The sequence below is a fragment of the Jeotgalibacillus aurantiacus genome (assembly GCF_020595125.1).
Lineage (GTDB): Bacteria > Bacillota > Bacilli > Bacillales > Jeotgalibacillaceae > Jeotgalibacillus > Jeotgalibacillus aurantiacus.
In genome coordinates this window covers 864,464-922,134 of the sequence record NZ_JACNMS010000002.1, presented here as the reverse complement: position 1 = coordinate 922,134, position 57,671 = coordinate 864,464, and the positions used below count along the sequence as shown (strand labels likewise).

57 protein-coding genes (2 of these 57 running past the window's edge) are annotated in these 57,671 nt (G+C 43.3%); 25 read left to right on the top strand and 32 right to left on the bottom strand.

The window, feature by feature from the left end:
* Nucleotides 1-269, top strand: partial view of a sporulation protein YhbH gene (gene yhbH / locus H7968_RS09305; protein ID WP_227395863.1) — the final stretch only. It extends 874 nt beyond the left edge of the window; only the last 269 of its 1,143 coding nucleotides appear in the window; its start codon lies beyond the left edge, outside the window; its stop codon occupies nt 267-269.
* A gap of 108 nt (nt 270-377) precedes the next feature.
* On the opposite strand, the gene H7968_RS09300 is transcribed toward yhbH, so the two are convergent.
* Complete coding sequence (locus tag H7968_RS09300; protein WP_227395862.1) at nt 378-1,682, bottom strand: NCS2 family permease; 1,305 nt, start codon at nt 1,680-1,682, stop codon at nt 378-380.
* A 738-nt stretch (nt 1,683-2,420) separates the two neighbouring features.
* On the opposite strand from H7968_RS09300, the gene H7968_RS09295 reads away from it, so the two are divergent.
* Nucleotides 2,421-4,085: a M20/M25/M40 family metallo-hydrolase gene (locus H7968_RS09295; RefSeq protein WP_227395861.1), complete on the top strand. Its 1,665-nt coding sequence runs from the start codon at nt 2,421-2,423 to the stop codon at nt 4,083-4,085.
* Between the two features lie 174 nt (nt 4,086-4,259).
* On the opposite strand, the gene H7968_RS09290 is transcribed toward H7968_RS09295, so the two are convergent.
* Together H7968_RS09290 and H7968_RS09285 are read right to left on the bottom strand one after the other, a co-directional pair.
* Nucleotides 4,260-4,886 carry a nitroreductase family protein gene (locus tag H7968_RS09290; RefSeq protein ID WP_227395860.1) on the bottom strand — a complete coding sequence of 209 codons (627 nt, stop codon included), beginning with the start codon at nt 4,884-4,886 and terminating at the stop codon, nt 4,260-4,262.
* Between the two features lie 498 nt (nt 4,887-5,384).
* The gene (locus tag H7968_RS09285; protein WP_227395859.1) at nt 5,385-5,918 is read right to left on the bottom strand and encodes a flavodoxin family protein; all 534 of its coding nucleotides are present in this window, start codon (nt 5,916-5,918) and stop codon (nt 5,385-5,387) included.
* A gap of 161 nt (nt 5,919-6,079) precedes the next feature.
* Between H7968_RS09285 and wrbA the strand changes: the two genes are divergently transcribed.
* Nucleotides 6,080-6,694 carry an NAD(P)H:quinone oxidoreductase gene (wrbA, locus tag H7968_RS09280; protein WP_227395858.1) on the top strand — a complete coding sequence of 205 codons (615 nt, stop codon included), beginning with the start codon at nt 6,080-6,082 and terminating at the stop codon, nt 6,692-6,694.
* 39 nt (nt 6,695-6,733) lie between these two features.
* Here wrbA and H7968_RS09275 read toward each other — a convergent pair whose 3' ends face one another.
* The 3 genes from H7968_RS09275 to H7968_RS09265 all read right to left on the bottom strand — a co-directional run bounded on the left by H7968_RS09275 (nt 6,734) and on the right by H7968_RS09265 (nt 9,188).
* Nucleotides 6,734-7,603, bottom strand: a complete 870-nt coding sequence (locus H7968_RS09275; protein WP_227395857.1) for an RluA family pseudouridine synthase — start codon at nt 7,601-7,603, stop codon at nt 6,734-6,736.
* Nucleotides 7,604-8,286: 683 nt separating this feature from the next.
* Nucleotides 8,287-8,760 (bottom strand): thioredoxin family protein, encoded by a 474-nt coding sequence (locus H7968_RS09270; RefSeq protein ID WP_227395856.1) that lies wholly within the window; start codon nt 8,758-8,760, stop codon nt 8,287-8,289.
* Nucleotides 8,757-9,188, bottom strand: coding sequence for a disulfide oxidoreductase (locus H7968_RS09265; protein ID WP_227395855.1), 432 nt, complete (start codon nt 9,186-9,188; stop codon nt 8,757-8,759). Before H7968_RS09265 ends, H7968_RS09270 begins: the two co-directional genes overlap by 4 nt.
* 208 nt (nt 9,189-9,396) lie before the next feature.
* Here H7968_RS09265 and H7968_RS09260 point away from each other — a divergent pair, with 208 nt between their 5' ends.
* The 6 genes from H7968_RS09260 to H7968_RS09235 all read left to right on the top strand — a co-directional run bounded on the left by H7968_RS09260 (nt 9,397) and on the right by H7968_RS09235 (nt 17,342).
* Nucleotides 9,397-10,938, top strand: a complete 1,542-nt coding sequence (locus H7968_RS09260) for a bifunctional GNAT family N-acetyltransferase/carbon-nitrogen hydrolase family protein (protein ID WP_227395854.1) — start codon at nt 9,397-9,399, stop codon at nt 10,936-10,938.
* Between the two features lie 307 nt (nt 10,939-11,245).
* Nucleotides 11,246-12,970 carry a phospho-sugar mutase gene (locus H7968_RS09255; protein ID WP_227395853.1) on the top strand — a complete coding sequence of 575 codons (1,725 nt, stop codon included), beginning with the start codon at nt 11,246-11,248 and terminating at the stop codon, nt 12,968-12,970.
* 336 nt (nt 12,971-13,306) lie between these two features.
* Nucleotides 13,307-14,416 (top strand): GAF domain-containing sensor histidine kinase, encoded by a 1,110-nt coding sequence (locus tag H7968_RS09250; RefSeq protein ID WP_227395852.1) that lies wholly within the window; start codon nt 13,307-13,309, stop codon nt 14,414-14,416.
* 12 nt (nt 14,417-14,428) lie between these two features.
* Nucleotides 14,429-15,076, top strand: a complete 648-nt coding sequence (locus H7968_RS09245) for a response regulator (RefSeq protein ID WP_227395851.1) — start codon at nt 14,429-14,431, stop codon at nt 15,074-15,076.
* A gap of 104 nt (nt 15,077-15,180) precedes the next feature.
* Nucleotides 15,181-16,545, top strand: a complete 1,365-nt coding sequence (locus H7968_RS09240; protein ID WP_227395850.1) for a SpoVR family protein — start codon at nt 15,181-15,183, stop codon at nt 16,543-16,545.
* A 158-nt stretch (nt 16,546-16,703) separates the two neighbouring features.
* The gene (locus H7968_RS09235; RefSeq protein WP_264476666.1) at nt 16,704-17,342 is read left to right on the top strand and encodes an FMN-dependent NADH-azoreductase; all 639 of its coding nucleotides are present in this window, start codon (nt 16,704-16,706) and stop codon (nt 17,340-17,342) included.
* A gap of 49 nt (nt 17,343-17,391) precedes the next feature.
* Here the strand turns inward: H7968_RS09235 and H7968_RS09230 are convergent, their stop codons facing one another.
* The 7 genes from H7968_RS09230 to H7968_RS09200 form a co-directional block, all read right to left on the bottom strand.
* The gene (locus H7968_RS09230; RefSeq protein WP_166805854.1) at nt 17,392-17,529 is read right to left on the bottom strand and encodes a hypothetical protein; all 138 of its coding nucleotides are present in this window, start codon (nt 17,527-17,529) and stop codon (nt 17,392-17,394) included.
* A gap of 174 nt (nt 17,530-17,703) precedes the next feature.
* On the bottom strand, nt 17,704-19,179 hold the full coding sequence (locus tag H7968_RS09225; RefSeq protein ID WP_227395849.1) for a SulP family inorganic anion transporter: 1,476 nt from the start codon (nt 19,177-19,179) through the stop codon (nt 17,704-17,706).
* 267 nt (nt 19,180-19,446) lie between these two features.
* On the bottom strand, nt 19,447-20,316 hold the full coding sequence (locus H7968_RS09220; protein ID WP_227395848.1) for a cation diffusion facilitator family transporter: 870 nt from the start codon (nt 20,314-20,316) through the stop codon (nt 19,447-19,449).
* A gap of 201 nt (nt 20,317-20,517) precedes the next feature.
* Nucleotides 20,518-22,197: a glycoside hydrolase family 13 protein gene (locus H7968_RS09215; protein ID WP_227395847.1), complete on the bottom strand. Its 1,680-nt coding sequence runs from the start codon at nt 22,195-22,197 to the stop codon at nt 20,518-20,520.
* Between the two features lie 636 nt (nt 22,198-22,833).
* Entirely contained in the window at nt 22,834-24,198 is a 1,365-nt protein-coding gene (locus tag H7968_RS09210; protein ID WP_227395846.1) for a hemolysin family protein, read from the bottom strand.
* 342 nt (nt 24,199-24,540) lie between these two features.
* A complete protein-coding gene (locus H7968_RS09205; protein ID WP_227395845.1) occupies nt 24,541-25,443 on the bottom strand; it encodes an aldo/keto reductase in 903 nt (300 codons plus the stop codon).
* Between the two features lie 16 nt (nt 25,444-25,459).
* Nucleotides 25,460-25,753 (bottom strand): hypothetical protein, encoded by a 294-nt coding sequence (locus H7968_RS09200; protein ID WP_227395844.1) that lies wholly within the window; start codon nt 25,751-25,753, stop codon nt 25,460-25,462.
* Between the two features lie 138 nt (nt 25,754-25,891).
* On the opposite strand from H7968_RS09200, the gene kynU reads away from it, so the two are divergent.
* Both kynU and kynB read left to right on the top strand, forming a co-directional pair.
* On the top strand, nt 25,892-27,169 hold the full coding sequence (gene kynU, locus H7968_RS09195) for a kynureninase (RefSeq protein WP_227395843.1): 1,278 nt from the start codon (nt 25,892-25,894) through the stop codon (nt 27,167-27,169).
* Between the two features lie 16 nt (nt 27,170-27,185).
* Nucleotides 27,186-27,806 (top strand): arylformamidase, encoded by a 621-nt coding sequence (gene kynB / locus H7968_RS09190; protein WP_227395842.1) that lies wholly within the window; start codon nt 27,186-27,188, stop codon nt 27,804-27,806.
* 45 nt (nt 27,807-27,851) lie between these two features.
* On the opposite strand, the gene H7968_RS09185 is transcribed toward kynB, so the two are convergent.
* The gene (locus H7968_RS09185; RefSeq protein ID WP_227395841.1) at nt 27,852-28,286 is read right to left on the bottom strand and encodes an arsenate reductase/protein-tyrosine-phosphatase family protein; all 435 of its coding nucleotides are present in this window, start codon (nt 28,284-28,286) and stop codon (nt 27,852-27,854) included.
* A gap of 174 nt (nt 28,287-28,460) precedes the next feature.
* Here H7968_RS09185 and H7968_RS09180 point away from each other — a divergent pair, with 174 nt between their 5' ends.
* Both H7968_RS09180 and H7968_RS09175 read left to right on the top strand, forming a co-directional pair.
* Nucleotides 28,461-29,711: a dicarboxylate/amino acid:cation symporter gene (locus H7968_RS09180; protein ID WP_227395840.1), complete on the top strand. Its 1,251-nt coding sequence runs from the start codon at nt 28,461-28,463 to the stop codon at nt 29,709-29,711.
* A 118-nt stretch (nt 29,712-29,829) separates the two neighbouring features.
* Entirely contained in the window at nt 29,830-30,012 is a 183-nt protein-coding gene (locus H7968_RS09175) for a twin-arginine translocase TatA/TatE family subunit (protein WP_134375384.1), read from the top strand.
* Nucleotides 30,013-30,366: 354 nt separating this feature from the next.
* On the opposite strand, the gene H7968_RS09170 is transcribed toward H7968_RS09175, so the two are convergent.
* The 4 genes from H7968_RS09170 to H7968_RS09155 form a co-directional block, all read right to left on the bottom strand.
* Complete coding sequence (locus tag H7968_RS09170) at nt 30,367-31,767, bottom strand: cryptochrome/photolyase family protein (RefSeq protein ID WP_227395839.1); 1,401 nt, start codon at nt 31,765-31,767, stop codon at nt 30,367-30,369.
* An 18-nt stretch (nt 31,768-31,785) separates the two neighbouring features.
* A complete protein-coding gene (locus tag H7968_RS09165) occupies nt 31,786-32,361 on the bottom strand; it encodes a TetR/AcrR family transcriptional regulator (RefSeq protein WP_227395838.1) in 576 nt (191 codons plus the stop codon).
* Between the two features lie 75 nt (nt 32,362-32,436).
* The gene (locus H7968_RS09160; RefSeq protein WP_227395837.1) at nt 32,437-32,910 is read right to left on the bottom strand and encodes a universal stress protein; all 474 of its coding nucleotides are present in this window, start codon (nt 32,908-32,910) and stop codon (nt 32,437-32,439) included.
* A gap of 107 nt (nt 32,911-33,017) precedes the next feature.
* Nucleotides 33,018-33,167 carry a hypothetical protein gene (locus H7968_RS09155; protein ID WP_227395836.1) on the bottom strand — a complete coding sequence of 50 codons (150 nt, stop codon included), beginning with the start codon at nt 33,165-33,167 and terminating at the stop codon, nt 33,018-33,020.
* A 675-nt stretch (nt 33,168-33,842) separates the two neighbouring features.
* Between H7968_RS09155 and H7968_RS09150 the strand changes: the two genes are divergently transcribed.
* Nucleotides 33,843-35,600, top strand: a complete 1,758-nt coding sequence (locus tag H7968_RS09150) for an ABC transporter ATP-binding protein (RefSeq protein WP_227395835.1) — start codon at nt 33,843-33,845, stop codon at nt 35,598-35,600.
* Entirely contained in the window at nt 35,597-37,609 is a 2,013-nt protein-coding gene (locus tag H7968_RS09145; RefSeq protein ID WP_227395834.1) for an ABC transporter ATP-binding protein, read from the top strand. The genes H7968_RS09150 and H7968_RS09145 overlap by 4 nt, the downstream gene beginning before the upstream one ends.
* Nucleotides 37,610-38,124: 515 nt before the next feature.
* Here H7968_RS09145 and H7968_RS09140 read toward each other — a convergent pair.
* Nucleotides 38,125-38,742 (bottom strand): NAD(P)-dependent oxidoreductase, encoded by a 618-nt coding sequence (locus H7968_RS09140; protein ID WP_227395833.1) that lies wholly within the window; start codon nt 38,740-38,742, stop codon nt 38,125-38,127.
* Between the two features lie 146 nt (nt 38,743-38,888).
* On the opposite strand from H7968_RS09140, the gene fumC reads away from it, so the two are divergent.
* Nucleotides 38,889-40,277 carry a class II fumarate hydratase gene (gene fumC, locus H7968_RS09135; RefSeq protein WP_227395832.1) on the top strand — a complete coding sequence of 463 codons (1,389 nt, stop codon included), beginning with the start codon at nt 38,889-38,891 and terminating at the stop codon, nt 40,275-40,277.
* Nucleotides 40,278-40,355: 78 nt separating this feature from the next.
* Here the strand turns inward: fumC and H7968_RS09130 are convergent, their stop codons facing one another.
* The 4 genes from H7968_RS09130 to H7968_RS09115 form a co-directional block, all read right to left on the bottom strand.
* Nucleotides 40,356-41,453: an ABC transporter ATP-binding protein gene (locus H7968_RS09130; protein WP_227395831.1), complete on the bottom strand. Its 1,098-nt coding sequence runs from the start codon at nt 41,451-41,453 to the stop codon at nt 40,356-40,358.
* Between the two features lie 583 nt (nt 41,454-42,036).
* Nucleotides 42,037-42,936 carry a helix-turn-helix domain-containing protein gene (locus tag H7968_RS09125; RefSeq protein ID WP_227395830.1) on the bottom strand — a complete coding sequence of 300 codons (900 nt, stop codon included), beginning with the start codon at nt 42,934-42,936 and terminating at the stop codon, nt 42,037-42,039.
* Between the two features lie 119 nt (nt 42,937-43,055).
* Nucleotides 43,056-43,232 carry a hypothetical protein gene (locus tag H7968_RS09120; protein WP_227395829.1) on the bottom strand — a complete coding sequence of 59 codons (177 nt, stop codon included), beginning with the start codon at nt 43,230-43,232 and terminating at the stop codon, nt 43,056-43,058.
* A 54-nt stretch (nt 43,233-43,286) separates the two neighbouring features.
* On the bottom strand, nt 43,287-43,493 hold the full coding sequence (locus H7968_RS09115) for a DUF5342 family protein (RefSeq protein WP_227395828.1): 207 nt from the start codon (nt 43,491-43,493) through the stop codon (nt 43,287-43,289).
* Nucleotides 43,494-43,692: 199 nt separating this feature from the next.
* Between H7968_RS09115 and H7968_RS09110 the strand changes: the two genes are divergently transcribed.
* A complete protein-coding gene (locus tag H7968_RS09110; RefSeq protein ID WP_227395827.1) occupies nt 43,693-44,832 on the top strand; it encodes a DUF445 domain-containing protein in 1,140 nt (379 codons plus the stop codon).
* A gap of 68 nt (nt 44,833-44,900) precedes the next feature.
* Nucleotides 44,901-45,269, top strand: coding sequence for a YlbF family regulator (locus H7968_RS09105; RefSeq protein ID WP_227395826.1), 369 nt, complete (start codon nt 44,901-44,903; stop codon nt 45,267-45,269).
* Between the two features lie 71 nt (nt 45,270-45,340).
* Here H7968_RS09105 and H7968_RS09100 read toward each other — a convergent pair whose 3' ends face one another.
* Nucleotides 45,341-46,633, bottom strand: coding sequence for a globin-coupled sensor protein (locus H7968_RS09100; protein ID WP_227395825.1), 1,293 nt, complete (start codon nt 46,631-46,633; stop codon nt 45,341-45,343).
* 230 nt (nt 46,634-46,863) lie between these two features.
* On the opposite strand from H7968_RS09100, the gene H7968_RS09095 reads away from it, so the two are divergent.
* Nucleotides 46,864-47,658 carry an enoyl-CoA hydratase gene (locus tag H7968_RS09095; RefSeq protein WP_227395824.1) on the top strand — a complete coding sequence of 265 codons (795 nt, stop codon included), beginning with the start codon at nt 46,864-46,866 and terminating at the stop codon, nt 47,656-47,658.
* A gap of 78 nt (nt 47,659-47,736) precedes the next feature.
* Here H7968_RS09095 and H7968_RS09090 read toward each other — a convergent pair whose 3' ends face one another.
* Entirely contained in the window at nt 47,737-47,922 is a 186-nt protein-coding gene (locus H7968_RS09090; protein ID WP_227395823.1) for a YhzD family protein, read from the bottom strand.
* A gap of 141 nt (nt 47,923-48,063) precedes the next feature.
* Here H7968_RS09090 and H7968_RS09085 point away from each other — a divergent pair, with 141 nt between their 5' ends.
* The 4 genes from H7968_RS09085 to H7968_RS09070 all read left to right on the top strand — a co-directional run bounded on the left by H7968_RS09085 (nt 48,064) and on the right by H7968_RS09070 (nt 51,558).
* A complete protein-coding gene (locus H7968_RS09085) occupies nt 48,064-48,960 on the top strand; it encodes an ABC transporter ATP-binding protein (RefSeq protein WP_227395822.1) in 897 nt (298 codons plus the stop codon).
* Nucleotides 48,953-50,227: an ABC transporter permease gene (locus H7968_RS09080; protein ID WP_227395821.1), complete on the top strand. Its 1,275-nt coding sequence runs from the start codon at nt 48,953-48,955 to the stop codon at nt 50,225-50,227. Before H7968_RS09085 ends, H7968_RS09080 begins: the two co-directional genes overlap by 8 nt.
* A 119-nt stretch (nt 50,228-50,346) precedes the next feature.
* The gene (yhaM, locus tag H7968_RS09075) at nt 50,347-51,306 is read left to right on the top strand and encodes a 3'-5' exoribonuclease YhaM (protein WP_134375350.1); all 960 of its coding nucleotides are present in this window, start codon (nt 50,347-50,349) and stop codon (nt 51,304-51,306) included.
* A gap of 66 nt (nt 51,307-51,372) precedes the next feature.
* Nucleotides 51,373-51,558 carry a sporulation YhaL family protein gene (locus H7968_RS09070; protein ID WP_227395820.1) on the top strand — a complete coding sequence of 62 codons (186 nt, stop codon included), beginning with the start codon at nt 51,373-51,375 and terminating at the stop codon, nt 51,556-51,558.
* A gap of 113 nt (nt 51,559-51,671) precedes the next feature.
* Here the strand turns inward: H7968_RS09070 and H7968_RS09065 are convergent, their stop codons facing one another.
* Complete coding sequence (locus H7968_RS09065; protein WP_227395819.1) at nt 51,672-52,610, bottom strand: peptidylprolyl isomerase; 939 nt, start codon at nt 52,608-52,610, stop codon at nt 51,672-51,674.
* Between the two features lie 217 nt (nt 52,611-52,827).
* On the opposite strand from H7968_RS09065, the gene H7968_RS09060 reads away from it, so the two are divergent.
* Together H7968_RS09060 and H7968_RS09055 are read left to right on the top strand one after the other, a co-directional pair.
* A complete protein-coding gene (locus tag H7968_RS09060; RefSeq protein WP_134375420.1) occupies nt 52,828-52,911 on the top strand; it encodes a YjcZ family sporulation protein in 84 nt (27 codons plus the stop codon).
* Between the two features lie 25 nt (nt 52,912-52,936).
* The gene (locus H7968_RS09055) at nt 52,937-53,029 is read left to right on the top strand and encodes a YjcZ family sporulation protein (protein WP_134375344.1); all 93 of its coding nucleotides are present in this window, start codon (nt 52,937-52,939) and stop codon (nt 53,027-53,029) included.
* 644 nt (nt 53,030-53,673) lie between these two features.
* Here the strand turns inward: H7968_RS09055 and H7968_RS09050 are convergent.
* From H7968_RS09050 to H7968_RS09025, 6 genes are all read right to left on the bottom strand, one after another.
* On the bottom strand, nt 53,674-53,862 hold the full coding sequence (locus H7968_RS09050) for a hypothetical protein (RefSeq protein WP_134375342.1): 189 nt from the start codon (nt 53,860-53,862) through the stop codon (nt 53,674-53,676).
* Nucleotides 53,863-53,946: 84 nt separating this feature from the next.
* Nucleotides 53,947-54,507 carry a DUF3267 domain-containing protein gene (locus H7968_RS09045; RefSeq protein WP_227395818.1) on the bottom strand — a complete coding sequence of 187 codons (561 nt, stop codon included), beginning with the start codon at nt 54,505-54,507 and terminating at the stop codon, nt 53,947-53,949.
* 184 nt (nt 54,508-54,691) lie between these two features.
* A complete protein-coding gene (locus H7968_RS09040; protein WP_134375338.1) occupies nt 54,692-55,279 on the bottom strand; it encodes an HTH-type transcriptional regulator Hpr in 588 nt (195 codons plus the stop codon).
* Nucleotides 55,280-55,942: 663 nt separating this feature from the next.
* Complete coding sequence (locus H7968_RS09035; RefSeq protein WP_227395817.1) at nt 55,943-56,323, bottom strand: YtxH domain-containing protein; 381 nt, start codon at nt 56,321-56,323, stop codon at nt 55,943-55,945.
* A 354-nt stretch (nt 56,324-56,677) separates the two neighbouring features.
* Entirely contained in the window at nt 56,678-57,196 is a 519-nt protein-coding gene (locus H7968_RS09030; RefSeq protein WP_227395816.1) for a tryptophan transporter, read from the bottom strand.
* Between the two features lie 120 nt (nt 57,197-57,316).
* A protein-coding gene (locus H7968_RS09025) for an HIT family protein (RefSeq protein ID WP_227395815.1) crosses the window boundary here: on the bottom strand, nt 57,317-57,671 show its 3' portion. Its footprint extends 68 nt past the window's final position; the window shows 355 of its 423 coding nt (coding positions 69-423); the start codon falls outside the window, past its right edge; the stop codon is at nt 57,317-57,319.

Sequence of the window (57,671 nt, the reverse complement as noted above, 5' to 3'; positions counted from 1 at the left end):
CGATCAACCGGTACAACGTATATGCGTTCCATTTTTCAGACGGTGATAATTTAACATCGGATAATGAGAGATGTCTGCCTGTCATACAGGAACTGGCCGAGCACTGTAACTTATTCGGCTACGGGGAAGTAAGTCAGTACCAGAGACAATCCTCTTTAATGTCTGTCTATAAAAAAACAGAGCACGACAGGATCCGGCATACGATTTTACGGAAAAAAACAGACGTGCTGGATGCACTGAAGTTTTTCTTAAAGCAAAAAGAAAAGTAAGGACTGAAGGTATTCCGGGTGAGGTGGATGATCATTTTTACATTAAAATATGGACCGTACAGAGCTTCTTAAAAAGAAGAATTTGTACGGTCCATTTTCTTATCATGATTAATGTGGTAAGAACACAAGCTGATAGGCAAATAACACAGCAAACAGGTATACAAGGAAGTGGACTTCTCTCCACTTACCTTTTACCACTTTTAATATTGGGTAAGAGATAAACCCTAGTGCAATACCAGTTGCAATACTAGACGTTAACGGCATGCTCAGGATAATGAGGAAAGCCGGAAAAGCTTCATCAATTTCTCCCCATTTAATCTGCGAGATGCTTCCCATCATTAAACTTCCAACAATAATCAATGCAGGAGCTGTAATCGCTGAAACCCCGGAAACAGCACCAACGAGCGGGCCAAAGAAAGCAGCGATGATAAATAGTACAGCAACTGTAACAGTTGTTAATCCGGTACGGCCGCCGGCAGCAACACCTGAAGAAGACTCAATGTAGGCAGAGGTTGGACTCGTTCCAACCATCGCTCCAGCCGTTGCTGCAACAGAATCCGCTAACAGCGCCTGACGCGCACGGGGCAGCGATTTCCCCTTCATCAGTCCCGCCTGCTGGGCAACACCGATCATCGTCCCTGTCGTATCAAAAATAGTAACAAGGAGAAAAGAGAAAACAACTGCATACAGCCCATACTGAATGACATCCCCAAAAGCAGCGATCGGATTAGCCACAATAATTCCCTCAGGAAGCCCCGGGATCGCGACAATCCCATCAAACGTCAGCTGATTCGTAAAATAAGCAATCGTTCCGGTTAACACCATCCCGATAAATAAAGCACCATTTACATTCAGCGCCATCAGAATAAGCGTAATCGCAAGCCCGCTGAAAGCCAGAATCACAGGCATCGAATGCAGGTCGCCAAGCGCAACAAGATTGTCAGGATGAGCCACAATAATCCCTGTCATTCGCATTCCGATAAATGCAATAAACAATCCAATACCAGCCGTAATCCCATGCTTCAGGTTTTCAGGAATCGCTTCAATTAATTTCTTTCTGAATGGTGTCAGCGATAAAATCGTAAAGAGAATCCCTGATACAAAAACAGCGGCAAAAGCGACTTCATAAGTAATCGCCGTATTCGTACCAACTACTGAAAAAGCAAAATACGCATTCAGCCCCATCCCTGGCGCAATCGCAATCGGATAGTTGGCAAACAGCGCCATCCACAGTGTTCCGATCACGGTTGCGATAATGGTTGCCAAAAACACCTGATCAAACGGAACTCCGGCGCTCGATAAAATAATCGGGTTCACAACCACGATATACACCATCGTCATAAACGTCGTAAAACCAGCCAAAACCTCCGTCTTAACCGTCGTGTTATTTTCCTTCAAATGAAAACGAAACATATAATCATTCCTTTATGTATTTTGTTAAATAATTTATTTTTGAAAACCGGACCGACCTGATCCTAGTTATTTTCAAAAAAGCCGGACTGGAAGCCCCCTTCGCTTTCCTTTGTCTAGCTGTATCGGGCAGGGACTAGCAAACTTTCCGTCCCCTCGTCCGATAAGTCAACATCAGCTCACTTCGTTCACTGTGTTTCCTTTATCTCCGTCGGGGCCAGTCCAGTTTGTACGTCCCTATGCGCCCTCCTTCGCTTTTCTATGGCCGGGCGGTGAACCTGCCTGAGCTTTAGCCGGTTTCACCTGTCCCTTTCCGCCAGGCTTCCAGTCCTCTGAACAGATGTTCATGAGAAAATATACAGACAAACTATGGACAATATTTTGTGTGAAATTAATCAGCTGAGAATCCAGTTTAGAGATATTACTTGTTAAGTGACATAATCAGAGGGGCGTACCCATCCGAAGACTCCTGCGGCAGTGAAGCGACAGGTGAGACAAATGTGCGCAGCACAGTTGGCTCACCGCGCGGCCGCGGAAAGCGTAGGATGGGTACGTCCCGGTTTTAAATAAATTTGGTGTAGAAATACGAACGTTTAAAAACCACAAAGAATATAATATTCGTTTATAGGTCTGAACACAACCCTTTTTTTAAAATTAATTTCCAAAATGAGCGGACATTCTCTTTTCAATCTTCAGACGATTCGTTAAGATGAAGAAAAAGACTGGTTGGGAGTGCTTGTCATGTATGAAAAGCTTCAGGATTTAACACCGGAAATGCAGGCCGAAACGCTTACTAGATATTTAGTATCTTTAAAAAGTTATACAGGTACGAGAAATGAACGGATTAAAGCGGAAGCGATTTATGATATCATCGCCTCTTTTCCATATTTTAAGGAACATCCGGAGGAAGTCTGGATTCAGGAGATCAAACATGATCCGCTTGGGCGAAAAAATGTCTGGGCGCGTTTAAAGGGTAAGGGGACGAGGTCTGTTTTATTTCACAGTCATATTGATACTGTGGGAACGGACGATTTTGGTTCTTTGCAGGAGATTGCGCATGATCCGGATCAGCTGCAGGCATTTTTTAAAAATCATAAAGGGGATCTCAGGGTGCAGGAAGAGGCACGTTCAGGTGACTGGCTGTTTGGACGCGGCTCACTTGATATGCAGAGCGGGGCAGCGGTTCATTTAGTGAATCTGCTTGAGTTATCTGACAGCCCGGAAGAACCTGACGGCACGATGCTTTTCCTTTTTAATCCGGATGAGGAGAGTGAGCATGCGGGAATGCTTGCGGCACTTGAGGAATTACACCGGATGAAGCAGGAGGGCCTTGAGTTTGTGGCGGCTGTAAACAATGATTTCATCGCTCCGATGTACGATGGGGATACGACCAAATATATTTACACAGGAGCTGCCGGGAAAGTGCTTCCCTGCTTTTATATATACGGGCGTGAGGCTCATGTAGGGGATGTTCTGACGTCTGTTGATCCGACGCTGATCGGTGCGGAGCTGAACAGAAGGATTAATCAGAATACGGATCTTGCCGAGGACCTTGAAGGGGAATATGTGCTGCCGCCTGCCTGTCTTCATTTTAAGGATGATAAAAAGGACTATAATGTTCAGACGGCGATCAGTGCTCACCTTTATTTCAACTACTTTGTGTTTGAAAAAACAGCGGAGGATGTCATTGAAAAGTTACGCGGCATCACTGAAGATGCGGTTAAGAAACTGGCAGTTGAAAGCAGCAGAAAATATCACGACTTCAGAAAAAAACATGGTTTTCCGCCAAGTGAATGGGATTTTTCTGTGGAAGTCTGCACGTTTGGTGAACTGGAGGATGAGTTAATTCGTCAGGGGATCGATGTGAAAAGTAAACTCGATAAGGTTGTTGAACATTATAAAGGCCGTGATAAGCGGGAAGCCGCCTTTGCTCTTGCTGAAGCACTTCAGCAGCTTGATCCCGAGAAAAAGCCAAGAGTTCTTCTCTTTTTCGCACCGCCGTTTCTTCCTCACAATTACTTAAGTGAGAAGAATCAATTCGGATCGGAAATTATCGAAAAGCTGGAATTCCGGTTAAAGGAAACTTCTGCTGCGACTGGTGAAGTGTTTACCACTAAGCGGTTTTTCCCATATTTAGCAGACGGCAGTTTTCTGTCTCTGCATGAATCAGAGGAAGCCGTTGACGTACTGCAGAAAAACATCCCGAGGATGAAAGAGCTGTATCCTGTTCCAATTGACCTGATCCGCGAGCTCAATATCCCGTCCATTAACATAGGCGTTTACGGACGCGATGGACATAAGTGGACAGAACGCGTGTATAAGCCGTACACATTCGGTGTGCTGCCAAAGCTGATCCGCGACTTCGCACTGGACCTCGTGTCAGTGCGGGAGCGGGTGAATAAATAATTAGAAATGGAGGGATCACCTGGTGGTTCCTCTTTTTTGAGATTTTTTTTGGGGAAGAGTTGTTAAATAAGTGAGGAAAGTTGTTCAATAACCGCAAAAGGTTGTCTATTAACCTGAAATAGTTGTCAAATACCATTAAAAAAGAGCCCGGAATGATCCCGGGCTCTTACATCATTATACGAATGAAACTAAATCTTCGATGTTTAAACGGCCTGATTTGCGTGCTTCTTTTGAGCCTTTTCCGACCGTAATCAGCATAACCGGTACGTAGCGGTCAGAAACCTCAAATTCCTCAACAAACTGGGCAGCGTTAAATCCGCCGATTGGGCAAGTGTCCCAGCCTTTTGCTTTTGCTGCAATCATAAACTGCATTGCGGCAAGTGAAGCGTTTGTAAAGGCAGCATCACGTGCGAATTGCTCGTTTTCGTATGCGCCCTGGATTTGTCCGTTCAGCGCCTGTTTGATTTCTGCTGACATTGCACCTTCTTCAACAGCAGGATCGAAAACTGCGTCTACATTCTCATTTGCACGAAGGTCTCCAAGGATTGCTACCACTGCAGATGCCTCTGTGATTTGCTGCTGATTATAAGCGATTGGTAAAAGCTTTTCCTGTGACTCTTTATTATGGAAAGCCATGAAGCTCCAGTGCTGAAGGTTCCAGGCTGAAGGTGCCTCACCCATCACCTGTAGCAGTTCCATCAACTCTTCGCGTGAGATTTCTGCTTCAGGGTCGTATTGCTTTGTCGCACGGCGTTCTTTGATTACATCTAATACGTTTTTTTCTAAAGTTGAAACTGACATGTGTAAAATCCTCCTGTTGTTGAGTGTTTATATAGTTGGTTACTTTTAGTTATCAATAACAGTCAACATGATAGTATAGGAGGATCTTTATGTCAACCAACTTGCTCGGATTAATGTGCTGAATTGTTTAATAAAAACTGGAGACGTTTTATTTTGTCTTCGGCCCTGTTCTTGTTTAAAACCGGGCCGGGACGCATCCTTCGCTTTCCTTTGTCTAGCTGCGGCGACTAGCCCCTCGAGGTCATAAGTCAAAAATGAACGAGGGTAAAGGGCAACCCTCTTTTCATTTTCGCCTTATGCTTGTCGGGGCTGGGCGAGTCGCCTCCGCTTTTCAACGGCCGCGCGGTGAGCCAGCTATTGCTACGCAATACGCTGTCTCACCTGTCGCTCCTCTGCCGTAGGAGTCTTCGGATGCGCCCCGGCCCTATTGTAGTCTGCTACCTGACTCATTTAAAGAAAGGAAAAATTGGATCAAGCTTATTTAAAGTAAGACTTTTCTTAAATAAAAAAGTCAGCCACTTTCTTTAATTGTTCAGCATTATTTGCCGCATCTCCAGGTTTTCTGGCTTCTCCGATGAAGTATTTTTTAAAGTCCATCCCCATAAATTCGAAAATGTGTCGGAATTGCAGGATGAGCGGAAGAGCTTTCAACTGGACCTGATCACCGCCGCATGTGATGACGTAGGAAGGTTTGCCGGACATGCTTTCTTTGAAATTCAGGCTGTCATTGCGCAGTGCCTGGGACCAGCGATCAATGAAGGTTTTCATATGACCGCTCATGCCATACCAGTATAGTGGAGTGGCAAATAAAATTTCATCTGCTTTGATCATCTCTTCTACAATCGCTGTATGATCATCATCGACGTGCTCAAATCCATTTTCGTCATGTCTCTGGTCTGTAATTTGCTGAATGGCATGTTCACGCAGGCGTATCCATTTGACCTCACCCTTGTAAGACGCGACAGCTTCTTTCGCTAAATATTCGGCATTGCCGTTTTCACGGGAGCTCCCACTGATAATTAATAAACTCATCGTATTCCTCCTTTACATTTGAACATTGTAACATTAATCCTATGATTGTTTTTGATATTTGATACAGTTGTTTTGAATTCGAGATATGTTTAATTTTGCAATTTGAGGGGATATTGAATAAGGCAGGATTTTTTAAATACAACATTTAAAGGAGCGATTTGATGTCGAATGTTAAACTGGCAATTATTTATTACAGCTCAACCGGGACGAACTATCAGCTGGCAAAATGGGCAGAGGAAGCCGCAAAGGAAGCAGGCGCAGAGGTAAAGGTATTGAAAGTTGAAGAGACTGCACCACAGCAGGCCATTGCATCAAATCCTGCATGGAAAGAGCACTACGAGCAAACAAAAGATGTTCCAACGGTTACATTAAATGACCTTGAATGGGCAGATGCCTACATTTTCAGTATTCCGACACGTTACGGTACGATGCCTGCCCAGATGAAGAGTTTTATTGATACAACCGGTGGACTCTGGTTTAACGGGAAGCTTGTCAATAAAGTTGTCAGTGGCATGAGTTCGGCACAAAATCCTCACGGTGGACAGGAAGCCACCATCCTTAATTTATATACGACAATGATGCACTGGGGTGCGATCATTGCGGCTCCTGGTTATTCTGATCCTGTTACGTTTGCTTCCGGAGGGAATCCTTACGGAACGAGTGTCACGGTGGATCAGGACGGGAACATGAAAGAAAATGTGGAAGATGGCGTAAAATACCAGGCTAAACGGACTGTTCAGGTTGCTGAATGGGTCAAAGCCGGACATAACGGATAAGTAGAAAAGAGAGCTCGTCATATTGACGGACTCTCTTTTTTATAATCGGCGTTTCAATGGTTCAGGTGCGTCCACATCTACAAGTTCACCTGTAAACGGATGAACAAATGACAGACTGGAAGCATGTAATGCCTGATAAGAATGACCGGCCTTTTTGGCCCCGTAAAGCGTATCACCGACAATCGGGTGTCCGATTGATGATAAGTGAACCCGGATCTGGTGCGTCCGACCGGTATCAAGTGTTAATGACAAAATGGTCGTGTTAGATGCCGCATCATATCGGATTTTTTTGTAGTGGGTGACTGCCTTTTGTCCTCCAGGGGATATCCTCCGGCGTGTAGCGTGGTGGCGGTCTTTTCCGATAGGTTGATTGATTGTCCCTTTTGCGATTTTTACTTCTCCCTGAACGATCGCCGTATATGTTCTCCGAATGTCCCTTTTTTCAAGCATCTGATCAAGTAAAGGCTTAATCGCACTATGCTTAGCGAAAAGAATCGCACCGGTCGTATCGCGATCGAGGCGGTGAATCGGCTGGATGTAACCGGTTCGTCCACTTTGCAGCTCATAATGAACAACGGCGTTTACAAGTGTGTTATTCTGACCAGGTTCATTAGGATGCGTATCGGTCTGTGAAGGCTTGTTCACGATGATCAGGTGATCGTCCTGAAATAACACGTCAATATCCATTTGAGAAGGCGGGTAGGAGGGAGCGGGATCATCCAGCGCAAATGTCAGGATATCTCCTTCGCTTAGCGTGTTTTTCCAAGGCGTGAGTTCGCCATTAATGTGTATTCCTTTTTCCATTCGCCACTGGTGAATGGTTTTTTTGCTGAAAGCCAGCTCGTCACGTAAAACAGCCTCAAGCGTCAATCCGCTCCATTTTTCCGTGACTGTAAGCGAAAATCCCATCAGTTGTCCTCCTCCGATATGGTCATAACGATACTTTCACATAAAATGTTTTGGATGGCAAGAATGTATTACAAAACCGGCCCGGAAGCCCCATTCGCTTTCCTAGGCCGGGCGGTGAACCCGCCTGCGCTTCGCACAGTCGGTTTCACCTGTCCCTTCTCCGCCTCAGGAGTCTACGGGGGCTTCCGGGCCTTTTGTAAAAGAAAAGTCTTGTTGATTCTTAAATGTAAAAAGAGAGTTAAGTAAAGAGCCCTATACAAGTAGCTGAAAGTTTTGCTGAGCATAATCCATTCGCTTTGTAATATTTTCGAATCCTTGTCCCTCATTCCGGAATTCATCCTCCTCTTTTGAGTAATTAAATCCTTTAAACCATTTTCACTTTTAAAACCTTTTATTTGAGGTGCTTTATACTCCTTAAGAATTTCTAGTTTTTCATATTCCTACAAGTAAAAACGTACGACTTCGAAAACAAAAAGAGGGTTGGACTCATCCGAAGACTCCTGCGGCAGTGAAGCGACAGGTGAGACAGCGTAATGCGAAGCATTAGCTGGCTCACCGCGCGGCCGCGGAAAGCGTAGGATGAGTCCGACCCGTTTTTTTAAATAAAGGGGCTTCCGGTCTTTTTTCTCAGACAATTACCCGATAAAAAAAGAAGCCATTACGGCTTCTCTGATGGATGAGGATTAGGATCCAGTTACGTTACGTTCAAAAAATGAGCGGTATTCTTCTTCAGATGCAGCTCCGACGATGCCGTCAACAGGCTGTCCGTCTTCAAAATGAATCAGCGTTGGTGTAGACTGAATACCGTATTTTGCCCCTTCTTCACTGAATTCAAGAAGGTTCAGCTGAACCATGTCAACATCCATTTCTTCTGCCAATGGCGCAAGCATTGGTGTTGTTTCGATACAGAACTGGCAGGTCGGGCTGAAGAAATAAACTGTTGTAGGTTCTCCGCTTGAAATCTGCTCATCTAGTTCATCAGGCAGGATTTGATTCTGATAGTTTTCGTCATCAAGAATATCAATGGTTGCCTGGTCGAGATCGTCTGTGCCGTATGGGTTGTTTTCAAGTTTAGATGCATTTTGCATATTCGTAATAATAACAATAGCTGCGAAAATGAGGACGATAATTCCTCCGAAAATTAATATTTTTTTCATTTAGTTGGAGCTCCTTTCGATTGCTTGAGAATAACAATACTTGTAATAAAAATAATGATGAATGCAGTCAGCGCCAGAAATGGGATTGTGATAAAGCCGAGCCAATTTATATATTGTCCCGTACATGACACAACTCCGCAAGCAGGAGCACTCTCAGACAGGAAATCCAGCTTTTGAATGCCGTAATGGTAAAGAGAAATGGATCCCCCGATACCGGATAGCAAAGCTGAATACAATGCGGCTTTTGGATCTTTTCTGATGATCGCTGCTCCGAGCACAATCACGATTGGATACATGAAAATCCGTTGATACCAGCACATCTCACAAGGGTCAAAATCTCTGATTTCTGAAAAGTACAGAGATCCGGCTGTCGCTGTAAACGATGCAGCCCAGGCGAGAAAGAGGAGATTTTCAATTTTTTTGGTCATAAGTAATGCCCCGTTTCCTCATTAATTCAATTCTATACTATCAAAATTGTAAAAGTTCATGGGAAATAAAACAAGCAGGGTTTACGGGAAACGAAATTATTATCTGTTTATTTGTCTAAACTTTGGCAGGAATCAGCTCAATATTTTTCTTAAATGGCGATTCCGTTTATAATAAAGTGTGAGACTTTTTTATGGAGGAGTGAAGCGTATGTCAGAGAAACTGGATCTCTCTCAATTTGAGAAAAAAATGATTATTCGTAAGATGAATCATTCAGACATAGAAAATATTATCAACATGCAGAAGCTTTGTTTTCCCGGCATGACCCCGTGGAAGGTGGAGCACCTCGAGAGTCATCTGGACATGTTCCCGGACGGACAGCTTGTTGCTGAGCTGGATGGAGACATTATCGGTTCATGCTCAAGCCTGATCATTAACTTTGATGAATATGACGATCGCCATACGTGGGACGATGTAACAGACGAAGGATATATTACGAACCATAATCCTGACGGCTATAACCTTTATGGCATTGAAGTCATGGTGCATCCGGATTACAGACGGATGAAGGTTGGTCACAGATTGTATGAGGCAAGACGCGAACTTGCACGTGAATATAATCTGAAGAGTATCATTATCGGCGGCCGGATCCCGAACTACCATAAATACGCAGGCGAAATGTCTCCGCGTGAATATGTGGATTCTGTTCAAATGCACAAAATTTATGATCCTGTGCTTTCGTTTCAGTTAATCAATGGATTTACACTGATGCGAATCAATCCGAATTATCTTCCGGATGATAAGCAGTCCAATAAATATGCAACTTTAATGGAATGGAACAATGTGGACTACCGTCCGAAATCAAAGCGCCATTTCAAAACGAGTCATCCGGTACGAATCTGTGTTGTTCAGTACATGATGCGTCAAATCGATTCATTTACCGATTTTGCCAATCAGGTTGAGTACTTTACGGATGTTGCCTCAGACGCACATTCTGATTTCGTGGTATTCCCTGAAATCTTTACAACACAGCTCATGTCATTCCTGAATGAAAAATCCCCGAGCATGGCTGTCAGAAAACTGACGGAATACACAGAGGAATACATCGAACTCTTTACAGATCTTGCGGTGCGCTATAACGTCAACATTATCGGAGGCTCTCACTTTGTGAAAGAGGATGACGATGAGATCTACAACATCGCTTACCTGTTCAGACGTGATGGAACGATTGAAAAGCAGTACAAGCTGCACATCACGCCAAATGAACGCAAATGGTGGGGAATCAGTCCTGGTGATACCGTACGCGTATTTGATACAGACTGCGGTAAAATCGCCATCCAGATCTGTTATGACATCGAATTCCCGGAGCTAGCCCGTATCGCAACGGACATGGGCGCGAAAATCATCTTCACACCATTCTGTACAGAGGATCGCCAGGGCTACCTGCGCGTAAGATACTGTTCACAGGCACGTGCCGTGGAAAATCAGATCTACACGGTCATTTCAGGAACAGTCGGCAACCTGCCTGATACGGAAAATATGGACATTCAATACGCACAGTCAGGCATCTTTGCACCATCAGATTTCGAATTCGCCCGTGACGGAATCGTTGGCGAAACAGATCCAAACCTTGAAATGGTGATGATCGGCGACGTCGACTTAGAAATCCTTCGCCGCCAACGCCAAAGTGGAACCGTCCGCCAGCTGAAAGACCGCAGACACGACATTTACTCCATTCAATACAAGAAGTAAATCGGGGTATTAAATATCTTTAACTTTTTGGAGTGAATATCCCTATTAGTGTTTTAAATACTGCAATAAGTTGATCGGAACGGAAGTTGGCGACTCCTGCGGCAGAGAAGCGACAGGTGAGACAGCGTAGTGCGTGCCGGCTCACCGCGCGGCCGCGGAAAGCGCCAACTGTAGTGGAGATCAACGGTTTACTAAAACCAGAAAAACCCCTGACCATTCAGGGGTTTTTCCCATTTTCAATATTCAATCATATTCCATTCTGCTACAATAACAATAGAATCATAGATACCTACCGGGAGGGATTGAAATGAATTACCAGTCAGAATACGAAAAATGGGCAAAATTTGATACTTTAGAAGAGGAAATCAAACAAGAGCTTCATTCCATCCAACATAACGAAAAAGCAAAAGAAGACGCTTTTTATAAAAACCTTGAATTCGGTACCGGTGGCATGCGCGGTGAAATTGGCGCAGGGACAAACAAAATGAATACGTATACAGTGCGTAAGGCCGCAGAAGGTCTTGCAAGATACATAGAAAAACACGGTGAAGAAGCAAAAGCGCAGGGCGTTGTGCTCGCGTATGACTGCCGCCGGAAGTCACCTGAATTCTCAATGGAGATTGCCCGTACACTTGCTACACACGGGATTCAGACATACGTATTTGAATCATTGCGCTCAACACCTCAGCTGTCATTTGCAGTGAGATTCCTTAAGACTTTTATGGGAGGCATGACAACGGCCAGTCACAATCCTCCTGAATATAATGGATTTAAAGTGTATGGCGCAGACGGTGCGCAGCTGAATCTTGCTGATGCAGACGCTGTGATTGCTGAAATTAATGCCATTGAAAATGAACTGACAATTGAAGTGGATTCTGTTGAGTCACTGAAGGAAAAAGGCCTGATCAAAATCATTTCAACAGAAGTCGATGATGCATATGCAGAGCATCTAATCACGGTTTCTGAAAAGCCTCAGATGGCAAAGGAAACGGATTTAAAGGTTGTATTCTCTCCATTGCACGGTGCATCAAATATGATGGTTCAGCGCGGCTTAAAGGCACTTGGTTACAATGTGCACGTGGTGAAGGAACAGGAACAGCCGGATTCAGAATTCACAACGGTTAAATCGCCAAACCCGGAAGAGCCGGGTGCGTTTGAATATGCGATTCGTGACGGAAAAGAAATCGGAGCGGATCTTTTGATTACAGCAGACCCGGATGGAGACCGCCTAGGCCTTGCCGTAAAAGGTCCGGGTGGCGAATACATTTTACTCACAGGAAACCAGACAGGAGCACTGCTGCTTGATTATCTTTTAGCACGTAAAAAAGAGAAGGGTCAGCTTCCTGAAAACGGACGCGTATTCAAAACGATCGTAACGTCAGAGATCGGACGCAAAATTGCTGAGCATTACGGTGCAACTGCTGAAGATGTGCTGACCGGGTTTAAATTTATCGGGGAAAAAATTAAAACATACGAAGCAACAGGCGAATATTCATTCCTGTTCGGTTATGAGGAAAGCTACGGCTATCTTGTAAAAGATTTCGCACGTGACAAAGATGCGGTGCAGGCTGCACTCCTTGCAACTGAAGCCGCTGCTTACCATAAGGCAGAAGGCAAAACATTGTATGAAGTCCTGCTGGCCTTATTCGAACAGCACGGTTATTACCAGGAAGGGCTTGAATCACTGACGCTGAAAGGAAAAGATGGTGCCGATCAGATCCAGACCATCCTGTCTTCCTTCCGTCAGGAGCCTCTAAAAGAAATCGCCGGACTGAAGGTAGAAGCACAAGAAGATTACCAGACATCAAGACGCCTAAACGCAGACCAGACAGAACTGCAAATCGAGCTTCCATCCTCAAACGTACTGAAATACTTCCTTGAAGACGGCTCATGGGTATGCGTACGTCCAAGCGGAACCGAACCAAAAGTAAAATTCTACTTCAGCGTCATCGGTTCAAGCCTCGAGGACAGCGAACAAAAACTAAATCACGTAAAAGCATCCTTCATGGAAAAAGTTCACTCATTTATTTGATCTGAATTTTTGAAGGTTTTGGTGTGATATTCATGATGTACTCTTTATTTTTTAGAAATATATAAAGTGCCGGGACATTCCGAAGACTCCTGCGGCAGTGAAGCGACAGGTGAGCCAGATGTGCGAAGCACAGCTGGCTCACCGCGCGGCCGCGGAAAGCGAAGGAGTGCCCCGGCACGGTTTAATTTATCACTATGCGGGCGGGACAAACTCTTATTTAGAGATTGTCCCGCCTTAACTGTTTATTCATCCTTTTGACCGAACAAAACCTCATCAAAACGAAGGATAACGCTTTTCAGAAAATTTCTTTATAATGAAATAGAATGGGGGAAAGTCATGAACAATCCATCACATGTCGTCATTTTAAAAGAAATTGCTGAATTACTGAATGAAGAAACAGAACTTGAATCCATGCTTGAAGGAGCATTAAAAAAATTCCTTGATGGAACTGATTTTCATGCCGGATGGGTGTTTTTTATAGAAGAGGATGGCAGGCATTCTTTAATTGCCCATCACCATCTGCCTGATGCACTGCTTGAAAAGGACTGCTACTTTATGAAAGCAGGTGGCTGCTGGTGTGTAAACAGGTTTAAAAGAGGGAGCCTGAAGAAGGCATCTAATATAATTGAGTGTAAAAGAATTGTTGAAGCAGTAGACCGCAAACGTGAGAGTACGGATGGCATTACACATCATGCGACGGTGCCGTTACAGTCAGGTAATGAAAGATTCGGACTGTTGAATGTAGCCACACCCGGGAGAAGAGAATTCGGACATGAAGAGCTTGCTTTGCTTGAATCAGTGGCTTTTCAGATCGGTTCAGCTATTAAACGGATTCAGTTAACAAAAAAGGAGCAGGAAGTAGCGCTCATGCAGGAAAGGAACCGGTTGGCAAGGGATCTGCATGACTCGGTGAATCAGCTTCTCTTTTCAATGACATTAACAGCACGCGGAGGAGCGGAGATGACGGATCAACAGGAAGTCAAAGAAACATTTCACGGTCTTCAATCACTTGCCCAGGAAGCGCTGACTGAAATGCGCGCCTTAATCTGGCAGCTTCGGCCAAAAGGGGTAGAAGGCGGAATCAGTGAAGCGGTAAAAGGGTTTGGTGAAATACTCGGATTAACCGTAGAGATCAAAGTGAGCGGTGTGTTAAACCTCCCGGCAAGAATTGAAGAAGCAATCTTCAGGATTACGCAGGAAGCGATGACTAATTGCAAACGTCATGCAGCAACGGATGAAATTTTCATCTGGATTGAGGCATTTGAAGACAGGATCAGTCTCATTATCCGGGATTTTGGTCAGGGTTTTTATACCGATCACCTTGAACGGCTTCCATCAATCGGTATATCCAGTATGAAAGAACGGACAAGGATACTGAACGGAACATTCCACATTCAGAGTGCACCGGGAGAAGGTACACAGATTCAGATCATCCTGCCGTATTAAAGGAGAGAAAAAATGGCGATTAAATTACTGATTGCAGATGATCATCATGTAGTGAGAAGAGGACTGGCTTTCTTTCTGAAGACACAAAAAGATATAGAAATAGTCGGTGAGGCGAAAAATGGACTGGAAGCGGTAGAGATGGTGAAGAAACTCCAGCCGGACATCGTACTGATGGACCTGATTATGCCGGAAATGGACGGCATTGAAGCGACAAGAGAAATTAAACGTGCGCTGCCTGGTACAGAAATTATGATGCTGACTAGTTTTTCGGACCAGGATCACGTCATTCCCGCTATAGAAGCAGGTGCAGCCGGGTATCAGCTGAAGGATATTGAACCGGACGAGCTGGTTGAATCGATCAGGAAACTCATCAAAGGGGAAAATACACTACACCCTAAAGCAACAAACCAGCTTTTATCCAGAGTGAATCAGAAAGAACCGTCCCCGCATGAATTACATCAGCTGACAAAAAGAGAAAAAGATGTATTACTTGAACTCGCAAAAGGTAAAAGCAATAAAGAAATTGCTTCAGCTTTATTTATTACAGAAAAAACAGTCAAAACACATATATCCAATCTTTTTTCCAAGCTTGAGGTATCTGACCGGACACAGGCAGCCTTATATGCTGTCCGCCACGGACTCGCCTCACCGGGAAAATAACGCATAAAAGGACAGCCTCCGGTCTTCATCAGACCAGGGGCTGTCCTCTTCTTTACTCATATTATCGGGCTACCGGAATATGCTGATTAAAAAGAGGTGAGGCTTTGGATACGAAAAAATTGTATTATGCAATTGATGAAATTACAGAGGTGGCAAAAGGTTTCGGACTTGATTTTTTTCCGATGCGCTATGAGATTTGTCCGGCGTCTGTTATTTATACATTCGGAGCTTATGGTATGCCTGTTCGATTTTCTCATTGGAGCTTTGGGAAACAGTATCATAAAATGAAGCTTCAGTATGATTTGGGTCTCAGTAAAATCTATGAGCTCGTAATTAATTCAGATCCATGTTACGCTTTTTTGCTGGACACCAACACATTGATCCAAAATAAATTGATTATTGCTCATGTTCTTGCACATTGTGATTTCTTTAAGCATAATGCACGTTTTCAAAATACAAACCGTGATATGGTTGAACGAATGGCGGCATCTGCTGAAAGGATTAAATTTTATGAACATAAATATGGGCGTCAAGAGGTCGAAACTTTTATCGACGCAGTAATGGCGATTGAGGAGCATATTGATCCGGGATTAGTCAAACCTGAGAAATGTAAAGATGATGAGCAAAAAGGGTTTAAAAAAATACACCAGCCTTATAGTGATTTATGGGATGAAGAAAAGAAAGAGCCGGTGGTTCCAAAGAAAAAAATGTTTCCTGAAGAACCTGAGAAGGATCTGGTGCTGTTCTTGCAGAAGCACAGCAGGGAGCTTGATGAGTGGCAGCGGGATATCATGACTATTATAAGAGAAGAGATGCTCTATTTCTGGCCGCAGATGGAAACCAAAATCATGAATGAGGGCTGGGCTTCCTACTGGCATCAGAAAATTATGAGAGAACTTCCACTGACAGAATCAGAGGCTATAGAATATGCCAAATTAAATGCCAATGTCGTACAGCCTTCTAAAACCCAAATCAATCCATACTACCTCGGAATAAAACTATTTGAAGACATTGAAAACAGATGGGATCAAATTGAGGGGGACGGGGCAGGTCGCAGAAAAATTTTTGAAGTTAGAGAGCTTGATTCCGACCAGTCTTTCATCAGGAATTATATGACAAAGGAGTTTGTTGAAGAGGAGGACTTATACGTTTTCCAGCAGTCTGGCCGTGATTATAAAATTATTGATAAAAAATGGGAAAACATACGTGATGAACTTGTTCATTCCAGAGTGAATGGAGGGTTTCCTTACATCGTAGTTGAAAATGGCGACTATTTAAGAAATGGTGAACTTTACCTTAGACATCAATATGAAGGGGAAGAACTCGACACCGCTTATTTGGAGAAAGTGCTTCACCACATTTACCGGATATGGGGGAAGACTGTCCATCTCGAAACAGTCATCCATTCAAGTCCTGTCTGTTATACATGCAGTGGCCGTGCCGTGTATAAGAAAAACGTGGATAAATAATTTAGAGGTATTCGTAAAGAGTTTGTTAAAGGGTGAGCAGATCAATTGAATTGATCTGCTCACCCTTTTATAATTATCTCGTATTCGAGATGTTTAAAGTTATGTGTCTCGGTTATAGTAATAAAAGTGACTAAAAAGTATAAAAGGAGTTTTTCATCATGAGAGTATTACTCGTCAAAGCGAACAACCGTCCGTCCGATCAGTCAGTGTCAGCTAAAATGCATGATCTTTTCTTTGAAGAAATTAAAAATAACGAGGAAATTACAGTCGATCAGGTCGATTTATATAACGAGGAACTGCCGTACATTGGACAGGATTTCCTTGCAGCCCAGTTCAAGCAGGCTGAAAACGCTCAGCTCACAGAGGCAGAAGAAAACGTATTAACGATTGCCAATGGACACCTTGAGCGTTTCAAGCAGGCGGATGTTGTAGTATTTGCATTCCCGCTGTGGAACTTCACGGTACCGGCAGTACTTCACACTTATATGGATTATCTGTTCCGTGCAGGAGAAACGTTCAAATATACAGCTGAAGGTCCTCAGGGTCTGATGGGGGACAAGCGTGCGATCCTTCTTAATGCACGTGGTGGAGACTACTCAGCTCCAGCGATGCAGGGTGCTGAAATGAGTCTGAACTTTATTAAAAATGCGCTTGGATTCTTTGGTATTCAGCAGCAGACTGACGTAGTCATTGAAGGTCATAACCAGTACGTTGACCGCACAGAAGAAATCAAAGAAGAAGGTTTCAAGCGTGTCGTTGAAACAGCTAAAGACCTTGCTGCAGTAGCAGCACGATAATCGAAAAGGTGCTCCCGGGATTTGGGAGCACCTTTTTTAAATATACGAGTTATAATAAAGAATGAATCCAGATAGCTGCAATGCCGATCCCTAATATAAAGTAATTTTGAATGCCCCCGGCTTTTTCTTCTCTTCCCGCGACTTCTTCCAAACGTTGAACCAACTCATCAAAACGCTTCGCTTTCATGATTATCGACTCCGTTCATATGAAGATATAAGAAGAATTTCAAACCTCAGGTTATATAAATGTAATTAAATTATACTTGATTCAGTAAGCGCTTACAAACGCTGAACGAATTCGACTCCTGAATAGAAAAAGGCTGTAAAACAAATTCGTTTTACAGCCTTGTCTACTATTTGATTAATGACCAGTCAGTTTTGCATTTGCTTTATCATGAATGGAAAGTTGGTTGACGAGCTCTGTACTTTCTTTATTCAATCCTGTCAATTCAACCTGTAAGCCCTGCTGCTTCAGTTTGATTGCGACCTTATCAACGGCGTTGATCGCGGAATCATCCCAAAGGTGGGCGTTCGTAAAGTCGAAGATGACTTTTTCAATTCCGTCAGTCTGATAATCAACCGCCATCACAAATTCTGTGACGGAAGCGAAAAATAACTGACCATCGACCTTATAAACAACAGTAGATGCTGCCTGATCGAGTTCTTTTTGAACATGAACCTTAGAGATTTTGGAAGCGAAGAATATCGCACTTAAAAGAACGCCGGCCAGCACGCCGATTGAAAGGTCATGTGTAATCACAACCGTAACAACCGTGACAATCATTACAGCCGCGTCAGATCTTGGTACTTTGTGGAGACGGGTTAATGAATTCCAGTCGAATGTACCAATCGATACCATGATCATGACCCCAACGAGAACGGCCATCGGTATTTGAACAACAAGATCTGTCAGGACGATAATCAGTGTCAGTAAAACAATCCCTGCAGTAAAGGAAGACAATCTTCCGCGTCCACCTGACTTGACATTAATTACAGCCTGACCGATCATCGCACAGCCAGCCATACCGCCGAAGCAGCCCGTAATCATATTCGCAATTCCCTGACCGCGCGCTTCTTTATTTTTATCACTAGGTGTGTCAGTCATATCGTCTACAATCTGAGCAGTCAGAAGGGATTCAAGTAATCCGACAACCGCCAGCGATAAAGAGTAAGGAAGAATAATCATCAACGTTTCCATATTAAATGGTACATCAGGGAAAAAGAAAGTAGGGAGTGCCTGTGTGATCGTTCCCATATCTCCAACCGTTTTTGTTCCAATTCCCGTAATCATCACAAATGCGGTAACAACGATAATTGCAATAAGCGGGGAAGGAATGGCTTTAAAAAAGCGCGGTACTAAATAAATGATCGCAAGCGATACAGCCACAAGTGCATACATCACCCAGCTGGCACCTTCAAATTGTTCCAACTGAGCCATGAAAATTAAAATCGCCAGTGCGTTTACAAACCCGATCATGACTGAATTCGGAATAAAGCGCATCAGCTTTCCTAATTTTAATACACCCATAATCAGCTGAATAATACCTGTTAAAATCGTGGCTGCAAATAAATACTGTAAGCCATGGTCGGCAACGAGTGTTGTCATAAGAAGTGCCATAGCACCTGTTGCACCTGAAATCATTCCCGGGCGTCCACCGATAAATGCAATAACCACTGCGATACAGAAGGCAGCATAAAGACCGACCATCGGATCTACTCCAGCAATGATCGAAAATGCAATCGCTTCAGGAATCAGTGCAAGGGCAACGAGCGTTCCTGACATGATGTCGCCCCTCACATTCCCAAACCACTCCTGTTTATATTGTGCTAAATCCAACTTTGCATCTCTCCTTATTCAATTTTTTTGTTTGACTTTCCACTCTCAGAAAAGTCAGGGTCCGTTGATAACGAAGAGATTATAGCACAATGAGAATTTCTTATCAGATTGATGTAAGCGCATTAACAAAACAATTACTCTCATATACTATTATTTTCTTGATTTATCTATCCTTTTTCATAAAAAAGCAGGAAATAATAAAAAAGTCTTTTGAAAATAAAAAACATCAAAACCCCGGAAGAAAATCTCCTATTAGGGTTTTGATGATTAAATATCAGGCTCAATATGCACGAGCACTTCAGTATGAGGATGTCTTTCCTTCAAGGATGCCTCAATCTCCTCCGTGATATCATGACTTTCAATGACATTCAGTTCCGGATTCACTTTAATCGTCAGATCAATGAACATCATGTTCCCATGCGTACGTCCTTTAATTTCCTCAATGGACCTCACACCTGGAATATCCGAGACATTCAGCGTAATATCCTGAACTTCCTCCTGATCAAAGCCATCAGTTAACGTGTGGATTGCATCCCTAAAAATACCGATTGCCGTCTTTAATATAATCAAACCGACAATCAGGGCGGCTAATGGATCCAGCCATAAAACACCGAAAACACTACCGAAAATTCCGATCGCAGCACCGATACTGACAAGGGCATCTGACCGGTTGTCCTGTGCAGCTGCGAATAGTGAGGAGCTTTTTATCGCTTTTGAAAGCCTCAGGTTATAAGCGTAGACGCCAAACATCACGATCGCACTTCCGATGGCGGTCCAGGCTGCCAGAAGGCTTGGAGGTTCTGTTGCCCCTCCCTGGAGTAGAAGAGACCCGGCCTGTACCAGGACCTGAACGGCTACTGCGGTCATAATAAAAGCTGCTGCAAAGGAAGCGATAGACTCCGCCCGTAAATGTCCGTAGTGGTGATTTTTATCTGGTGGCCTGCGTGAAATACGGAGGCCGATCAGCACAGCAATGGACGCGATGACATCTGTGGAGTTATTTAACCCGTCCGCTCTTAATGCCTCTGAACCGGTGAGAGTCCCGACAATAAGTTTAATAGCAGACAGGACAAGGTAGGCTCCGATACTGATCCATGCCCCGCGTTCACCCTTTTTTAAATTATCGTATAAATCCATAATCGTGGCCTCCGGATCAATTAAGATGATGGTAATTAAATCGTAGCAGACGCGACCTGAGTGGGTCTATAGCAACGTTGTAAGCTGAAGCCACGCTTATTGTGAAAAGAAAAATAAGTTGACCAAAGGCAATGGAATTCTGAAAATAATGATGTTTTCATACATAAAAAAGACCGTCCATTAGGACAGTCTTTCATTAAATCAGATTTTATATACGCGTGCTTCATAAGGTTTTAAGACAAGGGTAGAAGCAGGGTCATGCTTTTTGACTTCAAGATTGCTAAGCAGCAGATTCCCATGCTCAACTTTAAAATCCAGATCTTCCATCACAGCATCTTTAACAGAAAGGTTTGTGATCACAACGACCTTGTCATTATCAAGTGTTCTTGTGTACGCATAAATCTGGTGATGATCAGGAAGCAGCAGATCATAAATGCCGTAAGTGAAAATCTCATGTTCTTTTTTCAGGGCAATCATTCTCTTATAAAAAGAAAGGACCGACTGATCATCTTTCAACTGATCTTCTACGTTAATCTCTGTGTAATTCGGATTCACTTTCATCCACGGGGTGGAAGTGGTAAAGCCTGCATTTGCCTCATTTGACCATTGCATCGGCGTCCGGCTGTTGTCACGTGATGAAGCCCACAGAATACGCATGATATCATCATGTGGAACACCTTCTTCACGGCGCAGACGGTACATATTCTTCGCTGATACATCATCGTAATCATCAATAGACTCAAACTGCACGTTCGTCATGCCAATTTCCTGACCCTGATAAATGAATGGAGTACCTTGCATCAGGAAGTACATAGCCGCCATGGAAGTCGCACTCTCATACCAGAACTCATCATCGTTACCCCATGTTGAAACAACACGCGGCTTATCATGATTCTCAATAAACAAAGCGTTCCAGCCATCTTTCTCCAGCCCTTTTTGCCAGCTCGACAACACGTTTTTCAGTTCTACAATGTCAAGGTCAAGATTTGTTTCAGCATCCCACAGCCCAAGGTGTTCGAATTGGAAAATCATATCCATCTTACCTTCTTCTTCACCGACCCATAGGTCTGCTTCATCAATGGAAACCCCATTGGCTTCGCCGACCGTCATCACATCATAATTGCCATACGTTTTTTCTTTAAATTCCTTTAACAGAGGCTGAATGCCTTTTTGATTCATATGCATATCGAAAGAAGAAACGTATTTCTTTTTCTTTGGGTTTGTCATATCAGGGAAGCCTTTGCGCTTTTTGATATGACTTACTGCGTCAATACGGAATCCATCAATTCCTTTATCGAGCCACCAATTTACCATGTCATAAATGGCCTGACGTGCATCAGGATTTTCCCAGTTTACATCCGGCTGCTTCGTAGAGAAGACATGGAGGTAGTACTGGTCCGTTTTTTCATCATATTCCCACGCAGAGCCGCCGAAAATACTTTCCCAGTTATTCGGCTCACCGATTGTCTTTCCTTTTTTATCTTTCTTACCATCGCGCCAGATATACCAGTCGCGTTTTGGGGAATCCTTCGATTCACGTGATTCAACAAACCACTTATGCTCATCACTTGTGTGGTTTGGCACGAAATCAATGATTAGTTTCATTCCGCGTGCATGAACTTCTTTCATTAACTGATCGAAGTCATCCATCGTCCCGAAATCATCCATGATTGCCTGGTAATCAGAAATATCGTATCCATTGTCATCGTTAGGGGATTGATACATCGGGCAGATCCAGATCACATCAATTCCTAAGTCTTTTACATAGTCAAGACGTGAGATAATCCCCTGCAGGTCACCGATCCCGTCGCCATTTGAATCCTGAAAGCTGCGCGGGTAAATCTGATAGCCCACGGCTTCTTTCCACCATATTTTTTTCATAAAGGCACCTCCATCATTTATGCAATCGTTTGCACTACCGGTAAATAAAAAAACGGAGCGTGTAGTCCGTTGGTCTGCAAACTCATTTTCACTTTTATACCCGTTTATTTTACCGCTTACATTTTGATTTCGCAATGGTTATTTTGATGTTTTTAAAAATTGATTCAGAATACAGAGCAGGAGGAAACCGGGCTGGACTCACCCTCCGCTTTCCGTGGCCGGGCGGTGAACCCGCCTGAGCTTCGCTCAGTCGGTTTCACCTGTCCCTTTCCGCCACAGGAGTCTCCGGGTGAGTCCAGCCCTCTGCTGTGAAATCCAAACTGCAGATTAATTAAATGAAGGTCACAATGAAAATTCATAATATCTTTATATAGATTTCAGAAGTTTAGTGCTAGGTTTTATTATTTTTTAATTTTTGAAGAGAGTAGGGGATGTTTTGTTAAAATGATTCAAGTGGATAGTCGATTTAGAAAGGTTTTATCAGGTTTGAAATCTATTTTTTAATCAAAAAGGGCCGTCCTTATCCGGAGACTCCCCGACGCAGCTAGACAACAGAAAGCGTAGGATAAGGACGGCCCGGTTTCTAAAATAAGTTTATAAAAAACCAAAAAGCACTCAAATGAGCGCTTTTTGGTTTTATAGTACTTCACCTGTCTGGATGGAGGTTTGTTCACGGGTGCGTTCGGCATCTTCCGTTTCTTCCTCGGACATTTTCCACACTTCAAGATAAAGAATATGATAGCCTTCTACATCATTGACGCGGAATACAAATCCCTGTTCATAGATCTCGTCGCCGATTTCTACATCAAAGTTGCGGGTCATAAACCAGCCGCCGATGGTGTCGACGTCTTCCTCGTCAATGTCGATGCCTAACAGGTCATTGACGTTTTGCACGAGTACTTTGGAGTCAAGAATGTAGTGTTGTTCATTGATCTGTTGAATATCAGGAATTTCATCGGCATCGAATTCGTCCTGGATTTCACCGACAATTTCTTCAATAATGTCTTCCATTGTAACAAGGCCGGAAGTTCCGCCATATTCATCAAGCAGGATTCCCATATGCATCCTGTCTTTCTGAAATTTATGAAGGAGTTCATTGATCGGAATACTGTCGATTACCTGGATAATCGGGTGCGTGTATTCGGCAACGGTTTTATCACCGTTGTTCTGGTTTTCTATAAAAGCTGTCATCAGTTCTTTCATGTTGATCATGCCGATGATATTATCTTTGTCACCATCTTCGACGACAGGGTAACGTGTGTATTGTTCTTCTTTCATGACATCAAATACTTCACGCAGGGTAAGGCCGCTGTTCACACTCACGATTTCTGTACGGGGCACCATGATTTCTTTTGCCACGCGCTCATCAAATTCGAAAATCTTGTTGACGTATTTATACTCAGATTGGTTAATTTCCCCACTTTTTAAGCTTTCGGATAAAATCATGCGAAGCTCTTCTTCAGAGTGGGCCATATCATTTTCTGATACAGGCTTTAAACCAAACAGGCCAGTGAACATACGGGCTGAGCTGTTCAGGAACCAGATAAATGGATACATGATGCGATAAAACCAGATTAATGGTGGCGATAGCAGTAAAGCGAGCTGTTCTGCTTTTTGAATCGCCATGATTTTAGGTGCCAGTTCTCCAAACACAACATGTAGAAATGTAATGAAAGAAAAGGCAATCAAAAATGAGATTAATGTGGTCAGTGATACTGATAATCCTAAATCCATTAAAACAGGTTCAAGCAAATGAGCCAAAATCGGATCGCCGAGCCAGCCAAGTCCAAGGGCCGTTACGGTAATCCCTAGTTGACAGGCTGATAAATACTCATCAAGATTTGATGTAACACGTTTCGCAGCTAGCGCATTTTTTTGTCCTTCAGCAATCAGCTGATCAATACGCGTCGTGCGTACTTTGACAATGGCAAATTCCGATGCAACGAAAAATGCTGTAAGTGCTATTAGAACAGCGACCAAAATTAAATTGACGATCTCCAATGAAGCGAGGCCATTCCTTCCGGTACTGCTTATATAGCCGGGAAAGGAAGCCTCTCCCACCTCCTGTTAAGTTAGATAATCAGCGTTTCGCTGATCGACATCTGTTTTCAGGAGAAATCCGCTCTAGTTCCGCGAACAGGTGATGTCCGCTGAGTGAACCGCCTGAAAAGCGATGTCTGAATACGTACTTCCGTGACGGTTGCCTATAGAAAGAACATTCAGCTTCACAACCCCATCGGACATACCTCCATTCACGATATAATGCCTATATTCTACCACAGTGGATGTTTTGTTTTCTAGAAAATTTCGCTTTTTCGCGCTTATTTTAAGGCGAATCGTATTTTATGGCACATCATGTCCAAGTGATGCCTGGTAAATGTGGAACCACTGGTGAGGCGTCATTTTATAGTCTGCCGCCTTAATTGCTGATTTTATACGTGACAGTTTGCCTGAACCGACGATCGGAAGAATGGTTGACGGATGAGTGTAGAGCCAGGCGTAAAGAACCTGATCAATCTCTTCCGTTCCAAGCTGGTGTCCAACCTGTTCAAGCGCTTTTCTTAATCGGATTGCTTTTTCTGAATCGCCTTTAAGCAGATCACCTCCGGCAAGTGGAGACCAGGCCATTGAAGGCAGTCTCTTTTCCTGCATCAGCTCAACTGTACCATCAGCAAAGTTCTCCAGGTTAAAAGGATTGAGCTCAATCTGATTCGTGACAAGTGGCTGAGATACATAAGATTCGAGCATACTCAGCTGACTGCGCTTGAAATTCGATACACCAAAGTGACGCACTTTCCCTGACTGATGCAGCTCGTCAAATGCTTCTGCAACATCTTCCGGATTCATCAGCGGATCCGGTCTGTGAATGAGGAGAAGATCGAGATAGTCAGTTGACAGATTTTTCAAAGATCGTTCTACTGAGGTTACAATATGTTCTTTAGATGTATTGTAGTGATGACTTTCATGCTCAGGACGATTTTTTGATTCAAGGACAATCCCGCATTTAGAAATCAGCTCCATGTTGCTGCGAAGGGAAGGTTCCAGTGCCAGAGCTTCTCCGAACAGTTCTTCACACGTATAGCTTCCATAAATGTCAGCGTGATCAAACGATGTGATCCCGAGTTCCATTACTTCTTTAAAAAATGTGAGTCGTTCTTCTTTAGATAATTGCCATTCGTTGAGACGCATCATCCCATGCACAACTTTAGATAATTGAAGACCTTCAGCTAATTGAACTTTTTCCATTTCTATTCCTCCTATGTTATGTATATTCGGCGGCGAGCAATGCATATATAACGGCAATTGCTGCGATAAACCTGATAAAAGACTGTTCTGCCAGTACACCAATCAGGTACAAACAGGTAATCAAAACATATAATTTCAGCTTTGCGTGTGTCGGTTTTTCTCCCAGTAACAGGTGACTGACCGATAAGAGAATAAACAGCGGCAGCACATATAAAGCTGCTTTTACTGAATCGGGAAGCAGCACAAATAATGGGATCAGGATGATTAACATCATCAGGCGAATCGTTTTTAATACCGAATTAAGCTTCATACGTACCGGAGTACCCCTTTCCCATCCTGTCTGACTGACAGCGCTCAGCTTACATTGATGTTTTATTTACGGTATGATAATACCATACTATAAAAACGTTTTCGTGATATATTAAATGGCTCAAAAAAGGAGGATAACATGAATTACTTATTTTCTGTACAAGAAGCGGAACAACTCGATCAGCAGGATCAGCTGGCGTCATTTAAGAAGGAATTTTACATAAAACCGGATCAGATTTATCTTGACGGGAACTCTTTAGGACTGTTATCAAAGAGAGCAGAAAACTCGGTTTTACAGCTGCTGGACAGCTGGAAGAGCTTTGGTATAGAAGGGTGGATGGAAGGTGAGCACCCGTGGTTCACTTTATCCGAAACGCTTGGAGAGAAGACTGCTCCATTAATCGGTGCAAAGCCTCATGAAGTGATTGTTACAGGCTCCATTACGACAAATCTTCACCAGCTCGTTTCAACCTTTTATCATCCTGAAGGAAAACGTACGAAGATTGCAGCCGATGAACTTAATTTTCCATCAGACATTTATACGCTTCAGAGTCAGGTCGAGCTGAAGGGGAGGGACCCGAAGCAGGAATTGATCAAAGCAGGGTCAGAAGACAGTTATGTACTGTCATTATCAGATATTGAGAAAGTGCTGACGGATGACGTAGCGCTGCTTTTACTTCCATCTGTCCTGTACAGAAGCGGTCAGCTCCTGCCGATCAAGGAGATCACAGAGATGGCGCAGCAAAAAGGAATTATTGTTGGATTTGACCTTGCCCATTCAATTGGTGCTGTGCCTCACGAGCTGCATGAATGGGGCGTTGATTTTGCCGTATGGTGTCATTATAAATATATGAATAACGGTCCCGGCGGCACAGGCGGGTTATATGTTCATGAAAAACACCATGATAAAATGCCTGGTTTAAAAGGGTGGTTCGGTTCTGACAAGACAAAGCAGTTTGATATGGAACACACCTTTACAAAAGCAGATGGCGCAGGCGCTTATCAAATCGGTACCCCGCATATCCTGTCTACGGCACCGCTGATTGGGAGTCTTGAGCTATTTGAGGAAGCCGGGATGAACCGGTTAAGAGAAAAGTCGTTAAGTCAGACAGGTTATATGATCTCATTTATACAAAAGGAATTGTCTGAAGAGGCATTTGAGATTGTAACTCCACTTGATCAACATAAACGTGGAGGTCATGTGGCACTTCGTCACCCTGAAGCCGCAAGCATTTGTAAAGCGCTGAAACATGAGGGGGTCATTCCGGATTTTCGCGCACCGGATATCATCCGCCTGGCACCGGCAGCCATGTATACGAGTTATCAGGACGTGCTGGAAGGGTTATCGAGACTTAAAAAAATCATGCAGACAAAATCATATAAAAACTTTGAAAATAAGCGAAATGTAATCGCCTGACGGAGGGTTATTTAATATGAAGATGATTGATATTTCCATGCCGTTATCTGAAAGAACGGCTCCATGGCCAGGAGATACACGTTTCAGCTATGAGGTATCGTGGGGGATGGAAGAGAGCGGATCAGTTAATGTTGGCAGAATTGAGATGAGTGCGCACTCAGGTACTCATATAGATGCTCCATTTCATTTTAAAGAGGATGGAAAGAAAGTACATGAGCTTGACGTCGACCGTTATATGACAACTGCCACTGTCGTTGACGTAACAGGAAAAGACACCATCTTTATAGAGGATTTACAGTCAAAACTTGAAAATGGAACGGCCAATGCAGTATTGTTAAAAACATTAAGCTGGCATGACCGGTCTGTATTTCCGGAAAAGATTCCTGTTATGGACCACAACGTCCCGGCTTTTCTGGCTGACAAAGGTATCCGTCTGATCGGTTTAGACCTGCCATCCGTTGATCCTATTGACAATAAAGAGCTCGAGAATCACCATAAACTGCTTGAGCAGGACATTTATATTTTAGAAGGGCTCGTTCTTGACCATGTGGAAGAAGGGGAGTACGAGCTGATTGCACTGCCGCTGAACATTGTAGGAGCTGATGGCAGTCCTGTGAGAGCCGTCCTTAGAAAATAAATCATAGACAGAAAAAAACCTGAATCCTTCAAATAAGGATTCAGGTCAAACAGCATGGGCTGACAAGTGCTGCTCAAGATCGCGGATCCTGAGTGCGATATCGTCACAAATTTCCTGAAATAATACCCATTTTGTAACAGGGTCAGCAGCTCTCTTTTCAGGATTTACAACATTCCAGGTAATAACTTTTTGAGAAATAGATGGTTCAAGGTTAATCCTTTCGTCTGTTTCTTCATCCTGGATCAGGACGATCAGATCAGCCTGCTGAAGATCGTGCCAATCTATAATGGAAGGGTTAATACCGGTAATATCGATATTGATCTCCTTCATTGCTTCTAATGTAAGGCTGCTTTTTCTGGCATCTGCCCATCCAGCACTTTTGAAAACAGTGTTGGGGATATACAGGCGTGAAGCCCATCCCTCTGCAATTGAGCTGCGTTCATGGTTCGAAGAAATAAAGTAAACCACTCTACTATCCATATGAACAGCCCCTTTCTTTCGTCTTTCTAATTCACTATACCCAAATATAATTCGGAATATGCATTTTGACCTGTTTATCGCCTATTCATTTGATCTTGAATGTGTTAGCAAGTAGAGTAATAAGGGTATAGTTTTTTATTGTTGTATATTTATGTGATGCAGGAGGTTATGTTTATGAAGTTAAATTTAACTGCTAAAATCCTGATCGGGCTCGTGCTCGGTATGATAACAGGATTAGTTTTAAATGTATGGGCGCCGGATTTATTCGGTACGCTGGATACTTATTTATTTAATCCGCTCGGTGAGATTTTCCTCGGATTAATTAATATGCTCGTTGTGCCGATTGTATTCTTCTCGCTTGTATTAGGAGTTGCAGGCCTTGGTGATACAAAGAAGCTTGGACGAATGGGCATCAAAACGATCTCCACTTTTTTAATTACAACAGCCATTGCGATTACGATCGGGCTGTTGCTTGCGTCAGCTATTCAGCCGGGAAGTAATGCCCCGCTGTCACAGGAAGATAGAGATTCCGCCAGCTATGAGGCGGAAGAAACCCCGTCTGTTGGAGAGACCTTACTGGATATCATTCCTTCAAACCCAATTCAGGCTCTAGCAGAAGGTAACATGCTTCAGATTATCGCCTTCTCGATCTTTATCGGTATCGCACTGACCGTCCTGGGAGAAAAAACAAAAGGGATTTATAAACTGATTGAACAGGGTAATGACATTTTCATGTATCTTGTTGGTCTGGTCATGAAGTTTGCTCCATACGGGACGTTTGGTCTGATTGCTTCTGCATTAGGTGAAGCAGGATTTGAATCACTGCAGAGTATTTTAATGTATGTGGTCGTTGTGCTACTTGCACTCGTCATTCATGCCATTGTGACTTATGGTTCGATCATTGCATTTCTTGCGAAAAAGAACCCGATCTGGTTCTTCAAAGGTTTTGCCCCTGCCATGACGGTAGGATTCAGTACATCAAGCAGTAACGCGACGCTGCCAATTTCCATGGAAACTGCCCAGAAAAATCTGAATGTTTCCAAACATGCAAGCTCTTTCGTCCAGCCTTTAGGAGCCACGATTAATATGGACGGAACAGCTATTATGCAGGGTGTGGCAACCATCTTTATTGCACAGGTTTACGGGATTGAATTAACGTTTATTCAGCTCGTAACCGTCGTTCTGACAGCTGTTTTGGCGAGTATCGGAACCGCAGGTGTACCTGGTGTCGGATTAATCCTTCTGGCCCTTGTACTGAACCAGGTGGGTCTGCCTGTTGCCGGAATCGGACTGATCCTCGGTATCGACCGTCTGCTTGATATGTGTCGTACAGCCATTAATATCTCAGGTGATGCTGCAGTTGCACTATATATTTCTGAGTCTGAAAAGAAACGGAAAATTAAGCAGCAGCGCGGAGAGGCGTAAAATAAGAAATATTTGTGAAAAAGTGTCCGTCTTTAGTGAAAAAAGGCGGGCACGTTTTGTGTTTTGTTAAAGTTTGGCGTTATAATCAGATTATGAAGTAGTAAAGGGGACGAGTAAGATGAACCTCGGCTTTGGTGAAATCTTAATTATTTTATTTGTGGCGCTTATTGTGTTTGGGCCTTCGAAGTTACCTGAGCTGGGGAAAACAGCCGGGAAGACGTTATATGAGTTTAAAAAAGGGCTGAATGAAGTCATGAAGGATGACAGTCCGAAAAATAAAAACAATGATCCCGGGAAATAGGGGTCATTGTTTTTATTTTTCAAAAACCGGGCCTGGACGAGTCGCCTCCGCTTTTCGGTGACCGCGCGGTGAGTCAGCTGAGCTAGGTTGCGTTGTTTAGTATAAGGTTGTTAAATAAGTCAATAAAGTGGTCGAATACTCCAGAAGAGTGGTCAAAAACCCAGGAAGTGGTTAAATACTCCAGAAGAGTGGTCGAATACTTTCAAAGAGTGGTCAAATACTCCGAAAAAGTGGTCGAATACCCAGAAAAAGTGGTCAAATAAAGCTAAAAAGTGGTCTAATCACCACTAAAAGTTCCTCAGTTTAGTGCTTTCCGCATCAAAAAACCGGACGCGCAGGCCCGGTTTATATTGACTACCTATTTTTGATTTTTTCATAATGTTCCAGTGCGCGTTTTCTGGCTGCTGAGTGGTCGACGATCGGTTTGGGATAGTTATCACCGAGTTTGACGCCGGCTTTGGATAAAACTTCTTCCGGAGCAGCAGCTGGTTCATGGATGTATTTATCGGGAAGCTTTGCGAGTTCGGGTACCCATTTTCGGATGTAATCTGCGTCAGGATCGAATTTTTTCGATTGGGTAATCGGGTTGAAGATCCTGAAAAATGGGGATGCATCTGCACCTGACCCAGCTACCCACTGCCAGCCCATGGTGTTATTGGCAAGATCGGCATCGAGCAGCGTGTAGGTAAACCAGTCTGCGCCTTCTTTCCAGTGAATGAGAAGGTCTTTTGTCAGGAACGAGGCTGTGACCATACGAATCCGGTTATGCATATAGCCGGTTTCCCATAACTCTCTCATACCTGCATCCACGATTGGAAAGCCTGTTCTGCCTTTTTTCCACGCTTGTAATCCATCTTGATCTTCCAGCCAGTCAAAGGATGAAAATTGATCGTTCATCGGTTCTGAAACGGTTTCGGGAAAATGAACAAGCAGCATATAGGCAAAATCACGCCAGACAAGCTGTCTTAAAAAAGGTTCGCCTGCTGCTTCAGCTTTCTTTTTGATGAAATGCCAGGTGCTCCGTGGCGAGAGAAGACCGAGGGCGAAGTAGGGTGATAATGCAGAGCTTATTTCATCCGCCGGGAAGTCGCGTCCATCTTTATAGTTACCCAGGTTATTTTTCACAAACGCTTTAAATCTTCTGATAGCCGCCTCTTCTGAAACAGTCCAGCGTTTTTCGAAACCGTCTGTCCAGTTGATTTCTGGCAGCAATTTAAGATCCTTCAGTTCAATGGAGGTTCCTTTCTTTATTGCAGGGGAAGAAATGTTTTTCACGCTTTTTAATGGAGCGGGAATATCATGTTTTTGCATTGCTCTGTAAAAGGGTGTAAACACTTTATAAGGTTCATCGTTGGCCTTGCGAACTTCCCATGGGGACAGAAGCAGTCTGCCCTCATACGTGTTGACCTCTATTCCCTGCTCATGAAGGTTTTCGCCGAGTGATCTGTCTGAATTCATTAGATCAGGTTCGTACTGACGATTCCAGAAAATCTTTTTTATATCATATTTTTTTATCAGGTCAGGGATGATCTTTTCAGGATTCCCTTTTTGAATAAGCAGTTTGCCGCCTGCGTTTTCAAGGCGTTTTGTAAATGAATCAAGCGCATGATGGTAAAACCATTTCTGTGCCTCTCCAATTTCTTCACGGTCATCCAGTATAAATACCGGTAAGATTTCACCATTTTCTGCCCCGTGAAAGAGGGCAGGGTGGTCATGCATGCGAAAATCTTTTCTAATCCAGACAAGTGACGTCACGTTATCACACCTCAATGATCAGTTTTTAGGTTTTATGCCATCCTCGATCAGGCTGAATAATAGATCCGCCCATTCACGGGGAGGGATTTGGTCTGTATTCTGAATCAAAACAGTGTTGAAAAATACACCCGCAATAAGGGAGGTAGGAAGATCCTTTCGGATAGAGCCCTCATTTTTTGCCTTTTCAATCTCAACCAGAAGGATCTGAAACAGTTCCCTGGATTGTGCATCAAGCTTACTTAGCTGTTCTTTTACATGTGGGGAAGCATTCTGATCGAGTGAAGGGCGCATTTTGATCATTTCATATACCTGCGAATATTCCATAAATAGAATAAGGAGCTCTTTAAGCATGAGAAAGGAAGAAGGCTGATCAGCAAGTGACCGTATCCTTCTCATGACCTGCTCCATCAGGATGTTCATATAATCAGTTATCAATTCGTCTTTATTTTTGTAGTACTCATAAATGGTGCTGCGGGCAACATTGAGGTTTTCTGAAAGAGCTTTAAAATGAAACCCTTCATAACCTTTTTCAAGAAGCAGGTTTTCAGTTGCTTCCATCAGTTCCTCCATGTCCATTTTTCGCTGTCGCGCCATATCCCATCATCCTTTAAATGTATTCCTGTCTATAGTATAGCGAAAGTTTGGATAAGAGGGGAAAATGAAACGGTTTTATCGCATAACGAGTACGGGACAGCGCGCTTTTTCAACGATTGTTTCACTGACGCTGCCGAGAAAGCGCTTCTGAAATGAACTTTTTTCAGTCCGGCCAACGATGATTAAATCTGCGCCTTTATGTATGGCGTAGTCAACAATGGCTTCAGCCGGTGAACCGGTCAGGGGATAAAAGTCGGCATGAATACTTCTTGAGTCCAGAACTTCCTTGGCAGCAAGCAGTGCTTGATTCAGTTTGTTATTTTCATCCTGTCGCGTTTCTACTTGTTCTTTTTCCATTGCAGGCTGATGGTCAGTCTGCGTATTCATGGAATGCTCGTACATGGTTGCATCACGGCGGGACTTATCAAGTGATACGTGCGTAATAATGAGTGATGAATCAGGGTGCAGACGGTGGAGTTCCACGGCTGCATCTAGCGCTTTCTGGCTTGCAGCTGTTGAGTCAAAGGCAACAAGAATTTGCTTAAACATGACATTCACCCCTCGTTGTTCGTTTTTTCACCTATACCCACTGCAGGCTTTGATTAATCAGATCATGCACCTATATATAGTAAAAAAAGCCCTGTATGAACAGGGCTTTAGAACATTGGAAGAATATAATTAATTAAAAACCATATAATACCGATAAAGATGATGACGTAAGCTGTGTACTTTATTAGTGTTGCGCCTACAAGGCCGTTGTCCGACTTTTTCTCTTTATGAACTTCAACTTTTCTCTCATCAGCCATGTTCAATTCCTCCTTTAAGCAATTAGGTTCACGAGGAATACAATAACAACGATAGCGCCAATAATCATCAGGATTGTTCTTAACATCGGGGGGTTCCTCCTTCATCATGTAAAGTGGGTGAAAGCTTACTAATAAGATACCCAACGCCCCTTTAAACAAACCTGTGCGGGAAATATATTATTTTTAGGGTAAAGGGAAGATTAAGGTGCCATTATTAAAGTTAGAATGTAAAGATCTTAAAAAGATTCTGAAAAAAGATTGACAGTAGTCAGTTGGTAGGATATTCTAGGGTTGTTCAAACAATGGACAAAAAATCGATTGGAAAGGAGTTGCGTGTCATGAAACATCTAATGAAAAAATTAACAAAGCAAGCAAAATTGAATAACACGCAGCGAAAACCTTTTTAACGATTCTGATGATGTTTATTTGAATTTGTATGGAAAGGACACAGTCTGCGTGTGCAGTCTGTGTCCTTTTTTAAAGCATACCGTGCTTTTTTGGGGCGGTATGCTTTTTTAATGCCAATTTTTAGTTGATATCAGCATTTGCTGTTGTCATAAATAAAAAAACGAAGGAGGAAAACAGGATGATTTATTTTGCATGGGAAGGAACAATCAAGGCGGAGCTGGATAGTGGGTAGCCTGATTGGAATCGGATTAAAGGAGGTTATCTGGAATGTTTGATATTTTTATAAAATTAGGATGGTTTTTTAAGGAGCATTGGAAACGGTATACGATCGCCATTGTTCTCCTGCTGATTGCGAATGTTGTGGAAATCGTACCGCCTTTTCTGGTCGGGATGGCCATTGACGATATTTTTGTTGGAGAATTAACACAGGCGCTCCTTCTGCAGTATGTCATCATTCTGGCGGGAATTGCTGTAGTGGCTTATATCATTAACTATGTTTGGCAGTATCTTCTCTTCAGCGGTGCTCATAAAATTGAACGAAGACTCAGGTCTATGTTTATGGGACATATGCTGAAGATGACGCCGACGTTTTATGAACGGAACCGGACTGGGGACCTGATGGCAAGAGCGACTAATGATCTGAAGGCGGTATCTGTTACAGCGGGTTTTGGTGTATTAACGCTAATTGACTCAACAGCCTACATGCTGACCATTGTTGTCGCGATGGGATTCCTTGTATCGTGGGAGTTGACGATTGCTGCTATTCTTCCACTGCCTATTCTGGCCATTGTGATGCAGTTTCTCGGGAAAAAGATTCACGAGCGCTACACGCAGGCGCAGGATGCGTTTGGTGATCTGAACGACCGCGTATTGGAATCTGTCGCGGGTGTGCGCGTAATCAGGGCTTATGTCCAGGAGCGCGAGGATGAAAAAGCGTTTTTCGAAGGTACAGAGGACGTGTATCAGAAAAACCTGAAGGTCGCGTTGATTGATTCGTTATTTAATCCTTTAACAAAAATCATCACCGGGATGAGTTATATGATTGGTCTCGGATATGGATCTTATCTGGTCTTTAATCAGTCCATTACATTAGGCGAACTCGTCGCTTTTAACGTCTATCTCGGTATGCTGATCTGGCCGATGTTTGCAATCGGTGAACTCATTAATATTATGCAGCGCGGTAATGCATCCTTGGATCGTGTAAATGAAACATTAAATTATACAGAAGACGTTCCTGATCCGCTTCAGCCGGTGTATCCCGGAGAGCTTCAGGGAATTGAATTTAAACAGACTGATTTTCAGTATCCTTCATCCAATGTAGCGAATCTTTCTAATGTGTCAGTACGGATTGAACAGGGACAGACGCTTGGTATTGTCGGAAAAACCGGCAGCGGAAAAACGACCTTTGTAAAGCAGCTATTGAAGGAATATCCGCTTGGAGAAGGAGATATTTTACTAAGCGGAACCTCGATTGCGGATCAGAAACGAAATCATGTTTTGTCATGGATTGGCTATGTACCGCAGGAGCACGTTTTGTTTTCAAAAACGGTAAGGGAAAATATACTGTTTGGAGCGGATGAGGCATCGGAAGAGGATGTTATCCGAGCGATTAAGATGGCTCATTTTGAGAAAGATCTGGAAATGCTGCCGGATGGTCTGGAAACACTTGTTGGTGAAAAAGGAGTCGCTTTATCCGGAGGACAGAAACAGAGAATTTCGATTGCGCGGGCTCTAATTGATGATCCGTCCCTGCTGATTTTGGATGATTCATTGTCAGCTGTAGATGCAAAGACGGAGTCGGCTATTTTAGAAAATATTAAGAACGAAAGAAAAGGGAAAACGACGATTATTACAACCCATCGTCTCTCAGCAGTTGAACATGCAGACTGGATTTTAGTGATGAATGAAGGGTGCGTGATGGAGGAAGGAACCCATCAGCAGCTGATAGAAAGAAAAGGCTGGTACTTTGAGCAATTCAAACGCCAGCAGGTTGAAGAGTCGCTTCTTGAGGAGGTGCGCTCATGAGTGTAGGAAAAAGACTTTACCATTATGCATTGCTGTATAAAAAGACGATCATCATTGCGCTGGTCATGCTGACAGTCTCGGTTGCAGCAGAACTGGCAGGTCCGTTTATTGCTAAAAAAATGATTGATGATCACATCATGGGTATTGAGGAAACGTGGGTGCAGACGGATCAGGGGAAGGACGCTGTCGCTTATAACGATACATTTTATAAGCGGGAAGCCTACCTGAATGAAGGAGAGCAGACTGGAGGGGAAGCAGGTATTTTTCAAATCGGTCTGAACTTCTATTTCGTAGACGAACCGGTGACAGAGGCAGAAGGGGAGCGCAGTTATGAAAACGGCATGCTGATCTTTGGTACGGGTGAGGAATCTGTATCCTACCGTGCTGAAGAATTAAGTGCGTCAGAGGTGCTGGCCTTTTACCGTCCGGAAATTCCGAGAATGATTCAGCTTGTCCTGCTTTATTTTGTCTTAACCGTTATTGCGGCTGTTTTCCATTTTGGGCAGGAATTCCAGCTGCAGCGTTCAGCAAACCGGATTATTCAAAAAATGAGAACGGAAGTGTTTGGTCATATCCAGCGGCTTCCGATCAACTATTTTGATAATTTGCCTGCAGGAAAAGTAGTGTCAAGAATCACCAATGATACAGAAGCCATTAGAGAATTGTATGTGCAGGTGTTAGCGCAGTTTTTCCACAGCGGGATTTATATTACCGGGATTTACGTTGCGTTATTCATCCTTGACCCGACACTGGCAGCAATCTGTCTCGTACTGATTCCACTATTGATTTTGTGGATGGTCATTTATCGCAAGTACGCCTCGAAATATAATCAGACAGTCCGCTCTAAAGTGAGCGAGATTAATGCATCCATTAACGAGTCGATCCAGGGGATGACGATTATTCAGGCTTTCAGAAAAGAAAAGAAAATACAGGGTGAATTCGAAGAAAAGAATACGACTCATTTTCAATTCCAGAATAAGCTATTGAACCTGAATTCGCTCATGTCTCATAATCTCGTGGGGATTTTAAGAAACATCACCTTCGTCGCTTTTATCTGGTATTTCGGGAGCGGGGCGCTGAATGCGGAATCCGTTGTTACGGTTGGTGTTTTGTACGCATTTGTTGACTATATTACTAGACTGTTCCAGCCGGTTACCGGGATTGTCAATCAGCTGGCGAACCTCGAGCTTGCCCTTGTGGCAGGTGAGCGTGTGTTTAAGCTGATGGATGAAGAAGGGGAAACTGTGGTTGATGGGAAAATGGAGCGCATCAAAGGTCATGTGAAGTTTGATGACGTATCATTTGCCTATAAAAACGATGAATATGTGTTAAAGAACCTGTCCTTTGAAGCGAAACCGGGTGAAACGATCGGTCTCGTCGGGCATACTGGTTCAGGAAAGTCATCAATCATGAATCTGCTTTTCCGGTTTTATGATAATCAAAAAGGGATCATTTCTGTTGATGGCATGAATATTCAGGATGTACCGAAGCAGACAATTCGTGATCACATGGGTATTGTGCTGCAGGATCCATATTTATTTACGGGAACAATTGCATCAAATGTCAGCTTAAATGATCCGAGGATTTCAAGAGAACAAGTTGAAGCTGCTTTGAAAGCGGTTGGAGCAGACAGAGTGCTGACTCACCTTGAACAGGGAATTGATGAGCCGGTCATTGAAAAAGGAAGCACGCTTTCCTCAGGACAACGGCAGTTAATTTCGTTTGCAAGAGCGCTGGCGTTCAATCCGGCGGTTCTTGTGCTGGATGAGGCAACGTCGAGTATTGATACAGAGACGGAGTCGATTATTCAGGAGGCCATGGAGACGCTGAAATCCGGCCGGACGACGTTTATTATTGCGCACCGTTTGTCTACGATTAAGAATGCGGATCAGATTATTGTGCTGGACCGCGGGGAAATTGTGGAGAAGGGGACGCATGATGAGCTGATGGCAAGGCGCGGGAAGTATTATCAGATGTATGAGCTGCAGCAGGGGAAGAAGGCTGTATAGGGAAAAGCGTCCGGAGTGATCCGGGCGTTTTTTCTGTTAGAATCGGGCCGAGGCGCATCCTTCGCTTTCCTTTGTCTAGCTCCGGCGACTAGCCCCTCGAGGTCATAAGTCAAAGATGAAAGAGTGCAAAGATCAGCCCTCTATTCATCTTCGCCTTATGCTTGTCGGGGCTGGACGAGTCGCCTCCGCTTTTCCAAGGCCGCGCGGTGAGCCAGCTAGCGCTCCGCGCTACGCTGTCTCACCTGTCGCTTCTCTGCCGTAGGAGTCTTCGGATGCGCCTCGACCCTCAGTAAGATTTCCAGACTTTTCTTCTTTGGTGAAAATGAAAGAGAGAACAGGTGCAGACTTACCCTTTCCTCATAGGAATCTACGAGTGAGTCCGCACCTTAATAAATGCTATCTGCTCCTTATTGGTTAGAAGGATAGAGGAAAACAAAACCCGGGCTGAGCCGCTTGCTTGGTTTCATTGTAAAAACAGCCGGTCTCACCTCGTGATGGGGAGACTGGCTGTTTTTTTAGTAGGTGATGCCTACCCGTTCTTTTATGTGTTGATGATTTAATAGGAGAGAGTAGGTAAAGTCTCCGGTGTCGTACATGGAGATGCTGGATGGTTCGTCGGGTAAGGTGTTGATTTCTGTGCGATATTTTCCAATTCTTTCTCCATCCGGCAGGTACGTTGGACAGACGATGGTCCAGTCAAGGTCTGCCTCTTTCAGCATGAGATAGGAGCGGCAGTGGTCTTCTGCTGCTGTACTGAGTTTCCGGTTTGATTCAGAGGAGTGGAATCGGAATTTTCCAGGTTCTCTTTTAGAATCAAGAATGCCTGCGGTTCCGACTGTGACAATTCTCCGGATCCCTTCTGATCTCATGGCAGGAAGAATGTGGACCATTGATTTAGTCAGAGCATCTTTTTTATCTGTCCCCATTGCGCTGACAACGGCATCACACCCTGCAATGGTGCGAAACACATCTTCTTTTACAGAGGCATCCCCCACAATATAGGTTGCCTGATCATGACTGACAGCTGCGGATGCGTCCCGGACCAATGCCTGCACGTGATGACCATCCTTAATGGCATTGTCCAAAATGACACTTCCAACCCGTCCAGTCGCACCAAACAAAGCGATTTTCATAACAATCCCCTCCCATCTTTTCTACATATAAGTTTAGCGGAAATTGTCGTACAGGGAAAGAATCCCGTCTAATCCTCATTTGTGTGGAAACGCTTTAACCATGATACAATATTTGTATTACGTGTTTGTTAGGAGGAGAGATTATCATGGAATATCGTACTGAGAAAGATACGTTAGGTGAGATTCAGGTTCCTGCGGACAAATATTGGGGAGCGCAGACGCAACGAAGTCTGGAAAACTTTCCGATCGGAATTGAGAAAATGCCTATCGAGGTGACTTATGCTTTTGCTGAACTGAAAAAAGCGGCGGCGATGGCTAATTATGATCTTGGAAAATTGTCTGTACATAAACGGGATGCGATCGTGCGGGCGTGTAACGAAATACTGGATGGATCATTGGACGATCATTTTCCTCTTTCTGTCTGGCAAACGGGAAGCGGAACACAGTCGAATATGAATGCAAATGAAGTGATTGCGTTTCGTGCCAATCATTGGCTTAAAGAGCAGGGTTCAGATGAAAAAGTTCATCCGAATGATGATGTAAATATGTCTCAAAGCTCAAATGACACTTTTCCGACAGCCATGCATATTGCGGCCTATAAAGCGGTATGCGGAAAGCTTGTCCCGGCATTAAATAACCTGACTGATACCTTTTATCAGAAGGAAAAACAGTTTTATGAAATCATTAAAATTGGACGTACACACCTGCAGGACGCAACGCCTCTGACACTCGGACAGGAAATCAGCGGCTGGCGCGCGATGCTTGAGCGGTCCAACACGATGATTCAGGAGGCAAATAAGCATATTTTATCTCTTGCGATCGGAGGCACAGCGGTTGGTACCGGGATTAATGCGCACGAGGAATTCGGTAAGCGCGTTGCCAAACAGCTTGTTTTGCAGACAGGGTTCCCGTTTTACTCTTCAGATAATAAGTTTCATGCACTGACGAGTCATGACGAAATCGTATATCTTCACGGCGCTTTAAAAGGTTTATCAGCTGATCTGATGAAGATAGCGAATGACATCAGGTGGCTATCGAGTGGACCACGAAGCGGGATCGGTGAGATTTCCATTCCTGCAAACGAACCGGGAAGCTCCATCATGCCTGGAAAGGTTAATCCGACACAGAGCGAAGCGTTGACGATGATTTCAACACAGATTATGGGTAATGACGCAACGATCGGATTTGCGGCCAGCCAAGGTAATTTTGAACTGAACGTCTTTAAGCCTGTGATCATTTACAATTTCCTTCAGTCCGTCACGCTGCTGGCAGACGGGATGAATACGTTTAACGATAAGTGTGCATCAGGCATTGAAGCGAACCTTGAGGTCATTGACCGTCACGTCAACAATTCGTTAATGCTGGTGACCGCTTTGAATCCCCATATCGGCTATGAAAAAGCAGCTGAAATTGCGAAGCTTGCATTCAGGAAAGAACTCACGTTGAAAGAAGCGGCGATTGAAACAGGGTATGTGACAGAAGAGCAGTACCAGGAGTGGATTCAGCCGATCAAAATGGTGAACATTGACCGTTGAGTGCGGTGATTAAAAACTCAAAAGAGAGACGGCATCATGGCCGTCTCTCTTTTTATATGGTTAAAGGGGGTAACCATCTTATTTAATGCGCTGCTCTGATTCCACATCGAAGAAGTGGCACTTGTTCATGTTGAAAGCAAGCTCAACTTTTTGTCCTGCTTTAATGTCTGAACGTGAGTCAACGCGGGCAACAAAGTCCTGTCCACCGACTTTTGAGTAAAGCATAAGCTCGGCACCTGTAAGTTCTGATACTTCGATATCTGCAAGGAACTTAGATCCGGCAGCTGATTCGATAAATACCGGCTCATCATGGATATCTTCAGGACGCACACCGAGGATGATGTCTTTTCCAACATAGCCATGAGAACGAAGTGTCTTCATTTTTCCTTCCGGTACAGCAAGCAGCTGATCGCCAGCCTGGAAGCCTGTTTCAGTAAGCTTTCCGCTGAAGAAGTTCATCGCAGGAGACCCGATAAATCCACCAACGAAAACATTCTCAGGATTGTCATATACTTCTTTCGGAGATCCAACCTGCTGAATCACGCCATCCTTCATAACAACAATACGTGTTGCCATTGTCATCGCTTCAGTCTGATCGTGTGTTACATAGATCGTTGTTGTCTGAAGACGCTGGTGAAGCTTCGCGATTTCAGCACGCATCTGAACACGCAGCTTAGCGTCAAGGTTAGATAAAGGCTCATCCATCAGGAATACCTTCGCATCACGTACAATCGCACGGCCCAGTGCCACACGCTGACGCTGACCACCGGAAAGAGCTTTCGGCTTACGATCTAAAAGTGCTTCAAGACCAAGAATTTTGGCAGCATTTTTAACACGCTTGTCAATTTCAGCTTTGTCAAATTTACGAAGTTTAAGACCGAATGCCATGTTGTCATATACGCTCATATGAGGGTATAGTGCGTAGTTCTGGAATACCATCGCGATATCGCGATCTTTAGGTGCTTTATCGTTTACACGCTCGTCGTCAATGTAGAAGTCTCCTTTAGAGATTTCCTCAAGACCTGCGACCATACGAAGTGTCGTTGATTTACCGCAACCTGAAGGACCAACGAATACGATGAATTCTTTGTCCTGGATATGAAGATTGAAGTCTGTTACTGCTGTAACTTCTTTATCGTAGATTTTATAAATGTTTTGTAGTTTTAACTCTGCCATGTTGATTCCTCCATTGTGCTGTTCTTTGTAACTGCTTTCATTTTAGCGTTAAATGAAAGCCTTTCCAATGGACATAGTGCACAAAAAGAATAGGGGGGTTTGGGCAATGTGACAAAAATCGGGCAGGGCTCATCCTTTAGAACATAAGAGTCTGCGGCTGAACCTGAACTTATTGTGATTTATAAAAGCCGCACCGGGACCATCCTCCGCTTTCCTTTGTCTAGCTTCAGCGGGCAGGGACTAGCAAACTTCCTGTCCACTCGTCCGATAAGTCAACATCAGCTCACTCCGTTCACCTGTTCCTTTCCGCCACAGGAGTCTGCGGATGCTCCCGGCGCTCTAAATGGTTATTTTGTTTCCGAACGCAATATAAAAAAGCTGTGAAGAGATCATACTTTAGCGTGCTGGTAATCAGAGTGGTTAAATAACGGAGGAGAGTGGTTAAATAAATCAAAAGAGTGGTCGAATACCGGAAAAGAGTGGTCGAATCCTCCGAAAGAGTGGTCAAATACCGGGAAAGAGTGGTTAAATCCGCACTCATAAAAGCCGTGAAGCGGGAGCCCGGCCCGGTTCACGGCATTGGTCAGCCATTGCGCTGGTTCCATTCTAGGCAGGCGAAGTAGGCAATGAGTCCGCCGTAGAAGGTTTTGAGGTCGATGGATGTTTTTTCTGTGAATTTGTCGAGACGGTATTGCAGGCTGTTCCGGTGCATGTAGAGCATTTTGGCTGTGCTGCTCACGTTTGAAAGGTTCTCGACAAAGGTTTGGATGATGCGCGGAAGGTCCTGTTCGGTTTCGAATAATTCAAAGATGGCTGAAAACAGGGTGTTTTTTTCAAAGTCGGAAAAGCGGTTGATCAGGTTGATGGGCATGACGTCAAACAGTGACAGTACGGGCTGACGGTGGTCGTGGAAGGTGTGCTGTTCAAACCAGTCCATTTCCATCAGAAGCATACTCCGGGTTTCGGCGTTAACAGTATGAAAGGATCCTGCGAAAAATGTGATGTTGATTTCCAGATCATTTTCAATTGCCTGTGATGCTGAAGCCAGCTCTTCCAGTGAAAGGGTATCGCTGCTTTGCGGTTCGATGACAAATCCGCTGTTTTCATTTTTCAGTACGATGACTGCCTGTTCAGAGAAAACATAGTCGAGTGGTGCTTCATCAGCATCCTGAACGAGAGCAGCATTGCTTGAGAATTGAACCATTCTGAAGCTGGATCCTTTTGGCAGTGGGCAGTTGCCTGAATCGTCACGCAGAAAATTTAGCCATTCATCTGCTTTTCCGGATGGAGGGGGTGATGATGGATTTAAAAGCATAGATAACAAAGAAAGTTCATTTGGGCTTAGCCCATTTTTATTAAATGCGATCAGCTCTTCGGTTTCCTTATCTCTGAACCACAAATAAGACTCAAATTCCGGTGCACTAAGGTCTGAAGGTTTTTTTGCTGAATTCATTGACTGTAGAAGTTTTTTTACGTTTGACAAGTGATCACCTTTTTCTAATAAAACATTTATGAAAAAAGTATCATTTTTTTAACAAAGAAACAATCATGAACCTGCAAAAGGCTTTCCGTATCAACTTTACGGAAAGCCTTTTGAATGATCTAATTTGGCGGTGTTTCAGCATCCAGGTCACGTGCCTCTTCAATGTTTGTCTGCTTCCCGTATCGGAAAACAGTTCCTCCTGACATTCCCTCGTTAATAAAACGGTCGACATCAAAAAATGCTTTGTCCCGTCCTTCATATGAAGTGTCGGGCAGAAAAGACGGATGATTTGTCATTGAAAACACCCCCTGCACATACGTTATGCATATTGAGCATGTTCTATACAGGTATTAATCACCGTAAACGTGGAAAAGCATCAGATCATGTATTTGCTTTTCAACTTTGTCCGGATCTTTTACGGGAGCTGGTGTTGACCATTCAATTTGTCCGTTTTTATGATAAATTCCCCTGATCTGTTCCCCCTGATAGGTAAATGAAAACGTCCATCCCGGTAAATCACTTTCATACATTTTTTTATATTGAAAATGCTGAATCATAATAAACCCCCATGTTCCAATTTCCTTCAGTATATCATGTGAATGTTTTTAATAAATGCTCATATGGTGAATTTAAAAGGAGGAGATCCATTTCTATTTATTTCGTATTGTGTCATGCGCCTATAATCATATTTGAATGAAGAAGTTTCTGCTATACTGAGAAAGAATGGATTGTATGTATAGCGGAAGGTGATTTGAGATGGATATATTTTTATTACTATCAGTTATGATGGTTGTTGGAGCGGTGATTGGGGGATTCACCAATTCCCTTGCAATTAAAATGCTTTTTCGGCCATACAAAGCAGTATACATCGGTAAATGGAAGGTTCCGTTTACACCGGGTCTGATTCCAAAAAGAAGAGAAGAACTGGCTAGACAGCTTGGCTTGATGGTCGTCAATCACCTGCTGACAGCCGACAGTCTGAAAACAAAGTTTCTGACGAAGGAGAAAGAGCAGGCTTTAACACGCTGGCTTCAAAAGGAAAGCGGTAAGCTTTTTAATATGGAGGACACGGTTCAGGATGTATTTGAACGGTTTGATCTGACCTCGCCAGTTCCTTATATAGAAGAAACAATGGATCAATGGATTGAACAGCAGTACGATCAGCTGAAAGATCAGTACATGTTTTTAACGATCAGAGAGACGCTCCCGGAGAAATGGCTTGACCGTCTGGATGGCAAGGTTGAAACCGTCACAGATTATATCCTGGAAAAGGGCATCGATTACTTTGAATCAGATGAAGGAAAAGCACGCGTTCAGACAATGATTGATGATTTCCTTAAAACGCGTGGAACCCTTGGCAGCATGGTGAATATGATCATGGGCAATACCTCTCTTGGGGATAAAGTTCAGCCTGAGATCATAAAATTTTTGAAACATGATGGCACACATGATATACTCGAACAGGTTTTGCGCACAGAATGGGAAAAAATCAAGGACTGGCAGTGGGATCGGGCGTTTTCGATCATTACTGATCGCGATCTGATTGTCCGTCTGCAGCGCATATTAAAGGAACGCATCAACCTGAATGAATGGATGCAGCGCCCGTTAGGCAGTGCGATTCAGCCACTAGAAGACAGGGTTGTCAATCATTTAATTCCAAAAGCGTCTGAAAAACTGAAAGAACTGCTCATTGAAAAACTGGAGGCTATTCTTTCAAAAATGAAGCTGCAGGAAATTGTCAGGGAACAGGTTGACTCCTTTGAAGTATCTAGGCTAGAAGAGCTTGTACTCGGCATTTCGCGCAGGGAATTTAAAATGATCACCTATCTTGGCGCATTGCTCGGTGGTCTCATCGGAATCGTTCAGGGAATATTTGTACTCTTAACTGGACTTTGATTGATTGATGTTTAGGACGGAATCATCAGGGAATAGGGGAAGAGTGATTAAAAAGGGAGGTTTTTTGATTGTCAGTAAATCTGTACGATCAGGCAAATGAATTAGAGCGTGCAATTCGTCAAAGTGATGAATTCAACAACTTAAAGAAAATGTACGATGCAGTAAACAACGATGAGTCTGCAAAAGGCATTTTTGAAAACTTCCGTGACATTCAGCTTTCACTTCAGCAAAAGCAGATGAATGGTGAGGAAATCACACAGGAAGAAATTGAACAGGCGCAGAAAACGGCTCAGCTTGTTCAGCAGCATGAGCTGATTGCTCAGCTGATGGATGCAGAGCAACGCATGAGTATGACGATTCAGGAACTGAACAAAGTGATCATGAAGCCGCTTGAAGAGCTTTATGGATCAATGGAAAATAATCAAACGCAGCAGTAATTCAATGACAAAGACCCCATTTTCGAATGGGGTCTTTTCATTTTTTATTATTAAAAGAGGCTTCTGAAAACTTATGCTCTTTCTTCAAGTGATGCTGCAGCTGCAGCGACGCCTGAAGCTTCCTGGGAAATTTGATCAAGCATCACAACGAGTCGGCTGACATCCTGATCCATCTGCGTATTTTGTGATTTCAGCTGGTTCATGGATTCCATAATGCCATTGAAGGATTCACTTGTTGAATGAATGCTGTCACGCTCTGCCTGGAAAAGAGTGTTCAGTTCCATAATTGATCCTTCAATCGTTTTTGTTTTAACATTCGTATCTTTTAGCAGATCATAAACCTGCGCGACGGATTCTTTTGTATTTTCAGCAAGCTTCCTAACCTCATCTGCAACCACGGCGAACCCTTTACCATGCTCACCTGCACGCGCAGCTTCTATTGAAGCATTTAATGCCAGGAGGTTTGTCTGGTCGGCTATGGACGTAACCATATTGGCTACTTCGGAAATCTGACTGTTCAAGTTGTTAAGTTCTTTAATATTTTTTTCCGTTGTCATCATTTTTGAAGAAATTTGTTCGCTTTCTTCTTTCGTTTTATCAAGGCGGACTTTTTCATCGCCGGTTTTGGACTGAAGCTCGGATGCTACACCTGACCCTTGCTGTGCGCGGGATGCCAGATGCTCCAGTGCCTCTTTCATCAGCTTGACATTTTCGCTTGTGGAATTACTGTTTTCAGAAAGAGCAGCTGCGCTTTCTTTCAGTGTAATTAATAGACCATGAAGTCGATCCTGCTCATTTTGAATCTGCTGTTGGAAGCTCTTTTCATATGCTTCAAGCACAATCTGCATTTCAAGGTTAAGGATTTTTGAAACAGCTTTGATTAGAATAAACTTATCCTTTTCACCAAAAGGAAGTTCGATAATCACATCGGTCAGGGAATTTAGCAGATCCTGAAATGCAGCAATATACCATTTAGGATCGAGTCCGATACGTAAATGCACATCAGCAATACGGTGGCGTTTTTCGATAAATGTAGAATCGAGTCTACCGCTGAACATTTCCTGAATATGAATGGTTAATGTTTTCTTTAACCTTTCAATAGAGCTGTGGGTATTAATAATGGTTAGCAATCCAGGTTCATGACCCAATGTCTTATAAAAGCTGGCAACGATTGCTTCGATGTTTTCCGTTACGTATGGTTTAAAGGCTGCAAGCACCTGAAGATCTTCTTTCTGCAAAGCGATCATACTGATCTGGGCTGCAGTGGTTGCTTCTTTTGGCAGTGTAATCGTTACAGACTGCTTTTCAGCAAGTGTTAATAAGTCTTCTTTATGTTTTTTCTCCCTTGATGTTAGCCACTTCATGAAAAATCCTCCTTAGTATCAAATCTTATTTTATATCGTCTGAAATTGATAAACGTTTACATCAATTAGACTAAAAAAATAATAATAATAGGTATTTTTTCTTATTAATCTATGTGGAGATTACAGTATCGCGCGCCAGAATAAGAATCTTTTAAAAAAAAGAAGGATTTTATGAAAGGCGTAGAGAATGATAAAATGAATGATCATTCATTTTTAAGGGGGATGGAAAAATGGAATTGACGAACAGCTATAAAACACTTTACGTGAAAACTGAAGGAAAAACGGCATGGGTATCACTGAACAGGCCTGAAAGTCTGAATGCGTTGAATATGGAGTTAATGTCTGAGCTTCTTGATGTGCTGAAGGAGATTTCACGTAATGCAGACCTGCAAATCGTGGTGTTAAAAGGGGAAGGAAAAGGGTTTTGCTCCGGCGGTGATATTAAAGGGATGCTGACGATGAGTGGTGAGGAAGAATTTAAAACGTTTATGAAAGTGATCAAAGAACTTTCAACCACGCTTTATGCCATGCCGAAAATTACGATTAGTGCGATCCACGGTGCTGCTGCGGGTCTTGGTCTGAGTCTGGCACTGGCGTGTGATGTTCTGATTGCTGAAGAGCAGAGTAAGCTTGCGATGAACTTCATCGGTATTGGTCTTGTGCCTGACGGTGGCGGTCATTTTCTGATGCAGGAAAGAGTCGGGTCTCATAAGGCGATGCACGCGATCTGGAGAGGGGACGTGATGAATGCCCACGAAGCTCATTCATTCGGGCTGATTGACCGTGTAACGGCAGAGGGACGTGCCGTTACTGAAGCAGAAGCTTATGTCAGCCGATTCAGTAGCAGTCCGCTTAAAGCGATGCTTGAGACGAAGGCTATTCTGCGTGCAAGCAGGCTGAAAGAGCTTGAGTCAACGCTTGAAATGGAAGAAGAAGCACAGTGGAGAATGAGGCAGACGGAAGATCATCTTGAGGGAATCAATGCATTCGTGCATAAAAGAAAACCTGCTTTTAAAGGACAGTAAAGATTGAAAATGAAATGGAGGTGGGACGACTCTGATAAGAGTTGCCCCACCTCCATTATTGCGATCATGTCCAATTGGTTAGCTGTGAAATAAAACCAGTTTGCCTCTCGGGGATACAACACGGTGAGTATGTTCTATGTAACCCTGCTCTTCAAGCTTCTTTTCACCGATCTGTTTCGCTTCATCGTCTTCCTTTGCCTCGAAGGAATCTTCAAAAAGAAGTTCTCCCTTCGGATCAAAAACGGTGATCTTGTAAATATCCACGTCTACCATCTCCTCTCTTTGTCCGCTCTTTTATTTTTACACAGCCGGTAACTTCCGTAAAGTTTTGAAAGTCAGGAAAAAATGAACTTTTTTCTATATAATACGTATAGAATAATGATAGGGACAGAGGAGGTTTGGGAGATGCTGCATATTGATCATGTTACAAAGAGATTTGGTGACCATACAGCTGTTGATCAGCTGTCACTTGAAATAAATAAAGGGGAGCTGTTTGGATTTCTTGGCGCAAATGGTGCAGGAAAAACGACGACCTTCCGGATGATTCTTGGGCTTATTGATTCAACAAATGGTTCAGTTACGTGGAACAATGACAAAATCGGTTACCATAACAGTCAGAAAATCGGGTATCTGCCGGAGGAAAGAGGTCTCTACCCGAAAATGAAAGTGAAGGAGCAAATTGTCTACCTTGCAAGATTAAGAGGAATGGATAAAAAAGAAGCTGAAAAAGAACTGAAAGCCTGGCTTGCCCGATTTAAAGTTCCGGATTATGAAAATAAGAAAGTAGAGGAGCTGTCTAAAGGGAACCAGCAGAAAATCCAGTTTATCGCTTCAGTTATACATAAGCCGGAGCTGCTCATCCTTGATGAACCGTTTAGTGGACTTGATCCTGTCAATGTCGAGCTTTTAAAAGAAGCCGTAACGGATCTTAAGAACAGCGGCACCACCATTGTTTTTTCGAGTCACCGGATGGAGCATGTGGAGGAATTATGTGAAAGTCTGTGCATCATTCATCATGGAAAACCGATCGTGAAAGGCCGTCTGCTTGAGATAAAAAAGGCATTTGGTAAGAAAAATCTGGTGATTAGATCGGATATGGACTTATCAGAGCTCAAAGATTTTCCTGGCGTAGTGAAATTGAAAACGGTGATTGGCGGTGTGATTCTTCAGATTGAAAACGAAGATGTCTCACAAAACATTCTGCAGTCCATTCAGGGAAGGGGTTTCATCCGGCAGTTTTCACTTGAAGAACCGTCGCTGAATGATATCTTTATTGAGAAGGCAGGTGCTTCATTTGAATAGATTCGGTCTGATTCTGGCGAAATCATACATAGGAAAAATTAAATCCAGATCATTTATCATCACAACTGCGCTATTTGCTCTTGCCATTATCATCGGAACGAATTTTCAGTCGATTGCCGATATTTTTTCGTCTGATCGTAACGGTGGAGAAGGCAGTTGGGAAGTCGTCGTTTATGAGGAAGAACCTCAGATCGCTTCACTTATCGCGGATCAGACAGCGATTATCAACAGCTCTATTGCCGTTTCAACCGAAGATAAAAATCAGGCTGTTCTGCAAGAGGAGTTAGAAGCAGGGGAATTTGACGCGCTTCTGATTGTTGATATGGCGGAGAGCGGAAAAATAAAGGCTGAATACATTTCGAAATCTTTAACAGCCAATTCCTATTCAAATGACTTGCAGGCTGCACTTCAGACGATTCAGTCCAACATCGCTGCGAACCGACTGGGGTTAAGTGCCGATGAGCTGGCAACCTTGAATCTTCCTGTTTCATTTGCAGAATCGGCTTATGTGGATTCAGCAAGATCTGCCGCTGAACTTGATCAGGCGAGAGGACTCGTCTATATCCTGATTTTTGTGATTTATATGTCTGTGCTGATATATTCAATGATGATCGCAACGGAAGTAGCGAATGAAAAATCATCACGGGTAATGGAAATCCTGATCTCAAGCGTTTCACCTATCCAGCAGATTTTTGCTAAAATTGCCGGGATCGGTCTTGTCGGACTGACACAGCTGACGATCTGGGCAGGGATCGGTATTCTTTCCGTTAATCTGAGCCAGGATTCTTTTGAAGGCGGGATTTATTCGCTGTTTGACTTTTCCTCCGGCTCAATCGTTACCATCGTTTTTGCGGTGATCTTTTATATTCTCGGATACTTTTTGTTCGCTTCACTTGCTGCATTTTTAGGCTCTCTCGTGAGCAGGACAGAGGATCTTCAGCAGGTGCTGCTGCCTGTTAATCTCCTGGTGGTCGGTGGAGCACTCTTGGCCTTTTACGGTCTGGCGGAGCCTGAGACAGCTCTTATTACCATCACATCTTATATTCCTTTCTTCAGTCCGCTCGTCATGTTTACCCGTGTCGGAATGCTGGACATTTCGATTTGGGAACCGGTGATCGCGATTGTGCTGATGCTGATCACAATTTTACTGCTTGGATGGTTTGGCGCAAAAGTGTATCGTGGTGGTGTACTGATGTATGGAAATTCGTCATCCATCAAAGACCTTAAAAAAGCACTTCAGCTTTCAAAGCGTGAGAAGACGAGCTAATTCATACGTCTCGGCTTCATATGTGTCAGGACTGTTTATCTGTTATACTAATAAAGAACGTTTGTTCCGCCTGAAGAACGCCTGAAAAGGCAATTCCATGTAAAGGAGATGGCGAAGAGATGAAAGGCATCACATTTTTAAATGCAGGGGATCAGGTTGAACAATTCCTGTTGATTAAACAAACAACCAAGGGTGTTACAACGGCTGGAAAGCCATTTTTAACCCTGATTTTTCAGGATCGCAGCGGGGAAATTGAAGCAAAGCTGTGGGATGCAGGGGATGAAGAAGAAAAAAGATTTCAGCCTCAGACCATTGTTAAGGTTGCAGGTGAAATTCATAATTACAGAGGCAAAAATCAGCTCAGATTAAAGCAGATCCGTCCGGCTTCAGCGACTGATAACGTGCAAATGGGAGAATTCCTTGAAACCGCACCACTATCAAAAGATGAAATGACGGAAGAGCTGACCCAGTATATTTTTGAGATGAAAAACCCTGTTATTCAAAGAATTACACGTCATTTGGTCAAAAAGTATCAAAAGGCATTTCTCGAGTTTCCGGCAGCAACGAAAAATCATCATGAGTTCGTGTCAGGACTTGCTTACCACGTTGTCTCGATGCTGAAAATCGCGAAATCACTGACAGAGCTTTATCCAAATCTGAATAAGGATCTTCTGTATGCAGGAGTGATTCTTCATGATATGGGCAAAGTGAAGGAGCTGTCAGGTGCCGTATCAGCGACCTATACGCTTGAAGGTAATCTTCTGGGGCATATTTCAATCATGGTGAATGAAATTGCTGAAGCAGCGAAAGAGCTTGAAGTGGAAGGGGAAGAGGTGCTGATGCTTCAGCACATGATTTTATCCCACCACGGGAAAGCAGAATGGGGCTCACCAAAGCCGCCAATGCTAAGGGAAGCAGAAATACTTCATTACATTGACAATCTGGACGCAAAAATGATTATGATGGACCGTGTCATTCAGCGGACGAAGCCCGGTGAATTTACAGAGCGCGTATTTGCCCTTGAAAACCGTACATTTTACCGTCCACACCTATACGATGATCCATTTGAAGACGCATAAGAGAAAGGGTGGAAACATACCCTCTATAAACGGCTCTTGAGCTGATTAAATGCAGGAGGGGAAAGGATGTTTCCAATCTGGATCGATATTGCAATTGGCGGGATCATCATCAGTTTTATTATGTTTCTGAAGACTGCGCATGCTGAAAGAAAACAGGAAGTCCGTTTTATCGAAGAACATGGTGAAGCCTACATAAAACGGATCGAAGATGAAAAAAGAAAGAAAATGGTGTCGCAGCTTAAAAATCAATGAATGGAAATGAAAAACCTCCTGTGATGAAAATTGCAGGAGGTTTTTCATTTTTGAGCAGATATAAAGCCGGTCACACTCATGGAAACGGAGTGTGACCGGCTTTATGTTTTGTATTATTCTTCTGTATCTTCAGTTGTTTCCTCTTCAGCTGGCTCTTCTGCCGGAGGGGCAGCAGGTGAGCTGACAGGTTCCTGTAGAAGGGCATCAAATGTTTCAGTCAAATCTTCGTCTTCTACCTGGATATTTGCTTCGTTAAGCAAGTCTCTTACAACGGTTCCGATCTGATTCATATCTGCTTTTGCCAGTTTCAGATCATGCTCAACCTGATCACGAATCTCTTCAAGAGGCTCAACCTCTGCTTCGCGCGTTTCTGTTACTTCGATAATGTGCCAGCCGAAGCTCGTTTCGACCGGATCACTGATGACATTAGGTTCAAGGTTAAAAGCGGCCTCTTCGAAAGCAGGATCCATTGTTCCCGGTCCGAAGAATCCAAGGTCTCCACCTGTTTCTTGTGCTGCAGGCTCAGTAGAAACTTCTTTTGCAAGCTCAGCAAAGTCTGCGCCATCCTCAAGCTGCTTTTTCACATCAAGTGCTGTTGCTTCGTCAGCAACAAGAATATGACGTGCGCTGACTTCTTTTTTCATCTTGTCGTATTCAGCCTGAATTTCTTCATCTGTTACTTCAACGTCTGCAACGAGTGCATTCTCCTGCATACGATTCAGTTTCAGCATTTCCTTGAAGGATTCCTCATCGTATCCCTGCTGTGAAAGGACCATGTCAAACTGCTCGCCGTACTGTGCTTTCGCTTCTTCAAACTCAGCGTCAATGGTCTCCTGATCAACAGGATATTTTTCTTCAAGTACCTGTTCGAGCATCATCATTTGAAGCGCCTGTTCCCCAACAGTCTTCTTCATCTCTTCATAAAGCTCGTCCTTCGTAATGTCCCCTGCACTCGAAGAAGCGATCACTTCACTTGCTGATTCCTCGTCACTGCAACCTGCTAAAGCCGCTACACCTAAAGTAAGTGAAGCTGCTGCAATCCACTTTTTCATTCATTTCCTCTCCTTATATGTGTGAAATCTATGGTGAAAATTCTTCACTGCATACTATATCACATTTCCATATTACGGTGAACGCTTATTTAAACGTTTACCCAACAGAGAATACTTAATTTTCTCTACATTCAAGGAATTTTCACATTTACTATTTTGCCCAACCATTTTTGATTTCCTTTGAATAGCATACAAAAGAAAGGAAGGAGGGGTTTTAATGTCCTGTGGATACGGTGGAGGATTCGCACTTATTGTCGTGCTGTTCATCCTTCTGATCATTGTCGGAGCAGCGTGGTTCTAAAAACCAACAGAAGGGGGAAAATGAAATGTCACATAAACACGGTAACTACTACGGAGGCTTCGCCCTAGTCGTCGTCCTCTTCATACTTCTTATCATCATCGGCAGCGCGTGGTTCTAAGAAAAGCGTAGGCACCTTGCTCAGCCCCGACAAGCATAAGGCGAAGATGAAAAGAGGGCTGCCTTTTGCCCTCTTTCAGCTTTGACTTATGACCTCGAGGGGCTAGGTGCCGGAGCTAGCCAAAGAAAGGCGTAACCAGGCGTATAGGGACGTACAAACTGGACTGTCCTCGACGAAGATAAAGGAAACACGGTGAACGAAGTGAACCGATGTTGACTTATCGAACGAGAGGACGGGAAGTTTGCTAGTCCCTGCCTGGTGGAGCTGGACAAAGAAAAGCGCAGGCGAGCGTTCAGCGGCGTATGCGCTGGACTGAAGCGCCGGAGATAAAGGAAACACGGTGAACGAAGTGAACCGATGTTGACTTATCGGACAGAGCTGAGGGAAGCGCACTAGCCGCTGCGAGCCGCAGCTAGCCAAAAAGAAAAGCGTAGGCGATCATTTGGTCACTTTCAGCTGGTACTTGGCCACATTCTTCTCGAACTTGGTCACATTCCGCCTGAACTTGGTCACATTCCGCCTGAACTTGGTCACTTTACGCACAAATTTGGACGCTATTGTGACGGAATGGATTGAGGATATTTATAAAAACGGGAAAAAACAAAGCGGAACGATTCCTCTATGGAAGCGTTCCGCCGTTTTAATTACGTATAAAGAATTTCTACATAAGATGAAAGCAGCAGGATCAAGATTAAAATATTGATTGTCCGGAAGACTTTCGGTTGTTTTTCATTTGGAATTTCCTTTTGAACACATAATCTATTTGTCATACGATTAATCGAATAGAGTATAAACACAGTAAATACGATAAACAGTCCAATGACTTCAACCATCCTCTATCATCCTCCTATCCTCTAGTTACTAAGATACCAAAAAACAGACATAAAAAACAGGGCGAGCCTATTTTTATGTCTGTTTTACATCCCAGAGGAGGTTGATTCCTTAACGGGAATCAGAATTTCGTAGCCATCATCATCCTCTTCGATAAAAGCACCGCGAGGAGATTTGAAAAGGCATTTCGCATATAAAAAGTCAACAAGGCAAATACCACAGTGATATGCGGTCAGAATCGTAAAATAATGGGCATAGCCCGGAAAAGAAGCAGCTGCATATAAGAAAATACTGTTTAAAATCACAAAAGGAAAAATAAGCGCCATGATAAAATAAATTTTCGGAATAGGTTTATTAACTCTTACAGACATAATCGGTACAAAGTAAAAATGAAATCTGGTCTTCAAATTAATTAAATTCATAAACCCGGCAAGAGGGATAGTATGAAAAATCTTGTGTAAAGGATACACAAGTAAAAATCCCAATGCGAACCAGATAAAATGATTATCTTTAAGCGGATGACTTACCATCAGCTGGATGGATACATGTAAAATAGAAAAAACAGTCAGGACAAGAATCGTAGAAAGCATAAAAATCCGATAAAATCCGTACTGTTTTTTAACGTTTATAGATTTCCAGCAATGCAATCTCATCGCCTCCATTCTCGACGATATTACGGTGTTTAAATTCAACCTGTGAGTTACTTTACTCCCCTTTGATTTAAAAATCAATACCTTAATAAAAAATTTACAATTCAAATTATGTAATAAAATTTCTGGAGTGAGCGTAGGGGGGAGCCTGAGCTAAAAAGAAAAACCCCCTTGAAGGAGGTTATGAAGAGGCAATTTGCTTGAGCGGATCGGCTGATCGGGTTTTCTGGATCTTTCCTTCCACTTCAGTGAATTCGTTTTCAATATTATGAAAGGAAGTTTCAAAGATCTTCATGAAATCATCGCCGTAAATATTTTTTACAATCGCCATCATTTCCATCATTTCAGGGAACTTTCCGTAAATTTCCCTTAGAGGAGATGCGCCCTGGAACACTGAATGCGTTTCAGGTGAATAGTTTTCCATCAGCTCCAGTAGAAGAGCGTCACCTTTTTCAGTCAATTTAATGTACGTATTCCGCTTATCATTCTCTCTTTTTGAAAACTGAAGGTATCCACGTTCTTCCAGTTTTTTAGAGAAGTTAAATGCAGTCGATACGTGCATAACACCAAACTTTGCGACATCTGAGATAGAAGCACCTTTTAAATGATAGGCAATCCATAAAATGTGATGTTCATTAATGTTTAAATCGTAAGGCTTAATCCAGTTTTGCCAGTCTTTTTCAATTGCTTTCCATAAAGCTTTGCTGAGCTGTGCCATACGCTGACTAAATAACATTGCTTCTTTCATTGAATAGAGCTTATCGTCCAAAGTTGTCACCTTCTTTCTATTGTTATTTTAAAATTGTGAAATAAGTGCGTTGAAGATATTATAGCAATAAAGTAAAAATAATAAAAGGTAGGAATTAATTAAATTTTCTCACAAAAATAATTTGTTGATTTTCTTATTGAAACCGTTCCGGGGACATCCTCCGCTTTCCTTTGTCTAGCTGCGGCGGGCAGGGACTAGCAAACTTCCCGTCCTCTCGTTCGATAAGTCAACATCGGCTCGCTGACGCTCTCCGTGTTTCCTTTATCTTCGTCGAAGCCAGTCCAGTTTGTACGTCCCTAAACGCCCGCCTCCGCTTTTCCAAGGCCGCGCGGTGAGCCAACTTGCGCTTCGCGCTGCGTTGTCTCACCTGTCGCTTCTCTGCCGCAGGAGTCTGCGGATGTCCCCGGCACTAATGAATATTAAACCATCTTCATTATGTTAATTGTGCTAAAAAAGACGGGATCGACTCACCCTTTCCGCCACAGGGAGTCTACTGGTGTGTCGAGCCCTTTGAGTTGAATACTATTAGCTATTGTTTTGAGAAACTGTGTAGGGAAGATCATCCACTTTTCCTGATTTCTTTTCTAAAATAAGGGAGGGAATCTATTTATTTTCTGGAGTGTGAAAATATAAAAAAACAGCTGCACGAAGGCAGCTGTTTTTTTATGTTGATGGTTGTTCTTCGCGGGCGTCCTGTTTGATGGAGCGTTCGAGTTCTTCCATGGTAGCCTGGATGGCTGCAAGTTCTTCCTGCAGGTTGTGAATGGCCGGGTCGGCTTCACGTTTCCAAGCCTGGATGGATTCTTTTAATTCAGAGGCCACAGTGAGGATGGACTCTTTTCCTTCCTTTGAAACGTCCTGAATAGATTCTTTCACTTGCTGAATATTCATCTGAATTTCAAGTGCGTGTTCTCTCCAGTGGTCTTTTGTATGTCTGATTGTCCCTCTCAATTCCTGACCGGATTGGGGTGCTGAAAGCAATGTTCCGGCAGCACCTGCAGCGAATCCGGCTGTCAGCCCAAGCAAAAATGATTTTACATTCATCCCTCACACATCCCTTTATTTATTTTCTTCTTATTTTATAGATTATCTCATAAACTGTCCAAAGTATGCCTAAAAAAGGAGGCGTTTTCAATCAGTGCTGTTAACTGGTTCTTTTTAGTATGTATGGTTGCGGCCTGTGCGCTTTTGATGAGGAGTGTCATACAGCTGATCAGCAATCATCTTTTTCCTCCAAGAAGAACGAAAGTGCGCAATTTGATTGTTACTGCTGCAGCAGTGCTTCTGTTCTTTTCTTTAACCTATTTCCTTTAGCGGTAAACATTTGCCGGGACGTTTGGAATCTATAAAAAAAGCTGCCTTAACAGGATGCTCTGTTAAGACAGCGTCTTGCAGGAATCAGGCAGCTGTTTCAATAAGGTTTGATCTTTTCATAATGGTTTTTGCGATCGGGTACATGATGGCCATCAGCACACCGTTAACTGCAATAGCCGGCAATACAGCACTTGCGAAAAGCGCCATAATTGGACCCGGAAGTCCGACTAATACTGCTGCAGAACCAAGAAAAATCAAACCGGACACAAGCGTGCCGACTCCGGTGAAAATACCGGCACCGACTGCTGACTTCACAAACTTTGCACCAAGTAAAATGAGACCATAAAAGATAAATGCTGTAATCGGTTTGTCAATGAGGTTAGGCAGGAATCCGCCGGGAAATGTTGTAGTCAGTCCTGACAGTATGCCTGTCGCAACACCGATCAACAATACATTTTTTACACCCGGGAATAACAGAATACCTAAAAACATCATTAACAGCGACATATCCGGTTTCATTAATAGTGCTCCGGGAATAAGCAGGTGAAGCGCAGTTCCCATTCCTGCGAATAATGCCAATACTACGAGTGTTTTTGTGTTCATAACTCATCTCTCCTCAGCTAAACTAAATAGTCTTCTCCTGACATGCCCTCGTGGCTGCCAGCGAAAAGTAGTCCAATTATATCATGAAAGAACCTTTATGCACAGTTTTCTGTTTCTGTCTCAGGCAAGATTTGACGCGATTTTCGCAGCGATTTCAGCACGCTGCTCGTTGGAATAATCCTCAGTATGTACCTGCCATTCAGGCTTAAATCCGTCTTCTTCACCATGTCTTGGCAACAAATGAAGGTGGAAATGAAAAACCGTCTGGCCCGCATATTCACCATTGTTATTTAAAAGATTGATTCCTTTCATATCAAACGACTGCTTCATTGCATTTGCGATTTTAGGAACGACAGAGAACAGGTTGCCTGCCATTTCCGGTGTCAGTTCATGAAGATCTTTTTTATGGGTTTTTGGGATGACAAGCGTATGACCTTTCGTCACCTGACTGATATCAAGAAAAGCGTACACATGC

Excerpts from the sequence above, each read along its gene's own strand:
- H7968_RS09110 (WP_227395827.1), top strand. The coding sequence starts at position 43,693 with ATGGATATATTTTTATTACTATCAGTTATGATGGTTGTTGGAGCGGTG.
- H7968_RS09220 (WP_227395848.1), bottom strand. The coding sequence starts at position 20,316 with ATGGATTTATACGATAATTTAAAAAAGGGTGAACGCGGGGCATGGATC.
- H7968_RS09065 (WP_227395819.1), bottom strand. The coding sequence starts at position 52,610 with ATGAAAAAGTGGATTGCAGCAGCTTCACTTACTTTAGGTGTAGCGGCT.
- H7968_RS09270 (WP_227395856.1), bottom strand. The coding sequence starts at position 8,760 with ATGAAAAAAATATTAATTTTCGGAGGAATTATCGTCCTCATTTTCGCA.
- H7968_RS09250 (WP_227395852.1), top strand. The coding sequence starts at position 13,307 with ATGAACAATCCATCACATGTCGTCATTTTAAAAGAAATTGCTGAATTA.
- H7968_RS09275 (WP_227395857.1), bottom strand. The coding sequence starts at position 7,603 with ATGGGATTTTCGCTTACAGTCACGGAAAAATGGAGCGGATTGACGCTT.
- H7968_RS09095 (WP_227395824.1), top strand. The coding sequence starts at position 46,864 with ATGGAATTGACGAACAGCTATAAAACACTTTACGTGAAAACTGAAGGA.
- H7968_RS09130 (WP_227395831.1), bottom strand. The coding sequence starts at position 41,453 with ATGGCAGAGTTAAAACTACAAAACATTTATAAAATCTACGATAAAGAA.
- H7968_RS09175 (WP_134375384.1), top strand. The coding sequence starts at position 29,830 with ATGAACCTCGGCTTTGGTGAAATCTTAATTATTTTATTTGTGGCGCTT.
- H7968_RS09120 (WP_227395829.1), bottom strand. The coding sequence starts at position 43,232 with ATGACAAATCATCCGTCTTTTCTGCCCGACACTTCATATGAAGGACGG.
- H7968_RS09140 (WP_227395833.1), bottom strand. The coding sequence starts at position 38,742 with ATGAAAATCGCTTTGTTTGGTGCGACTGGACGGGTTGGAAGTGTCATT.
- H7968_RS09070 (WP_227395820.1), top strand. The coding sequence starts at position 51,373 with ATGTTTCCAATCTGGATCGATATTGCAATTGGCGGGATCATCATCAGT.
- H7968_RS09100 (WP_227395825.1), bottom strand. The coding sequence starts at position 46,633 with ATGAAGTGGCTAACATCAAGGGAGAAAAAACATAAAGAAGACTTATTA.
- H7968_RS09285 (WP_227395859.1), bottom strand. The coding sequence starts at position 5,918 with ATGAGTTTATTAATTATCAGTGGGAGCTCCCGTGAAAACGGCAATGCC.
- H7968_RS09055 (WP_134375344.1), top strand. The coding sequence starts at position 52,937 with ATGTCACATAAACACGGTAACTACTACGGAGGCTTCGCCCTAGTCGTC.
- H7968_RS09060 (WP_134375420.1), top strand. The coding sequence starts at position 52,828 with ATGTCCTGTGGATACGGTGGAGGATTCGCACTTATTGTCGTGCTGTTC.
- H7968_RS09265 (WP_227395855.1), bottom strand. The coding sequence starts at position 9,188 with ATGACCAAAAAAATTGAAAATCTCCTCTTTCTCGCCTGGGCTGCATCG.
- H7968_RS09185 (WP_227395841.1), bottom strand. The coding sequence starts at position 28,286 with ATGGATAGTAGAGTGGTTTACTTTATTTCTTCGAACCATGAACGCAGC.
- H7968_RS09200 (WP_227395844.1), bottom strand. The coding sequence starts at position 25,753 with ATGAAGCTTAATTCGGTATTAAAAACGATTCGCCTGATGATGTTAATC.
- H7968_RS09295 (WP_227395861.1), top strand. The coding sequence starts at position 2,421 with ATGTATGAAAAGCTTCAGGATTTAACACCGGAAATGCAGGCCGAAACG.
- H7968_RS09145 (WP_227395834.1), top strand. The coding sequence starts at position 35,597 with ATGAGTGTAGGAAAAAGACTTTACCATTATGCATTGCTGTATAAAAAG.
- H7968_RS09215 (WP_227395847.1), bottom strand. The coding sequence starts at position 22,197 with ATGAAAAAAATATGGTGGAAAGAAGCCGTGGGCTATCAGATTTACCCG.
- wrbA (WP_227395858.1), top strand. The coding sequence starts at position 6,080 with ATGTCGAATGTTAAACTGGCAATTATTTATTACAGCTCAACCGGGACG.
- kynU (WP_227395843.1), top strand. The coding sequence starts at position 25,892 with ATGAATTACTTATTTTCTGTACAAGAAGCGGAACAACTCGATCAGCAG.
- H7968_RS09245 (WP_227395851.1), top strand. The coding sequence starts at position 14,429 with ATGGCGATTAAATTACTGATTGCAGATGATCATCATGTAGTGAGAAGA.
- H7968_RS09205 (WP_227395845.1), bottom strand. The coding sequence starts at position 25,443 with ATGGAAAAAGTTCAATTAGCTGAAGGTCTTCAATTATCTAAAGTTGTG.
- H7968_RS09255 (WP_227395853.1), top strand. The coding sequence starts at position 11,246 with ATGAATTACCAGTCAGAATACGAAAAATGGGCAAAATTTGATACTTTA.
- H7968_RS09155 (WP_227395836.1), bottom strand. The coding sequence starts at position 33,167 with ATGGCTGATGAGAGAAAAGTTGAAGTTCATAAAGAGAAAAAGTCGGAC.
- H7968_RS09290 (WP_227395860.1), bottom strand. The coding sequence starts at position 4,886 with ATGTCAGTTTCAACTTTAGAAAAAAACGTATTAGATGTAATCAAAGAA.
- H7968_RS09180 (WP_227395840.1), top strand. The coding sequence starts at position 28,461 with ATGAAGTTAAATTTAACTGCTAAAATCCTGATCGGGCTCGTGCTCGGT.
- H7968_RS09165 (WP_227395838.1), bottom strand. The coding sequence starts at position 32,361 with ATGGCGCGACAGCGAAAAATGGACATGGAGGAACTGATGGAAGCAACT.
- H7968_RS09035 (WP_227395817.1), bottom strand. The coding sequence starts at position 56,323 with ATGAATGTAAAATCATTTTTGCTTGGGCTGACAGCCGGATTCGCTGCA.
- yhaM (WP_134375350.1), top strand. The coding sequence starts at position 50,347 with ATGAAAGGCATCACATTTTTAAATGCAGGGGATCAGGTTGAACAATTC.
- H7968_RS09260 (WP_227395854.1), top strand. The coding sequence starts at position 9,397 with ATGTCAGAGAAACTGGATCTCTCTCAATTTGAGAAAAAAATGATTATT.
- H7968_RS09160 (WP_227395837.1), bottom strand. The coding sequence starts at position 32,910 with ATGTTTAAGCAAATTCTTGTTGCCTTTGACTCAACAGCTGCAAGCCAG.
- H7968_RS09115 (WP_227395828.1), bottom strand. The coding sequence starts at position 43,493 with ATGATTCAGCATTTTCAATATAAAAAAATGTATGAAAGTGATTTACCG.
- H7968_RS09050 (WP_134375342.1), bottom strand. The coding sequence starts at position 53,862 with ATGGTTGAAGTCATTGGACTGTTTATCGTATTTACTGTGTTTATACTC.
- H7968_RS09235 (WP_264476666.1), top strand. The coding sequence starts at position 16,704 with ATGAGAGTATTACTCGTCAAAGCGAACAACCGTCCGTCCGATCAGTCA.
- H7968_RS09230 (WP_166805854.1), bottom strand. The coding sequence starts at position 17,529 with ATGAAAGCGAAGCGTTTTGATGAGTTGGTTCAACGTTTGGAAGAAGTC.
- H7968_RS09030 (WP_227395816.1), bottom strand. The coding sequence starts at position 57,196 with ATGAACACAAAAACACTCGTAGTATTGGCATTATTCGCAGGAATGGGA.
- fumC (WP_227395832.1), top strand. The coding sequence starts at position 38,889 with ATGGAATATCGTACTGAGAAAGATACGTTAGGTGAGATTCAGGTTCCT.
- kynB (WP_227395842.1), top strand. The coding sequence starts at position 27,186 with ATGAAGATGATTGATATTTCCATGCCGTTATCTGAAAGAACGGCTCCA.
- H7968_RS09150 (WP_227395835.1), top strand. The coding sequence starts at position 33,843 with ATGTTTGATATTTTTATAAAATTAGGATGGTTTTTTAAGGAGCATTGG.
- H7968_RS09085 (WP_227395822.1), top strand. The coding sequence starts at position 48,064 with ATGCTGCATATTGATCATGTTACAAAGAGATTTGGTGACCATACAGCT.
- H7968_RS09300 (WP_227395862.1), bottom strand. The coding sequence starts at position 1,682 with ATGTTTCGTTTTCATTTGAAGGAAAATAACACGACGGTTAAGACGGAG.